The 57,671-nt window shown below is 29.3% G+C and carries 58 protein-coding genes, 10 tRNA genes and 1 pseudogene (1 of these 69 running past the window's edge); 51 read left to right on the top strand and 18 right to left on the bottom strand.

Going from position 1 to position 57,671, the window contains the following annotated elements; translation table 11 throughout:
- Positions 1-256 precede the first annotated feature (256 nt).
- From gyrA to dnaA, 7 genes are all read right to left on the bottom strand, one after another.
- Positions 257-2,842, bottom strand: a complete 2,586-nt coding sequence (gene gyrA / locus J1C67_RS06075) for a DNA gyrase subunit A (RefSeq protein ID WP_167867173.1) — start codon at positions 2,840-2,842, stop codon at positions 257-259.
- A 21-nt stretch (positions 2,843-2,863) separates the two neighbouring features.
- Positions 2,864-4,777, bottom strand: a complete 1,914-nt coding sequence (gene gyrB / locus J1C67_RS06080) for a DNA topoisomerase (ATP-hydrolyzing) subunit B (RefSeq protein ID WP_423738895.1) — start codon at positions 4,775-4,777, stop codon at positions 2,864-2,866.
- 58 nt (positions 4,778-4,835) lie between these two features.
- Positions 4,836-5,096 carry an extracellular matrix regulator RemB gene (gene remB / locus J1C67_RS06085; RefSeq protein ID WP_089972216.1) on the bottom strand — a complete coding sequence of 87 codons (261 nt, stop codon included), beginning with the start codon at positions 5,094-5,096 and terminating at the stop codon, positions 4,836-4,838.
- A gap of 13 nt (positions 5,097-5,109) precedes the next feature.
- A complete protein-coding gene (gene recF, locus J1C67_RS06090; RefSeq protein WP_089972214.1) occupies positions 5,110-6,195 on the bottom strand; it encodes a DNA replication/repair protein RecF in 1,086 nt (361 codons plus the stop codon).
- A gap of 56 nt (positions 6,196-6,251) precedes the next feature.
- On the bottom strand, positions 6,252-6,458 hold the full coding sequence (locus tag J1C67_RS06095) for an RNA-binding S4 domain-containing protein (protein ID WP_089972230.1): 207 nt from the start codon (positions 6,456-6,458) through the stop codon (positions 6,252-6,254).
- Between the two features lie 50 nt (positions 6,459-6,508).
- Positions 6,509-7,609, bottom strand: coding sequence for a DNA polymerase III subunit beta (gene dnaN, locus J1C67_RS06100; protein WP_167867174.1), 1,101 nt, complete (start codon positions 7,607-7,609; stop codon positions 6,509-6,511).
- Positions 7,610-7,867: 258 nt separating this feature from the next.
- Positions 7,868-9,235, bottom strand: a complete 1,368-nt coding sequence (gene dnaA, locus J1C67_RS06105) for a chromosomal replication initiator protein DnaA (RefSeq protein WP_089972209.1) — start codon at positions 9,233-9,235, stop codon at positions 7,868-7,870.
- 529 nt (positions 9,236-9,764) lie between these two features.
- On the opposite strand from dnaA, the gene rpmH reads away from it, so the two are divergent.
- The 12 genes from rpmH (at position 9,765) to J1C67_RS06165 (ending at position 19,547) form a co-directional block, all read left to right on the top strand.
- A complete protein-coding gene (rpmH, locus tag J1C67_RS06110) occupies positions 9,765-9,899 on the top strand; it encodes a 50S ribosomal protein L34 (RefSeq protein WP_089972207.1) in 135 nt (44 codons plus the stop codon).
- Between the two features lie 59 nt (positions 9,900-9,958).
- Entirely contained in the window at positions 9,959-10,309 is a 351-nt protein-coding gene (gene rnpA / locus J1C67_RS06115) for a ribonuclease P protein component (protein WP_089972194.1), read from the top strand.
- Complete coding sequence (gene yidD / locus J1C67_RS06120; protein WP_089972192.1) at positions 10,309-10,518, top strand: membrane protein insertion efficiency factor YidD; 210 nt, start codon at positions 10,309-10,311, stop codon at positions 10,516-10,518. Before rnpA ends, yidD begins: the two co-directional genes overlap by 1 nt.
- A gap of 13 nt (positions 10,519-10,531) precedes the next feature.
- Entirely contained in the window at positions 10,532-11,272 is a 741-nt protein-coding gene (gene yidC / locus J1C67_RS06125) for a membrane protein insertase YidC (RefSeq protein WP_167867175.1), read from the top strand.
- A gap of 42 nt (positions 11,273-11,314) precedes the next feature.
- A complete protein-coding gene (gene jag / locus J1C67_RS06130) occupies positions 11,315-11,941 on the top strand; it encodes an RNA-binding cell elongation regulator Jag/EloR (RefSeq protein ID WP_089972229.1) in 627 nt (208 codons plus the stop codon).
- A gap of 132 nt (positions 11,942-12,073) precedes the next feature.
- Entirely contained in the window at positions 12,074-13,453 is a 1,380-nt protein-coding gene (gene mnmE, locus J1C67_RS06135) for a tRNA uridine-5-carboxymethylaminomethyl(34) synthesis GTPase MnmE (protein ID WP_167867176.1), read from the top strand.
- An 11-nt stretch (positions 13,454-13,464) separates the two neighbouring features.
- Positions 13,465-15,351 (top strand): tRNA uridine-5-carboxymethylaminomethyl(34) synthesis enzyme MnmG, encoded by a 1,887-nt coding sequence (mnmG, locus tag J1C67_RS06140; protein ID WP_167867177.1) that lies wholly within the window; start codon positions 13,465-13,467, stop codon positions 15,349-15,351.
- Between the two features lie 10 nt (positions 15,352-15,361).
- Complete coding sequence (rsmG, locus tag J1C67_RS06145) at positions 15,362-16,081, top strand: 16S rRNA (guanine(527)-N(7))-methyltransferase RsmG (protein WP_089972184.1); 720 nt, start codon at positions 15,362-15,364, stop codon at positions 16,079-16,081.
- A 217-nt stretch (positions 16,082-16,298) separates the two neighbouring features.
- Positions 16,299-17,084 carry a ParB/RepB/Spo0J family partition protein gene (locus J1C67_RS06150; protein WP_167867178.1) on the top strand — a complete coding sequence of 262 codons (786 nt, stop codon included), beginning with the start codon at positions 16,299-16,301 and terminating at the stop codon, positions 17,082-17,084.
- 220 nt (positions 17,085-17,304) lie between these two features.
- Positions 17,305-18,075 (top strand): ParA family protein, encoded by a 771-nt coding sequence (locus tag J1C67_RS06155; RefSeq protein WP_089972181.1) that lies wholly within the window; start codon positions 17,305-17,307, stop codon positions 18,073-18,075.
- Between the two features lie 4 nt (positions 18,076-18,079).
- Positions 18,080-18,934 (top strand): ParB/RepB/Spo0J family partition protein, encoded by an 855-nt coding sequence (locus J1C67_RS06160; RefSeq protein ID WP_089972180.1) that lies wholly within the window; start codon positions 18,080-18,082, stop codon positions 18,932-18,934.
- Positions 18,935-19,061: 127 nt separating this feature from the next.
- Positions 19,062-19,547 carry a DUF4446 family protein gene (locus tag J1C67_RS06165; protein ID WP_423231039.1) on the top strand — a complete coding sequence of 162 codons (486 nt, stop codon included), beginning with the start codon at positions 19,062-19,064 and terminating at the stop codon, positions 19,545-19,547.
- 96 nt (positions 19,548-19,643) lie between these two features.
- Here the strand turns inward: J1C67_RS06165 and yyaC are convergent, their stop codons facing one another.
- Both yyaC and J1C67_RS06175 read right to left on the bottom strand, forming a co-directional pair.
- Positions 19,644-20,240, bottom strand: a complete 597-nt coding sequence (yyaC, locus tag J1C67_RS06170; protein WP_167867179.1) for a spore protease YyaC — start codon at positions 20,238-20,240, stop codon at positions 19,644-19,646.
- Between the two features lie 114 nt (positions 20,241-20,354).
- The gene (locus J1C67_RS06175) at positions 20,355-21,518 is read right to left on the bottom strand and encodes an aminotransferase class V-fold PLP-dependent enzyme (RefSeq protein ID WP_167867180.1); all 1,164 of its coding nucleotides are present in this window, start codon (positions 21,516-21,518) and stop codon (positions 20,355-20,357) included.
- A gap of 243 nt (positions 21,519-21,761) precedes the next feature.
- On the opposite strand from J1C67_RS06175, the gene J1C67_RS06180 reads away from it, so the two are divergent.
- The 11 genes from J1C67_RS06180 to J1C67_RS06230 all read left to right on the top strand — a co-directional run bounded on the left by J1C67_RS06180 (position 21,762) and on the right by J1C67_RS06230 (position 30,765).
- Complete coding sequence (locus J1C67_RS06180; protein ID WP_089972174.1) at positions 21,762-22,001, top strand: putative Se/S carrier protein; 240 nt, start codon at positions 21,762-21,764, stop codon at positions 21,999-22,001.
- A 63-nt stretch (positions 22,002-22,064) separates the two neighbouring features.
- A complete protein-coding gene (locus J1C67_RS06185) occupies positions 22,065-22,979 on the top strand; it encodes a mechanosensitive ion channel family protein (protein WP_242874005.1) in 915 nt (304 codons plus the stop codon).
- A gap of 53 nt (positions 22,980-23,032) precedes the next feature.
- Complete coding sequence (locus J1C67_RS06190) at positions 23,033-23,218, top strand: DUF951 domain-containing protein (protein WP_089972171.1); 186 nt, start codon at positions 23,033-23,035, stop codon at positions 23,216-23,218.
- Between the two features lie 110 nt (positions 23,219-23,328).
- Entirely contained in the window at positions 23,329-23,616 is a 288-nt protein-coding gene (rpsF, locus tag J1C67_RS06195) for a 30S ribosomal protein S6 (RefSeq protein WP_089972169.1), read from the top strand.
- Between the two features lie 13 nt (positions 23,617-23,629).
- On the top strand, positions 23,630-24,082 hold the full coding sequence (locus J1C67_RS06200; protein WP_089972167.1) for a single-stranded DNA-binding protein: 453 nt from the start codon (positions 23,630-23,632) through the stop codon (positions 24,080-24,082).
- A gap of 38 nt (positions 24,083-24,120) precedes the next feature.
- Positions 24,121-24,366: a 30S ribosomal protein S18 gene (gene rpsR, locus J1C67_RS06205; protein WP_089972165.1), complete on the top strand. Its 246-nt coding sequence runs from the start codon at positions 24,121-24,123 to the stop codon at positions 24,364-24,366.
- Positions 24,367-24,658: 292 nt separating this feature from the next.
- On the top strand, positions 24,659-24,976 hold the full coding sequence (locus J1C67_RS06210; RefSeq protein WP_089972162.1) for a MazG-like family protein: 318 nt from the start codon (positions 24,659-24,661) through the stop codon (positions 24,974-24,976).
- 23 nt (positions 24,977-24,999) lie between these two features.
- Complete coding sequence (locus tag J1C67_RS06215) at positions 25,000-26,952, top strand: DHH family phosphoesterase (RefSeq protein WP_167867181.1); 1,953 nt, start codon at positions 25,000-25,002, stop codon at positions 26,950-26,952.
- 1 nt (position 26,953) lies between these two features.
- A complete protein-coding gene (rplI, locus tag J1C67_RS06220) occupies positions 26,954-27,397 on the top strand; it encodes a 50S ribosomal protein L9 (protein ID WP_089972158.1) in 444 nt (147 codons plus the stop codon).
- 15 nt (positions 27,398-27,412) lie between these two features.
- Positions 27,413-29,311 (top strand): Lon family ATP-dependent protease, encoded by a 1,899-nt coding sequence (lonC, locus tag J1C67_RS06225; protein ID WP_167867182.1) that lies wholly within the window; start codon positions 27,413-27,415, stop codon positions 29,309-29,311.
- A gap of 119 nt (positions 29,312-29,430) precedes the next feature.
- Positions 29,431-30,765, top strand: a complete 1,335-nt coding sequence (locus J1C67_RS06230) for a replicative DNA helicase (protein WP_089972154.1) — start codon at positions 29,431-29,433, stop codon at positions 30,763-30,765.
- A 44-nt stretch (positions 30,766-30,809) separates the two neighbouring features.
- On the opposite strand, the gene J1C67_RS06235 is transcribed toward J1C67_RS06230, so the two are convergent.
- A complete protein-coding gene (locus J1C67_RS06235) occupies positions 30,810-31,157 on the bottom strand; it encodes an Hsp20/alpha crystallin family protein (protein WP_167867183.1) in 348 nt (115 codons plus the stop codon).
- A 132-nt stretch (positions 31,158-31,289) separates the two neighbouring features.
- On the opposite strand from J1C67_RS06235, the gene proC reads away from it, so the two are divergent.
- The 5 genes from proC (at position 31,290) to J1C67_RS06260 (ending at position 35,893) form a co-directional block, all read left to right on the top strand.
- The gene (gene proC / locus J1C67_RS06240) at positions 31,290-32,090 is read left to right on the top strand and encodes a pyrroline-5-carboxylate reductase (protein ID WP_167867184.1); all 801 of its coding nucleotides are present in this window, start codon (positions 31,290-31,292) and stop codon (positions 32,088-32,090) included.
- 181 nt (positions 32,091-32,271) lie between these two features.
- The gene (locus J1C67_RS06245) at positions 32,272-33,561 is read left to right on the top strand and encodes an adenylosuccinate synthase (protein WP_167867185.1); all 1,290 of its coding nucleotides are present in this window, start codon (positions 32,272-32,274) and stop codon (positions 33,559-33,561) included.
- Between the two features lie 161 nt (positions 33,562-33,722).
- A complete protein-coding gene (locus tag J1C67_RS06250) occupies positions 33,723-34,592 on the top strand; it encodes a hypothetical protein (protein ID WP_167867186.1) in 870 nt (289 codons plus the stop codon).
- A gap of 235 nt (positions 34,593-34,827) precedes the next feature.
- Positions 34,828-35,010, top strand: a complete 183-nt coding sequence (locus J1C67_RS06255) for a DUF1858 domain-containing protein (protein WP_089972143.1) — start codon at positions 34,828-34,830, stop codon at positions 35,008-35,010.
- A gap of 130 nt (positions 35,011-35,140) precedes the next feature.
- Entirely contained in the window at positions 35,141-35,893 is a 753-nt protein-coding gene (locus J1C67_RS06260) for an acyl-[acyl-carrier-protein] thioesterase (protein ID WP_167867187.1), read from the top strand.
- 181 nt (positions 35,894-36,074) lie between these two features.
- On the opposite strand, the gene J1C67_RS06265 is transcribed toward J1C67_RS06260, so the two are convergent.
- Positions 36,075-37,325: a BaiN/RdsA family NAD(P)/FAD-dependent oxidoreductase gene (locus tag J1C67_RS06265; RefSeq protein ID WP_167867188.1), complete on the bottom strand. Its 1,251-nt coding sequence runs from the start codon at positions 37,323-37,325 to the stop codon at positions 36,075-36,077.
- Positions 37,326-37,474: 149 nt separating this feature from the next.
- Between J1C67_RS06265 and J1C67_RS06270 the strand changes: the two genes are divergently transcribed.
- The 11 genes from J1C67_RS06270 to J1C67_RS06320 all read left to right on the top strand — a co-directional run bounded on the left by J1C67_RS06270 (position 37,475) and on the right by J1C67_RS06320 (position 39,084).
- Entirely contained in the window at positions 37,475-38,065 is a 591-nt protein-coding gene (locus tag J1C67_RS06270) for a hypothetical protein (protein ID WP_423738896.1), read from the top strand.
- Between the two features lie 132 nt (positions 38,066-38,197).
- Positions 38,198-38,272 (top strand) — tRNA-Glu (locus tag J1C67_RS06275).
- A gap of 13 nt (positions 38,273-38,285) precedes the next feature.
- Positions 38,286-38,361: transfer RNA gene (locus tag J1C67_RS06280), tRNA-Val, on the top strand.
- A 6-nt stretch (positions 38,362-38,367) separates the two neighbouring features.
- Positions 38,368-38,444: transfer RNA gene (locus J1C67_RS06285), tRNA-Asp, on the top strand.
- Positions 38,445-38,479: 35 nt separating this feature from the next.
- Positions 38,480-38,554, top strand: a tRNA-Glu gene (locus J1C67_RS06290).
- A 14-nt stretch (positions 38,555-38,568) separates the two neighbouring features.
- Positions 38,569-38,644, top strand: a tRNA-Val gene (locus tag J1C67_RS06295).
- 6 nt (positions 38,645-38,650) lie between these two features.
- Positions 38,651-38,727, top strand: a tRNA-Asp gene (locus tag J1C67_RS06300).
- Between the two features lie 30 nt (positions 38,728-38,757).
- Positions 38,758-38,833: transfer RNA gene (locus tag J1C67_RS06305), tRNA-Thr, on the top strand.
- 3 nt (positions 38,834-38,836) lie between these two features.
- Positions 38,837-38,911, top strand: a tRNA-Glu gene (locus tag J1C67_RS06310).
- Between the two features lie 14 nt (positions 38,912-38,925).
- Positions 38,926-39,001, top strand: a tRNA-Val gene (locus tag J1C67_RS06315).
- 6 nt (positions 39,002-39,007) lie between these two features.
- Positions 39,008-39,084, top strand: a tRNA-Asp gene (locus J1C67_RS06320).
- 269 nt (positions 39,085-39,353) lie between these two features.
- Here the strand turns inward: J1C67_RS06320 and J1C67_RS06325 are convergent.
- Entirely contained in the window at positions 39,354-40,337 is a 984-nt protein-coding gene (locus tag J1C67_RS06325; protein ID WP_167867190.1) for an ATP-binding protein, read from the bottom strand.
- Positions 40,330-41,343 (bottom strand): DnaD domain protein, encoded by a 1,014-nt coding sequence (locus J1C67_RS06330; protein WP_089972132.1) that lies wholly within the window; start codon positions 41,341-41,343, stop codon positions 40,330-40,332. Before J1C67_RS06330 ends, J1C67_RS06325 begins: the two co-directional genes overlap by 8 nt.
- 197 nt (positions 41,344-41,540) lie before the next feature.
- On the opposite strand from J1C67_RS06330, the gene J1C67_RS06335 reads away from it, so the two are divergent.
- Positions 41,541-42,764 carry a M23 family metallopeptidase gene (locus J1C67_RS06335; protein ID WP_167867191.1) on the top strand — a complete coding sequence of 408 codons (1,224 nt, stop codon included), beginning with the start codon at positions 41,541-41,543 and terminating at the stop codon, positions 42,762-42,764.
- Positions 42,765-42,862: 98 nt separating this feature from the next.
- On the opposite strand, the gene J1C67_RS06340 is transcribed toward J1C67_RS06335, so the two are convergent.
- The 4 genes from J1C67_RS06340 to J1C67_RS06355 form a co-directional block, all read right to left on the bottom strand.
- Entirely contained in the window at positions 42,863-44,062 is a 1,200-nt protein-coding gene (locus J1C67_RS06340; protein WP_167867192.1) for a S8 family serine peptidase, read from the bottom strand.
- Between the two features lie 86 nt (positions 44,063-44,148).
- Positions 44,149-44,580 (bottom strand): DMT family transporter, encoded by a 432-nt coding sequence (locus J1C67_RS06345; protein ID WP_167867193.1) that lies wholly within the window; start codon positions 44,578-44,580, stop codon positions 44,149-44,151.
- 122 nt (positions 44,581-44,702) lie between these two features.
- Complete coding sequence (locus J1C67_RS06350) at positions 44,703-45,158, bottom strand: dUTP diphosphatase (RefSeq protein WP_089972121.1); 456 nt, start codon at positions 45,156-45,158, stop codon at positions 44,703-44,705.
- Between the two features lie 187 nt (positions 45,159-45,345).
- Positions 45,346-45,882, bottom strand: a complete 537-nt coding sequence (locus J1C67_RS06355; RefSeq protein ID WP_089972119.1) for a hypothetical protein — start codon at positions 45,880-45,882, stop codon at positions 45,346-45,348.
- A 147-nt stretch (positions 45,883-46,029) separates the two neighbouring features.
- On the opposite strand from J1C67_RS06355, the gene J1C67_RS06360 reads away from it, so the two are divergent.
- From J1C67_RS06360 to J1C67_RS06405, 10 genes are all read left to right on the top strand, one after another.
- The gene (locus tag J1C67_RS06360) at positions 46,030-46,188 is read left to right on the top strand and encodes a DUF1540 domain-containing protein (RefSeq protein WP_167867194.1); all 159 of its coding nucleotides are present in this window, start codon (positions 46,030-46,032) and stop codon (positions 46,186-46,188) included.
- A 254-nt stretch (positions 46,189-46,442) separates the two neighbouring features.
- A complete protein-coding gene (locus J1C67_RS06365) occupies positions 46,443-47,702 on the top strand; it encodes a UDP-N-acetylglucosamine 1-carboxyvinyltransferase (protein ID WP_089972115.1) in 1,260 nt (419 codons plus the stop codon).
- Positions 47,703-47,875: 173 nt separating this feature from the next.
- Entirely contained in the window at positions 47,876-48,667 is a 792-nt protein-coding gene (locus J1C67_RS06370; RefSeq protein WP_089972113.1) for an MBL fold metallo-hydrolase, read from the top strand.
- A gap of 18 nt (positions 48,668-48,685) precedes the next feature.
- Positions 48,686-48,853, top strand: coding sequence for a CxxH/CxxC protein (locus J1C67_RS06375; RefSeq protein WP_207253563.1), 168 nt, complete (start codon positions 48,686-48,688; stop codon positions 48,851-48,853).
- A 34-nt stretch (positions 48,854-48,887) separates the two neighbouring features.
- Positions 48,888-49,385, top strand: a complete 498-nt coding sequence (locus J1C67_RS06380) for an SEC-C metal-binding domain-containing protein (protein WP_089972108.1) — start codon at positions 48,888-48,890, stop codon at positions 49,383-49,385.
- A 230-nt stretch (positions 49,386-49,615) separates the two neighbouring features.
- Positions 49,616-51,061 carry an Hsp20 family protein gene (locus J1C67_RS06385; RefSeq protein ID WP_167867195.1) on the top strand — a complete coding sequence of 482 codons (1,446 nt, stop codon included), beginning with the start codon at positions 49,616-49,618 and terminating at the stop codon, positions 51,059-51,061.
- 98 nt (positions 51,062-51,159) lie between these two features.
- Positions 51,160-51,639, top strand: a complete 480-nt coding sequence (gene rlmH / locus J1C67_RS06390) for a 23S rRNA (pseudouridine(1915)-N(3))-methyltransferase RlmH (protein ID WP_167867196.1) — start codon at positions 51,160-51,162, stop codon at positions 51,637-51,639.
- 241 nt (positions 51,640-51,880) lie between these two features.
- Positions 51,881-52,912 (top strand): helix-turn-helix domain-containing protein, encoded by a 1,032-nt coding sequence (locus J1C67_RS06395; RefSeq protein WP_167867197.1) that lies wholly within the window; start codon positions 51,881-51,883, stop codon positions 52,910-52,912.
- Between the two features lie 652 nt (positions 52,913-53,564).
- A complete protein-coding gene (locus J1C67_RS06400) occupies positions 53,565-54,008 on the top strand; it encodes a GNAT family N-acetyltransferase (protein WP_167867198.1) in 444 nt (147 codons plus the stop codon).
- Between the two features lie 1,260 nt (positions 54,009-55,268).
- Positions 55,269-56,951, top strand: coding sequence for a sensor histidine kinase (locus tag J1C67_RS06405; protein WP_207253564.1), 1,683 nt, complete (start codon positions 55,269-55,271; stop codon positions 56,949-56,951).
- Positions 56,952-57,081: 130 nt separating this feature from the next.
- Here the strand turns inward: J1C67_RS06405 and J1C67_RS19380 are convergent.
- Positions 57,082-57,300: pseudogene (locus J1C67_RS19380) on the bottom strand (HTH domain-containing protein); the annotation flags it as partial.
- A gap of 290 nt (positions 57,301-57,590) precedes the next feature.
- On the opposite strand from J1C67_RS19380, the gene J1C67_RS06410 reads away from it, so the two are divergent.
- On the top strand, positions 57,591-57,671 hold the 5' end (the start) of the coding sequence (locus J1C67_RS06410; RefSeq protein ID WP_167867199.1) for an NAD(P)H-dependent oxidoreductase. The gene runs 498 nt beyond the window's last position; the window shows 81 of its 579 coding nt (coding positions 1-81); its start codon is at positions 57,591-57,593; its stop codon lies off the right edge, out of view.

The raw sequence follows: 57,671 nt of genomic DNA on the forward strand, positions 1-57,671 counted from the left end.
TTACTTTATATTTATCTATATTACTCTTAAATACTATTATTGATACACCAGGCAACAATATCTAATTTCTACGCCTATTCTACTGAATATTACATCTAAAGCTAATTAAATACAGCCTTATTCAAATAATAATCCAAGATTTGTTGTATAGTATGCTGGCATATCTGACTAATTGTTTCTTTAGCCTATCTAATATAAAAATAAAAGCCTTACTACTATCCTATCGGATAATAGTAAGGCTTTTAAATAATTTATCTTAATCTTCTTTATCTACTTGTTCTATTAGTCTATCTAAACTAGTATCATTCTCTTCTAAAGTATCATCAACTATTGCATCTATGATTAACTCATCATCATCATCCATAATACTTTCATCAAGATCAGTTCCTTCTAACACTAATTGTTCTTCTTGACTTTCATTATCTATATTTCTAATTTTAGCTATAGCAACTACTTCCTCTTCTTCACCAGTTCTCATAAGTTTTACACCCATAGTTGCTCTACTAGTTACTGATATATCTGAAATATTAATTCTTATAGCTACACCATTTGTATTTATAATCATTAATTCATCATCTTCTTTACATACAGTAGCCCCTACTAACTTACCTGTTTTATCAGATATTTTGTAAGTTATAAGTCCTACTCCACCTCTTTTTTGTCTCTTATATTCAGTAACAGGAGTTCTCTTACCATAGCCATTTTTACTAATAGCTAATAATTCTTCACCTTCTACAGCTATGTCCATGCATACAGCGATATCACCTTGTCTTAATCTTATAGATCTAACACCAGCTGCTGTTCTACCCATTGGTCTTACATTTTTTTCATTAAATTTAATTGCATTACCATCTTGAGTAGCTATAATAATATCTGCATCTCCGCGTGTAACCTTAACTTTCAGAAGTTCATCTCCATCTTTTAAGTTTATAGCTATTAATCCATTTTTTCTTAAGTTCTTAAATTCTGATAAAGGTGTCTTTTTAACTATACCTTGTTTAGTACCCATAAATAAGTACCCACCTTCTACATTATCTTGGACACTTAATACAGTCTCTATTCTTTCATCTTGCTCTATAGATATTAAATTAACTATATTAGTTCCCTTAGCAGTTCTTCCTGCATCAGGAATCTCATATGCTCTTAATTTATATACCCTTCCTCTATTAGTGAAGAATAATACATCTGAGTGAGTTGAAGTCACAATAACATGTTCTACAAAATCATCTTCTTTTGTAGTCATTGCTTGTATTCCTCTTCCCCCTCTTTTTTGAGATGAATAAGTATCTGCTGATATTCTCTTTATATACCCCGAATTAGTTAAGGTAACAACTACCTCTTCTTCTTGTATTAAATCTTCAATATCAATTTCATTCATATTCTTTTCAATTACAGATCTTCTTTCATCATTATACTTAGCTCTTATTTCTAATAACTCTTCTTTTATAACAGATAATAATCTTTCTTCACTCATAAGTATAGAATTTAAATAATCTATTAATTTCATAAGTTCATTATATTCGTCTTCTATTTTATTTCTTTCTAAACCAGTAAGTCTTCTTAATCTCATCTCTAAAATAGCTACCGCTTGCTTATCGCTTAAATTAAATCTTTCTATCAATGTAATTCTAGCTATTTCACCAGTCTTAGATCCCCTAATAATACTAATTACTTCGTCTATATTATCAAGAGCTATTTTTAACCCCTCTAATATATGAGCTCTAGCCTTAGCCTTATTTAATTCAAAAGTTGTTCTTCTTGTTATAATTTCCTTTTGGAAAGTAATATAATGTTCAAGCACTTCCTTAAGTGTTAATACCTTTGGTTCATTATTAACTAATGCTAACATTATTACACCAAATGTATCTTGCATTTGAGTATGTTTATATAACATATTTAATACTACATTAGGATTAGCATCTCTCTTAAGTTCTACTACTATTCTCATACCATCTCTATCTGATTCATCTCTTAAGTCAGATATACCAATTAATTTTTTATCTTTAACTAATTCAGCTATATTTTCTATAAGCCTAGCTTTGTTAACTTGGTATGGTATTTCAGTTACTATTATTTTATGTCTTGAATTTTCTTCTTCAATATCAGCCTTAGCTCTAACTAAAATCTTTCCTCTTCCTGTTTCATAAGCAGATCTAATTCCAGCCTTCCCCATTATAATAGCTCCAGTTGGAAAATCAGGTCCTTTTATTACAGTCATCAATTCTAGTATTGAAGCTTCTGGATTGTCTATAAGCATTATAGTACCGTCTATAATTTCACCTAAATTGTGTGGTGGAATATTAGTCGCCATTCCTACCGCTATACCTGATGATCCATTAACTAAAAGGTTTGGATATCTTGATGGTAATACACAAGGTTCTTGTTCTTCCCCATCAAAGTTTGGTCTAAAATCTACAGTATCTTTTGTTATATCTCTTAACATTTCAGCTGCTATCTTATTCATTTTTGCTTCTGTATATCTCATAGCCGCTGGATTATCTCCATCTACAGATCCAAAGTTTCCATGACCATTTACAAGCATATATCTCAGCGAAAAATCTTGCGCCATTCTAACTAATGCACCATATACTGAGGAATCACCATGTGGGTGATACTTACCTAAAACTTCCCCAACTATTCTTGCACATTTTCTATATCCTTTTTCTGGTGCTAATCCAAGTTCATGCATAGAAAATAGTATTCTTCTATGAACAGGCTTTAACCCATCTCTAACATCAGGTAGCGCACGCCCAACTATAACACTCATAGCATAATCAATATAGCATTTCTTCATTTCCTTATTTATATCAACTTCAATGACTTTTCCCTCATTCAAATTCATGTACTTCACCTCACATTAGTGCTAAACATCTAAATTACTTACTTTTTTAGCATTCTTTCTAATAAATTCTCTTCTTGGCTCAACTTTATCACCCATTAATATAGTAAATATTTCATCAGCCGCTATTGCATCTTCTATTTTTGCTTTTAATAATATTCTTTTTTCTGGATCCATTGTTGTTTCCCATAATTGATTAGCATTCATTTCTCCAAGACCTTTGTATCTTTGAATATCAGTTGATTTATCTTTACCACCAATATCTTCAAGAAGCTTTTCTAATTCTAAATCAGAATAAACATAATGTTCTTTTCTGTTCTTGCTTACTTTATATAGTGGAGGTTGTGCTATATATACATGCCCATCATCTAATAGATCTCTCATATATCTATAGAAGAATGTTAATAATAATGTTCTAATATGAGCTCCATCTACATCGGCATCTGTCATTATTATTATTCTATTATATCTTAATTTTTCTGTATCAAATTCATTTCCTATTCCTGCACCAAATGCAGTAACCATATATTTTATAGAATCTGAATTTAATATCTTATCTAATCTTTGCTTCTCAACATTCATTATTTTACCCTTTAGAGGTAAAATTGCTTGGAATCTTCTATTACGACCTTGTTTAGCCGATCCACCGGCCGAATCCCCTTCGACTATGTATATTTCACATTCCATAGGGTCCTTAGATGAACAGTCTGCTAACTTTCCTGGTAATGATGAACTCTGTAAAACAGATTTTCTTGTTAACTCTCTAGCTTTTCTAGCTGCATCTCTAGCTCTTGCTGCCATTAAACCCTTGTCTATTATTATTTTACCAATAGCAGGATTTTCTTCTAAAAACATTGATACTCCAGTTCCTACTATTGAATCTACAATCCCTCTGACTTCTGAATTTCCAAGTTTAGTTTTAGTCTGACCTTCAAACTGTGGATCAGTTATTTTTACAGATATAACAGCCGTTATTCCTTCTCTTATATCATCACCTGAAAGATTTTTATCAGAGTCCTTTAGGTGTCCAAACTTTTTAGCATAATCATTAATTACTCTTGTCAATGCGTTCTTGAATCCAGATAAATGCGTACCACCTTCAATAGTATCTATATTGTTTGCGAATGAATACAAATTTTCACTATATCCATCGTTATATTGAAGCGCTATTTCGGCTATAATGCCATCTTTTTCACCTTCAACATATATTGGTTCTTGATGAAGTGGTTCTTTATTTCTGTTTAGGTAGGCTACAAATTCTTTTATACCGCCCTCATACATATAAATTTCCACTTTATCTTCTTCTCGTTTATCTGTTAAAATTATACTAATTCCCTTGTTTAGAAACGCTAACTCTCTTAATCTATTAGCTAAAACATCAAAATCATATTCTATTTCTTCAAAAATTTCACTATCTGGTTTAAAGTTTACTTGAGTTCCAAATTCATCAGATTCAGCAATTTTCTCTAATTCACTCATCACCTCTCCTCTAGCATACTTTTGTTTCCAAATATGACCTTCTCTTTTTACAATTACTTCACACCATTCTGAAAGTGCATTAACTACAGAAGCTCCAACTCCATGAAGACCTCCGGATACCTTATAGCCTCCGCCTCCGAATTTACCTCCAGCATGTAGGATAGTCATTATAACTTCTACAGATGATTTACCCATTTTAGCATTTAAACCTACAGGCATTCCTCTACCATCATCTATTACAGTAATAGAATTATCCGCATTAATAGTTACTGATATATTCTTACAGTATCCAGCTAAGGCTTCATCGATACTATTATCAACTATTTCATAAACTAAATGATGCAATCCTCTGGAACTTGTACTTCCTATATACATACTAGGCCTTTTTCTTACAGCCTCTAAGCCTTCAAGAATCTGTATCTGACTCTCATCATAACTTTCTTTATTTTGTTCCAACATAAATTCCTCCTAAAATAACATATGGTATTATAATCGCAATGAAGGTTAGATATTGAAATTACGAATTATAATCTATATTTGTTCTTTTTGTTAAAGTTGATGATGATATAGGTGATAAATAAACCTTACTCATCTTATTAACTTCTGCAATAACAAAAGATTTTGGTTTTTCTTTAGAAATTTTCTCAACAAACCCATCTTCCTCAGCCATTCTTAAAAATGATATAGTATCTGAGCTATACATAGTTGTTTGTAAATCAAAAATTCCAATTATATCTTTAATAGGAACTACTACATTCTCTCCTAAATGTAAAAACACAAGAATCCCTCCTCTAATTTAGGATTTCTCCATTCTTAACTTTAAAAATCTTAGAATTTTCATCTAAATATTCGGTCAAATCATCAATTCCTGTACATGTTATTATCGTTTGAAGTCCTCCTATAGTACTTAGTATATATTTTTTTCTACTAAAATCTAATTCAGATAATACATCATCTAATAACAGTACTGGATTTTCACCGGTTAATTCTTTAATTATTTTTAAAGAAGAAAACTTTATTGTTAAAACCGCAGTTCTTTGTTGTCCTTGAGATCCATAAATCTTGGTATCAACATTATTTATAAGGACTAAAAAATCATCCCTATGCGGGCCTACACTAGTTACTCCTCTATCTATATCTTTTATTCTGTTTTGTTTTAAAATTTTATAAAAATCTTCTTTTATATTTTTTAAATCTTTTATAGTACTAACATACTTAAATTCTATTTGCTCTTTTCCTGAAGTTATATCTTCATGTATATTCTTTCCATAATAATTTAATTTATCCATATAATTTATTCTATCTGTAATTATATTATATCCGTAGTCAATTAATTGAATATCATATACATCTAAAATATCTTTATCTATCTTCATGTTTTTCAAAACTATATTTCTTTCATTTAAAATTTTATTATATTGAACTAGATTATAATAATATCTAGAGTTTAATTGACATAACTCCATATCTATAAATCTTCTTCTAACTCCTGGAGAATCTTTTATTATTTTTAAATCTTCTGGAGAAAACATAACAACATTAAAACTTCCAAATAGTTCACCAATCTTATTTACTTTTATTTTATTTATTTTTATAGCCTTTTTTCCATCTTTTAAAATGTTAATATCTATTCGCTTGTCAATACGCTTCTTAGATACACTTAAACTAATAAATGTATTTTCACCATTCCAATTTATTAATTCTTTATCTTTTGATGTTCTATGAGATTTTGCAAAAGCACAATAATATATACTTTCTAATATATTAGTTTTACCTTGAGCATTATCACCTATAAATACATTTACATTTTTACTAAAACTTATATCTAAGGCTATGTAATTTCTATAATTTAACATTTGAAGTCTTTTAATATACATTTTCAACACCCATCTATTAATTATAACATACTAATAAGAGTAAAAATTTAGAAACCCTAAAGAATTTTATAAACTTCTTTATTGAATTCAACTATATCTCCAGATTTTAACTTCTTTCCTCTTTGTGTACATATCTCTCCATTAACTTTTACTAATTCATCTAATATATATATTTTAGCCTCTGATCCCAAACATGCAGCACCGCTCCATTTTAAAAAAGCATCTAATTTAATAATTTCAGTATTTATTTTAATTTCATTCATTTCCAATTTAGTTGTATATTTTATGTATAATTATACAACCTTCCTCCTTTCTATCTTATTAGTCTTACTGGTAATACTAAATATTTAGCATTACTCATATTTTTTCCTTTAATAACACAAGGACTTACTCCCGAAGTCATTTCCATAACAACTTCATCTTCTTCCATATTTTTAAGAACATCTAATAAGTATCTTGAGTTAAATGCAATTTGAACTCCCTCTCCTTGCATATTTATAGAAACTTCTTCTCTAGCTTTTCCCAACTGAGAATTAGATGTTATAATTACATTTTCTTCTTGGAAATCTAACTTGATTAAATTACTATTACCATCTTTAGCCATTAATGAAGCTCTTTCAAGTCCATTTTGGAATTCTTGTTTATTAATATTAACAAGCAGCTTATGTTCTTGTGGTAATAAAGATAGATAATTTACAAATTTCCCATCTAGTAATCTTGATATTATTTTGGTATCACTCAAATTAAATAAGATATGATTAGGAGTGAATGTTATTTTAACAATATCATCTTTATCTTCTAATATCTTAGAGACTTCATTAAGAGTTTTTCCTGGGATTACAACTTCTATATTATTATTATTATCTAAAAATTCACTTTTAACAGCCAATCTATAGCCATCTAATGCAACTAAGTTTAAATTCTTATTTTTAACTTCAAATAAAATTCCTTGAAGTATTGGTCTTGTTTCATCTTGAGCTATTGCAAAAGATGTCCCTTTTATCATATTTTTTATTATGTTTTGAGGTACTTCTACAGTTACATCCTCATTAATACTTGGTAATGCAGGAAAATCTGTTGCGTTCATACAAACTATATTGAATACTGATTTTTCGCATGTAATTTGGATTATATCATTTTCTAAAGTTTCTATTTTTACGTCTGCGTTAGATAACTTTCTAATTATTTCCCCAAATATTTTTGCATCTATAACTACTTTTCCTTCTTCTTGTACTTCTGCACAAACTTTTGTTTCAATGCTTACATCCATATCGGATCCGATTAAAGTTAAACCTTCTTTAGAAGCAGATATATAAATACCTTCTAGAATAGGCATAGTAGTTTTTCCTGTTATAGCTTTTGTAGCTATTGAAATACCTTCTTGTAGTTTTTGTTTTTCACATATAAAAATCATTTAAATACCTCCTAATTTGTTAACAATAAATATGGCTTAATATAAGATAATATATATAAAATATATAGTAATAGTAGTAGTAGGGGCTGTGGATATGTTGAAAAGTACTCTCAGCCCTGTAAACTAAACACTTTTATACAAAAAAAATGTGTGGATAAGTCCGTAACAATATAGGCTGTTTATCCACAGTATCAACAGCTGGTAGTATTCTATAAAGTTATCCACAGGCATTTGTATAAAATTATGTACACCTGTTGATTAATTTTGATTTATCTTCTTAGTTATATCATTTATAGTATTTTGTAAGCTTTCATCATTCTTTAATCCTTCAGAAATTTTTTCGTAAGCATGAATGACAGTAGTATGATCTCGGCCTCCAAATTCTTCACCTATTTTAGGTAAAGACATATCAGTAATCTTTCGACTTAAGTACATAGCTATTTGTCTTGGATATGATATATTCCGGGTTCTTCTTTGAGATTTTAAATCTTCAACTCGCAAATTAAAATAATTTGCAACAACATCTTGAATAACATCCATTGTAATATTTTTATTTTGTTTATTGGATATAATATCTTTTAAAGCTTCTGTAGCTAAGTCAACTGTAATATTTCTATTAGTTAAAGAAGAGTAAGCAACTATTCTAATTAAGCCACCTTCTAATTCTCTTATGTTAGATTTAATTTTTGTTGCAATATAGACAAGGACCTCATTTGGAACGTTTAAAGTTTCGACATCGGCTTTCTTTTTTAAAATAGCCATTCTTGTTTCAAAATCGGGAGCTTGAGTATCGGCTATTAAACCCCATTCAAATCTTGAACGTAATCTAGCTTCTAACGTAGGTATTTCTTTAGGTGGTCTATCAGATGAAAGAATTATTTGTTTATTTGCTTCGTGAAGAGCATTAAATGTATGGAAGAATTCTTCTTGAGTTCTCTCTTTACCACCTATAAATTGAATATCATCTATAAGGAGAACATCTATATTTCTATATTTATTTCTAAATTCTTCATTTTTATCATCTTTAATTGCATTTATAAGCTCGTTAGTAAATTTTTCAGAAGATACATAAACTACTTTTGCTTTAGGATTATTTTGTAGAATATAATGACCTATAGCATGCATTAAATGAGTTTTACCTAAACCAACCCCACCATAAATAAATAAAGGATTATATGCTTTAGCTGGAGATTCAGCAACAGCTAAAGATGCAGCATGGGCAAATCTATTACTATTACCTATAACAAATGAAGAAAAAGTATACTTAGGATTCAATATACTAGACATTTCATCATTTACGGCAACAGATGCATTATTTCGTTTAGATAATTTAATTTCTTCTATTTCTCTATTTTTATCTTCGATTTCTTGTAGATCAGATGCTATGAAAAATTCTACTTTATATAATTTAGAACAAGCAACTTCTATAGAATTGACAACTAAGTCTTTATATCTTTTTTCCAAAATGTCTTGAGTGAAGGAATTTGGAACACTGATTTGAATAGTGTTAGAAGATATAGCAATTGGATTACAACTTTTAATCCAAGTGTTGAAGCTAACTTCACTCATTTCACCTTTAATAATATTTAAAGTTCTTTCCCAGAGTATGTTAAGATCAGTTTCCATTGAATATCCTCCATTAAAATAAATTTTAAAATAATATAATAACAATATAATCACAACTTATCAACATAATTATTAACAGGTAAAATCAAATGTTAATAACTATAATTAAAATTAGTCACATGTTAATAATTATGTTGATAATATAAAAAAATGAGTTTATCCACATAAAAGTTATAAACAATAAGAATATTGCTTAAATTCATGTGTTTTCCTAATAATTACTACTAGAAATAGAATTTTAACATATAAAACTAAAAAGTTATACACAATTTTGTCCACAGCTGTGGATAAAGTAAGTTATACACAATTTTATTCACATTTAATACTAATAATATCATAAGTGAATCATTGTATTCAATAAGTTATCCACAAAAAAAACATATTGAATTATAATTACTAACAGGTAATTGTCAATTATAGCGTATTGACAGAAAAAGAGGATATATATATAATAATAAGGTAAAATTAAAATACTTGAATAATATAGTTATTTCTATATTGTTAATAAAACTTAAAGGGGGTGTATTGAATGTTCATGACATACCAACCAAAAAAGAGACAAAGAAAAAGAGAACATGGTTTCTTTAAAAGAATGAGTACTGCATCAGGTAGAAACATTCTTAGAAAAAGAAGACAAAAAGGAAGAAGTAAACTAACAGCATAAGGGCCGCAAATGTGGCTCTTTTTCTGCAAATGCAGAAAAAAAAGGAGAAATAATAATCCATGATATATAGATTAAGAAAAAATATTGAATTTAGGACTGTGTATAGAAGAGGCAAGTCCTTAGCTAATGGACTTTTGGTTCTATATATTTATAATAACAATAGAAATAAAGATGAACATGGACATCCTTATAATAAATTAGGGATTTCTGTTAGTAAAAAAGTCGGCAATAGTGTAGTTAGAAGCAGAAGCAAAAGATTAATAACGGAAAGCTATAGATTAAATTGTGATTCTTTAAAAGAAGGTTATGATTTTGTTTTTATAGCAAGAACGTCAATTAAAGAAAAAAGCTACTCACAAGTAGAAGATGCTATGAAAAAACTATTTCAAAAGGCAGGCTTATATAAATAATGAAAAAACTAATACTTAGTATTATAAACTTATATAGGAAATATATTTCACCAATGAGATCACCATGTTGCATATACTCTCCAACGTGTTCACAATACGCGATAGATGCTATAAGTAAATATGGTGCTCTTAAAGGTGGTTTTTTAACAATTAAAAGAATTTTAAGGTGTAATCCTTTTAGTAAGGGAGGATATGACCCCGTTAAATAAAGGAGGTTATGATATGTTGGACTTTATAGTAAAACCGATGACAGCAATATTTCAATCGCTTCATTTGTTTATTGAACAGATGGGAGTAACCGGAGGAGTATCTTATGTATTAGCAATATTCATATTTACATTAGCAATAAGACTTCTTATACTTCCATTAACTATTAAAGGTAGTAAATCTAATGCGAAAATGCAGGAAATTCAACCAGAATTAAAAAAAATACAAGAAAAATATAAGGGTAACCCTGAGAAGTTACAAGTAGAATCTTCAAAATTAATGAAGGATAATAAAGTTAGTATGTTAGGTGGATGCATACCTTCGTTATTACCACTACCTATATTATTTGCTTTATACTATGTATTTAGAGAAATTCCAAACACAGGAAATGTATCGTTTTTATGGATAAGTGATATATTTAAAGCAGATAAGTATCATATACTACCAGTTTTAGCGGCTTTAGGTACGTATTTACCAACAATTTTAATGACTAAGTCAATGCCTAAAAATGATAGTAGTCCTATGAACATGGGTACTATGAACATAATGATGTCGGGTATGATGGGGGTCATGGCATGGAATTTCCAATCAATTCTAGTTATGTACTGGATAATTGGTGGAGTGATTCAGTTAGTTCAAACATATTTTGTAAATTATTTACCATATCAGAAAAAATTAGCATTAAAAACCAAAGAAGAAGCTTTAGTAGTTTCTGAAAAGGTTAAAAAAGCAACACCAAAAACTAGAAAAAGATAATAATAATACTTTAAAGAGTATTTATAGGTGGGTGAATATGGTATGAAAATAGTTGAAATGACAGGTAAAACTGTAAATGAGGCATTAAAAAATGCTTTAAAGCAATTAAATTTAACAGAAGATAAAGTTGAGTTTGAAGTTATCCAAGAAGCTAGCAGAGGTTTTTTTAATCTTATTGGTAATAAACCTGCTAAAATATTGGTTAAGGTTAAACGGAACTATATAGAAGATGGAAAAATATTTTTAAGAAATGTACTTGATTCTATGGGTATTGAATCAGAAATAAGTTTTAAAGAAGAAAATGATATGCTTCACATTAATATAACTGGTCCTAAAATGGGGTTAATTATAGGTTATAGGGGAGAAACATTAGATTCATTACAATATTTGGTATCTTTAGTTGTTAATAAAAGTCATGATATACCTTATAAGAAAATAATTTTAGACACTGAAAATTATAGGTCTAAAAGAGAAGAAACTCTTAAAAGAGTTGCTCAAAAAACTGCATATAAGGTTAGAAAGACTGGAAGATCATTTAAACTTGAGCCCATGAACCCATATGAGAGAAGAGTTATTCACTCTGAACTGCAAGATAATGAATTTATATATACTTATAGTGATGGTGATGAACCTTACAGAAGAATAGTAGTTGATATCAGAAAAGAATAAAAAAGCCATAATTGGCTTTTTTTTTATTTAATGATTTTTTGACTATTTTTAAATAGTTTTGTAAAATGAATAATAGTATATTGGAGTTATGATATCTAAAGAAAGGATCAAATTAGAAAGGAGAATTTTATTATGAAAGAATTTGATACTATTTGTGCTATTGCTACTGCCTTAGGTGAGGGTGGAATTGCTATAATAAGGATTTCTGGAGATAAGGCTTTAGAAATAATATCAAAAATATTCAGAGCAAAAAGTGGAATTGACATAAAGGAAATAAAGACTTATACAATGCGATATGGAAATATTATAGATCACGAAACAGAAGATTTAATAGATGAAGTAATAGTAAGTTATATGAAAGGTCCTAAGAGCTTTACTGCAGAGGATACAATTGAAATCAATTGTCACGGTGGAGTTATGTCTACTAATAAAGTGTTAGAAGCAGCTATAAAAGCTGGAGCAAGACTTGCAGAACCAGGAGAATTTACTAAAAGAGCCTTTTTAAATGGAAGGATAGATTTATCTCAAGCAGAAGCTGTAATTGATATTATAAGAGCTAAAACAGATTTAGCTATGAAATCAGCTTTATTACAAAGTAAAGGGTCACTTTCCCAGGAAATAAATAAATTGAATGAATATCTATTAAATGTATTAGCGTTAATAGAATATGCGGTTGATTTTACTGAAGATGATGAGGAATTAGACCCAACTATACCTATAAGAGTCGCTGAGGGATTAGAAAATGCTATAAATAATATAAATGAATTACTTAAAACTGCAGAAGAAGGTAAGATTATAAGAGAAGGGTTAAGTTTGGCTATAGTTGGTAAACCTAATGTTGGTAAATCATCTCTTTTAAATGCTTTATTAAAGGAAAAAAGAGCTATTGTTACTGATATTGCAGGAACAACAAGAGATGTTATTGAAGAATACATAAATCTTGATGGGATTCCTATTAAGATAATTGATACAGCTGGTATAAGAGAAACTAGTGATATTATTGAAAAAATAGGAGTTGAAAGATCTAGAGAAAAGATCGAGGAAGCGGACTTGGTATTATTAGTTTTAGATTCATCTCGAAGTTTAGATGATGAAGATAAAGAAATAATAGATATAGTCAAAAGAAAGAAGTCTATAGTTATATTAAATAAAATGGATTTAGAAAATAAAATAGATAAAAATGAAATAGCGTCATTTAAAAATATAATAGATATTTCAGCTAGAGAGGAACTTGGAATAGCTCAGCTTAAAAATAATATTAAGGATATGTTTTTTAGTGGTAAAATAGATGGTGAGAGTTTAGTAATTTCAAATACAAGACATAAGCAAGCCTTAATTAGAGCAGAAGAGAATGTAAAAAGCGCTTTAGAGAGAGTTAGAAATGAAGAATATTTAGATTTAATTTCTATATTTGTTACATCGGGATTAAAGGCTTTAGGTGAGATAACCGGATCAGAATTAGAAGAAGATTTAATCAACAAAATATTTAGAGAATTTTGTTGTGGAAAGTAGGGAGAATAATTATGAAATATAATGCAGGAGAATATGATGTAATAGTAGTTGGGGCAGGTCATGCTGGGTGTGAAGCTGCACTTGCAGCTTCTAGAATGGGATTAAAAACAATGATATGCACAATTAATCTTGATTCTATTGCAATGATGCCTTGTAATCCTAATATTGGAGGTACTGCCAAAGGTCATTTAGTTAGAGAAGTAGATGCATTAGGTGGAGAAATGGCAATTAATATTGATAATACATTTATCCAATCTAGAATGCTAAATTTATCTAAGGGACCAGCGGTACATTCATTGAGAGCACAAGCTGATAAGAAAAAGTATCAAGATAGAATGAAGAATGTTTTAGAAGGTCAAGAGAACCTTCAAGTAAGACAATTAGAGGTTACAGAATTACAGGTTGAAGAAGGTAATGTAGTTGGGATAGTTACTAAAAATGGAGGCATTTTTAATTGTAAGTCAGTTATATTAACTACAGGAACTTACTTAAGATCAAGAATAATAATAGGTGACGTAACGTATAACAGTGGACCTAATGGATTATCAGCTGCTAATGAATTATCACAGTCGTTAATAGATTTAGGGATTTCTTTAAGAAGGTTTAAGACTGGAACCCCAGCAAGAATAAATATGAGATCGGTTGATTTTTCAAAGATGATTGAGCAACCGGGAGATGAGAAGATAGTGCCTTTTTCATTTATGAGTAAAAATATAAATAGAGAGCAAGTTTCTTGTTGGTTAACTTATACAAATTCAGAAACTCATAGAATAATTGAAGAAAATATCTCAAGATCACCTATGTATAATGGGTTAATTGAAGGGGTAGGACCTAGATATTGTCCGTCAATAGAAGATAAGGTTATGAGATTTAAGGATAAACCAAGACATCAAATATTTGTAGAACCAGAGGGTGAAGACACTTTAGAAATGTATATTGGTGGAATGTCTTCATCTTTACCAGAAGACGTTCAAGTTAAGATGTTAAGAACATTAGAGGGATTAGAAAATGTGGAAATAATGAGAACTGCTTATGCAATTGAATATGATTCCATTGATCCAACTCAATTAAAACCTACACTAGAATTTAAGAGTATTAAAGGTCTTTATGGCGCAGGTCAATTAAATGGAAGTTCAGGATATGAAGAAGCAGCATCACAAGGTATAGTAGCAGGAATTAATGCAGCTTTAAACGTTCAAGGGAAAGAAGAACTTATACTAACACGTTCTGATGGGTATATAGGCGTTTTAATAGATGATTTAGTGACAAAAGGCACTAATGAACCTTATAGAATGATGACGTCTAGAGCAGAGTATAGACTGTTATTAAGACAAGATAATGCTGACTTTAGATTAACAGATATCGGTTATAAAGTAGGTCTTGTTACAGAAGATAGATATGATAAATATCTAGAAAGAAAAAATAATGTTGAAACTGAATTAGATAGAGTAAAGAGTTTACAAGTCACTGGTAAAAAAGAGGTTAATGAGTATTTAATTTCAATTGGTTCTAGTGAATTAAAGAAACCTATAAAGTTCTATGAATTAATTAAGAGGCCGGAAGTAGATTATTTTAGTTTATCAGCCTTAGATCCAAATAGACCTGTGCAATCAGATGATATAGGGGAACAAATTAATATAATAGCTAAATATGAAGGTTATATAACGAATCAGTTAGAACAAGTAAATAAGTTTAGAAAATTTGAAAAGAAATTATTAGATGAAAGTATTGATTATAGTGAGATTAGGGGATTAAGAATAGAAGCAATACAAAAGCTTTCTAGTATAAAGCCAATAAGTATAGGGCAGGCATCAAGAATATCAGGGGTATCTCCAGCTGATATATCAGTGTTATTAATATATTTAGAGAATAAGCGTAAAATGAATAGTAATAATTAAGGAGTGTAATATGGAATTTTATGAATTAATGAAAAGTGCATCTACAGAAGCTGATTTAGAGTTATCAGAATATCAATATAACCAGTTTATTAAATATATGAGACTGCTTCAAGAGTGGAATGAAAAAGTTAATTTAACTACAATTATAGAAGATGAAGACGTAATAAAAAAACATTTTATAGATTGTATTAAAGCATTTAAATCTAAACCAATTAGAGAGGCTAAGACAGTAATAGATGTTGGAACTGGGGCGGGGTTCCCAGGTATTCCTATTGCAATAATGAATCCTAAGATCAAGGTAACATTATTAGACTCTTTAAATAAAAGGGTTAATTTCTTAAATACAGTTGTTAATGAGCTTGGGTTAACTAATGTAACAACAATACATGCAAGAGCAGAAGATGGAGCTAGAAAAGTTGAATTAAGAGAAAAATTTGATGTAGCGACATCAAGAGCTGTAGCTAATATGGCTGTGCTTACTGAATTTTGCATGCCATATGTAAAAGTTAAAGGATATTTTGTAGCGCTTAAAGGACCTTCTATAGTAGAAGAACTTAAGAATGGAAAGGCTGCTATAAAAATATTAGGAGGGGAACTTCAAAGAGTTATAGAAGTTAATATCGAAGACACTGATTTAAGGCATAATATAGTAGAAATTAAGAAGATAAAGCTATGTTCAAAGCTATATCCGAGAAAAGCTGGTAGCATAAATAAAGATCCTCTTAAATAAAAGATATATTTTACGCTTATTTATTCTACGAAATGAGCAAAAATAAACAAAATATTGGGAAAAATATATTAATATGTAATGATTAATTACTTTAATGAATAATTTGTCTTACGATAAAAATGTAAAAAAAGAGGAATTAAAAGAATAAAATAGAATTGTTAAAATATAGATAAAATGATGTTTAAATTAAGAAAAGATGAGGGATGGTTGGGTGCATATGAATAAAGAAATTATAAGTATAAATGTTGGTAGTATTTTTCCTAATACTTATCAACCAAGAAAATTCTTTAATGAAGAAGCTTTAATAGAATTATCTGAGTCGATAAAACAATATGGAATTATTCAGCCAATAACAGTTAGAAAAAGGGGAGAAAAATTTGAATTAGTTGCTGGAGAGAGACGATGGAGAGCTGCTAGAATTGCTGAATTAGAATATATTCCGTGTAATGTAATAGACATTACAGATACTCAATCAGCTGAAATTGCCTTATTGGAGAACCTTCAAAGAGAAGATTTAAATTTCATGGAAGAATCTGAAGCATATTATAATCTTATTCACGACCATAAATTTACTCAAGATGAATTAGCAAAAAGAATGGGTAAAAAACAATCAACTATAGCAAATAAGTTAAGACTTCTTAAATTAAGCATAAATATAAGAAATATTTGTGTTGAAAATAAATTAACAGAAAGACACGCGAGAGCATTACTTTTACTACCGAATGAAGAATTGCAAAATAAAGTTGTTCAAATAGTAGTAAAAGATGGTCTAAATGTTAAAAATACAGAGGAATTAATTAATAAGGAATTACTTAAGCTAGCAGGAGAACAACTTAATGAGAGAAATAAGAAAAAAGTAAAAACTATTTTCCCAGCCAAACTGTATATAAATACAATTAAGCAAGTATTTGACAAATGCAATATACCGGCAGAATATAAGTTCAAAGATTCCGAGGATTGTATAGAAATTACAGTTTTAATACCTAAAAATAGTAGAAAGTAATTAAATTTATTATTTAATATTTAAGTATATTAAATTTATATAAAATAGCGATAATTTATAATTATCGCTATTTTTTTATTTCTAAATATTATTTTTTAAAAATAACTTAAAAAAATATTAAATTATATACATTTCTGCTTTGTTTACCTTTTAATATGTAATAAAAATATATATAATGTTAATAGAGAAGGGGGTGAAGCTCTATTATTAGAGCTATATTATGAAGAGAATTTGCGTTTTCAATCAAAAGGGCGGAGTAGGTAAAACAACAACTAATATTAATCTTTGTGCGTATTTAGCAATGGAAGGATATAGAGTATTAACAATAGATATAGATCCTCAAGGAAATACAACGAGTGGGTTAGGGCTAGATAAAAGAAATCTAGAATTATCAATGTATGATGTAATGACTTCTGATGTATCGATTAAAGATGTTATGTTAAAGAGTGAATTAGTACAAAATTTATTTATTGCACCATCAACTATGGAATTAGCGGGAGCAGAAGTTGAGATAATAGCTAAAGAGAATAGAGAAACTATATTATTAAACAAACTAAAGGAAGTTGAAGATGACTTTGATTTTGTATTTATTGATTGTCCTCCATCATTAGGAGTACTTACTATAAATGCATTAACATCAGTAGAATCTGTATTGATACCAATACAATGTGAATTCTATGCATTAGAAGGTGTAGGGCAACTTATGAATACACTTCAGTTAGTTAAAAAATCTTTAAATAAAGATTTAGAAATTGAAGGCGTAATTATGACTATGTATGATTATAGAACCAATTTAAGTAATGAAGTATATGAAGAAGTTAAAAAGTTTTTTAAAGATAAAGTTTATACAACCACAGTGTCAAGAAATATTAGGCTGGCAGAAGCTCCGAGTTTTGGTTTGCCAATAATGTTATATGATGAGAAGTGTAAAGGCGCAGCTGCATACAATGCATTAACAAAAGAATTTTTAAATAGGCAGAAGGTGAGATAGAATTATGAGTAAAAAATTTGTGCTTGGAAAAGGATTAGGTGCTTTAATTCCAGATGAATTAGAACCAAAGGAAAAGAAAAATAATAGTGAAATGTTTATTTCAATTAATTTAATCAAAAGTAATGAGAATCAACCGAGAAAAGCTTTTGATGATGAAAAAATAGCTGAATTAGCAGAATCTATTAAACATCATGGAATAGTGCAACCTATAATACTAAGAAAAGATAAAGAAAATTATATAATAGTTGCAGGAGAAAGAAGATGGAGAGCGGCTAAGTTGCTTGCGCTTAAAGAAGTTCCCGCAGTAGTTATGGACTTAACTGATAAACAAGTATTGGAAATATCTTTAATTGAAAATATTCAGAGAGAAAATTTAAATCCTATTGAAGAAGCTATCGCTTATAAAAGATTATTAAGTGAATTTAGTTTAACTCAAGAAGAATTAAGTAAACGAATAGGTAAATCGAGGGTTTCAATTACTAACACTATGAGATTGATGAATTTGAATGAGAGTGTTCAACAATATATTATAGATAGTGTTATTAGCGAAGGTCATGGAAGAGTCTTATTAGCAATAAGTGATAATAACTTACAATATGAAATTGCTCAAAAAGTAATAGATGAAAAATTATCAGTTAGGGAACTAGAAACAATTGTTAAATATTTAAACAAAGAAAAGGTAGATATTGTACAACCAAGAGAACTTAACAATCCATATTATAAAGACATAACCAATAGATTAGAAAATTATTTTGGGACTAAAGTTAACATTAATAGCAAAAACAATAAGGGTAAGATTCAAATTGAATATTATTCAGAAGAGGATTTACAAAGAATACTAGAAATTATAAATTTATAATGTTTCACGTGAAACAATTTGTGAAATGAAAATTATAATTTTTTAGACAAAAAAATAAAGACATAAATTTAAAATGTTTCACGTGAAACATTTTTTTGAAAGGATGAAATTTGAATTGGAGAATATAATGAAAATGATAAATGAATATTCAACGTTTATAGTTATAGGATTAACAATAATTACTATTTTACTATTTGTAATTGTTATTATACTGATAAATTCAGTAAATAAGCTAGAAAAAAAATATAGAAAAATGATGAGAGGGGTAAATAATAAAAATTTAGAAGCATATATAACATCTAAAGTGGATGAAATAGAAGGAGCAGTAACAAATTCTGAGAAATCATTAGAAGAATGCAAAAATCTAAAAGAAGAACTTAGAAGTTGTGTTAATAAAGTCGCTATAATGAGATATAAGGCTTTTGAGGATATCGGAAGTGATTTAAGTTTTTCAATTGCAATATTAGATGATTATAATGATGGCGTATTAATAACTGGAATATATGCAAGAAATGATAGCACTACTTATGCTAAACCTGTAGACAAAGGCATATCAAGATATGACTTATCAGAAGAAGAAATTCATGTTTTAAATGAAGCAATAAATAAATAATAAAATAAAAAGTGTCACATTAAATTATGTGGCACTTTTTTTATTGCAAATTTGAGAAAATAATACATTTAAATGAGATAGCACAGCATTCGAATTTTATAAATAATGTATATTTTCTAAGGAATTATTAAAATGTTTATTATTAGATCCTAATGATTTTAGTATAAAATGATAAATACCGTTTGAGATACAATCAGCTAAGGCCATCACTGTATAAAGTCTAGTATTTTGGAGGACCATAAATTCAAAATTTCCAGAAATATTCACAATCCCAGTTATACTAAGATCACCAACTGGTGGTAAATCTTTATTTAGTGCTAATCCTGGATATAATGGACCTTCTTCAATGAAAACTTTACCAATATTATGTAGACTTCCTAAAGATGCATCTATGGCTATAATATAAGGATTATTAAATTGCAAATTAACTTTATTTAATACATCTATAAGATTTTTAGAATGAACTGGGCTCTCTAAACAACCATAAACATGGATGTTATTTAGCGATAGAAATTTCAACTTATATCCTACTAGGGGCCCAAGTGAATCACCTGTAGATCTATCTGTTCCAATGCAAATAAACACTATAGGCCTATTTTCCTTTAGAATATAGTTTAACTTTATATAAAGAAAATCCCTAACTTCTGAATAAGAGTTGGGTGATGTTGAATCTACTGAAAAACATGTATTCATACAAAAACCTCCTTTATTGAAATTATTGACAATAAAGAAAGCTACTATTCATGTATATAAGGGATATTCAAAAAATAAATTAAAGCGATATAAAAGTAATTGTATAAATATAGTTTAAATTTTAAACCTGTTTTTAGCGATATCATATATAGCCTTTAAAGTATAATCTAGTTCTGATTTTTTATTGAAATAGCTAACACTAAGCCTGATACTGCCGCTGGGATAGCTACCTACTGTTTCATGCGCAAGAGGAGCACAGTGTAATCCAGATCTGTTTTTTATTCCATAAGTATTATCAAGCTCAAAAGATAATTCGGATGTATCCATATTGTTAATATTAAATGAAATACAGGTAGTAGAATTTAATGCTGTTTTATCTCCATAAAAAGTTATATCATCTATATTTAAAAGTTCTTTAATAAAGTATGAATGAAGATACTTATTATGTTCATAAATAGAATCTAAACCTTCGGTATTAATAAAATTAATACCTTCATATAAGCCGACTATACCAGGGATATTAAGGGTTCCTGATTCAAATTTATCAGGCAAAAAATCTGGTTGAGATATAGAATGAGATAAACTTCCAGTGCCCCCAACTATAAGAGGTTTACATACTTGATTCAAATTATCATCTATAATAAAACCACCAATTCCTTGAGGTCCAAATAGACTTTTGTGGCCTGCAAAAGCTAATGCACTTAAATTCATTTCTTTAAAATCGGTTTTTAATACGCCTGCACCTTGAGCACTATCAAGTATAAAAAATATTCCTTTAAGCTTACAAATATTGCCTATTTCTTTTATAGGTTGAATACTACCTGTAACATTTGAAGCTTGACTTAATACAACCAATTTTGTATTAGGTTTAATGGATTTTAAAATATCATTAGAATTAATAAAGCCTTCAATATTTGCAGCTACAATATCAATCTCAATATTTAACTGTTCTTTAAGTTGATATAAAGGTCTAATAACGGAGTTATGTTCCATAGAAGATGTGATAACATGATCACCTGGTTTAAGAATTCCGTTAAGTAATGTATTTAGCGATGTTGTAATATTATTTGTAAAAATAACATTAGCTGGACAGTCAAAATTAAAAAAATTAGCTAATGATTCACGGGTGTCATATAATATACGATTAGCTTTTAACGAATTAGAATGATTGGACCTACCAGAGTTACCACCTATATTAGTTAGAAAATTGTACATGGAGTCGGCAACTAATTTAGGTTTAGGGAAAGTTGTACTTGCGTTATCTAAATATATATCCATAAAATCTCCTTTAAGACGTTAAATTTTATAATAAATAAGTATTAATATATTTATTATAAGTGGTTAGAATAATACCTTTAAAAACATAATAGATTAATTATAAAATAATGCAATAATAAATGCATCATTTTAATGAAAATAGTTATTTTTACTATGTATAGGTATTTTAATATAGAAAAAGTTATAATATAATTAGCATAGATAAATTTATATGTTATATATAAATTATATAAGGAGGAAAGAATGAGTTATTTTATAATTGTTTTTAAAAATACTTACGATGCCATGAGTGCAGAAAAAAAGCTGGAAGAAAAAAATATAGTATTAAGAATAATGCCAACACCAACTATAATTACACAAAGTTGTGGCATATGTGTAAGAATTGAAGATAGAAATAAAATAGATAATATAATTAATGATAAAATTATTGAATTTAAAAGTATATATGAGAGAAAAGAAGATAGATACAATAAGATTATCTAAATGAGGTTATAAAGTTATCTAAATAAAGCTATCATCTAAATAAAGTTATTAAGAGGAGAAAGTATGTATAGTAATTTAATGATGGTTAATAAAATAGGCATTTTCACATTTGAAAAAGCAGAAGCTGGAGGGTCAAGTATAGCATTAGACTGGGACAAGATAGAAATTATTATAGGTAAAAGTATTAAAGTGATTTTTATTCTTTTGGCAATGTGGATAGGAATTAAAATTGGAGATGCAATAATAAATAAATTTGTAGAGAAACAAGTTAAAAGTAAACTAAGTTTTTCTATGAATGAACAAAAGGCAATAACTATTGCATCTGTTTTAAAAAGCGCTCTAAAATATGGAATTTATTTTTCTGGATTTTCAACCATCATTTTTAGTAATTTCAAGGTTTCCGGAGAAATATTAGCAGTTGGGGGATTTGCAATTGGTATTGGGGCTCAGAGTTTAGTTAAAGATTTAATTAATGGTTTCTTTATATTATTTGAGGACCAATATGGTGTTGGAGATCATGTAACTTTAGGGCGATATGAAGGTATAGTAGAAGGAATAGGCATTAGGACCACTATATTAAGAGGGTTTACAGGCGATGTATACACTGTAACTAATGGATCGATATTAGAGGTTACAAATCATTCTAGAGGGGATATAAGGTTTAGTGTAGATGTAGAAATAGCATATGAAGAAAATGTAGATAATGCATTAGACTTGATAAAGAAGGTTTGTCTTAAATTTGAGGAAAAATATAAAGAGGATTTAAGAGGAAAAATTGATGTGTTAGGAGTAACAGCATTAAATGCAGCGGGAGTAACTATTAGAATTATTGGTAGGGCAAAGCCTTTAAGTCAATGGGAGATGGAAAGAAAACTAAGAAAAGATATTAAATTTGCATTAGATGAGTGTGGAATAGAAATTCCTTATCCTAAGACACAAATAATAAATATTAAAAAGGAAATAGATTTAGACAAATAGAGAAATAATAAAAAAAAATTTAGTTAAAATATTAATGGAATGGAGGGGTAATAATGGTAGATAGCTTTGATCTAGGCGATATTGTTGAAATGAAAAAGCAACATCCTTGTGGTAGCAAAGAGTTTGAGGTAATTAGACTTGGGGCGGATATAAAGATTAAGTGTACTGGATGTGCAAGAATAATAATGCTTCCAAGAAGTAAATTCCAAAAAGATGCAAAAAAAATAATAAAAATGTAAAAATAAAAATAAAAAAACTTGAAACATCTTAAAAAAAATGATAAAATATTGAATTGTAATCCCTGCTGTGTAAAGCATGGCCGATAGTCCAAGGGGAGGAGGTGAAAATGATGAGAAAGTACGAAGTTATATTTATATTACACCCATCATTAGATGAAGATGCTGTTAAAGCAAACATCGAAAAGTTTAAAGGTGTTATAGAAAATGGTGGAGGAACAATCGAAAACGTAGATTTCTGGGGTAAGAGAAAACTTGCTTATGAAATATCAAAGGTTAACGATGGTTACTACACATTAGTGCACTTCAATGCAAATCCTGAATTACCTAAAGAATTAGACAGAGTATTCAGAATTACTGATGGTGTTATAAGACATATCATAATTAAAAAAGAAGCGTAAGAGGTGATATTGTATGAATAAGGTAATGCTTATTGGAAGACTCACTAGAGATCCAGAATTAAACTTTGCAGCTAACAGCGGAACTGCCGTTGGAAAATTTTCTTTAGCTGTAACAAGACAGTTTAAAAAGGAAGAAACTGATTTTATTAATTGCATAGCATTTGGTAAAACAGGAGAGATAATAGCACAATATCTTACAAAAGGAAGCCCTATAGCAGTTACTGGCAGTATCAGAACTGGTAGTTATGAAGCTAAAGATGGAACAAAGAGATATACAACTGATGTAGTTGTAGAATCATTTGATTTTATCGGAGGCAATGCTAATAGTGGAAGAGATCAAAATTCATCAAATGGTGGATTTGGAGCTTCAAAACCTGAGTATTCAGCACCGTCAAACAATTCATTTGGTGGAGCTAACTTTGAAGAAGATATGACTCCTGTCGATGACGGGGATATGCCTTTCTAAGAAGATAAGTCTAAATTTTTAATTAAGGAGGGAATATCATGAGAGACGTAAAGAGATCTGGTGGAAAAATGAGAAGATCTAAGAGAAAAGTATGCTCATTCTGCGTAGACAAAGCTGTAGATATCGATTATAAAGATATAAATAAGCTAAGAAAGTTTGTTACAGAAAGAGGAAAGATACTTCCAAGAAGAATTTCTGGAACTTGCGCTAAACATCAAAGACAAGTTACAGCAGCTATAAAGAGATCAAGAAATATAGCATTATTACCATTCACAACTGAGTAGTAATTAGAACCCCTGATTAGTCAGGGGTTTTTTATTATATAAATATATATATTTGAGGTCATTAATTTGTTGCAATAATAATAATTTATAATTTATAATAGATATATAAGGGTATTAAGATATCTAAAAAAATAACAGTTCAACGTGATATGTATATTTTTTGATTATGCGAGGAGATGAAATACACTGATAGTATTTCTATAAGTGTATTATATCGACAAAGTATGGACAAAAATAGACTAACATATGGATTAATTATTTTTTGAAGGTGTCTGAAATAGAGGTGAAATGGGTGAAGAGAGAAGATTTAAATATAATGGCTAACATAAAAATTATAGAAAAATTAAAAGCCAATCTTTTATGTATTATAGGTGAGTTTTTTACCTTGTTAACAAAAGGTAGTAATGTAGCACAGGATTCTATATTAAATTGCATATCTGGAGCTATGTTAATATTATATGTATTAGGACAAAAGTTAGGATATTCATGTAAAGATATTGATGAAGATATGAAGAGTAAATTAAAAGTTGGAATATCTGAAGGACATGAATATGAAAAAGAAGGTAGAAGTTTAAGTAAACTTCAAAGCCATTTAAAGCAAAATCATTAATTCAATGATTGTAGGAGGCTTTTATGAAAAAAGAACTAGAAAATATTAAGCCTGTGATAACACCAATAATGTTTATTGGTGCTTGTATAAGTTTTTATTATATAGATAATGTATTTTTAGGTTCTATACTAATAGTTATATATATATTATTTATTTTAAGTGGAGTTAATAATAAACGTAAGCATAAGAGCTCTATAGAAGAGTTGAAATTTAATATAGATGAAGCTATAAGTGAGAATATGTTAAATCTTATATTTCCTTTGGTTTTAATAAATAGAGCTGGAGATATTGTATGGAAAAATACTAAGTTTGAAGATATTCTAAAAAAAGATGCAAGCGAAGCAAATATAATTAGTGTTGCTACAGGTTTAGAATTATCTAGATTAATAGATTGTGATAAAGACTTCTATCAAAAGATTAAAATTGAAAATTACTTATATAAAGTATATTCACAAGAGGTTAGTATAAATAATAAACAGTATCAAGATAATATATATGCCGTATATTTTAACAATATGAGCGAGTTTAATAGCGTTGATTCTACAAAAGAAAGTATTATATTAATTGAGGTCGATAACTTAGTAGAAGTACTAGAGACTACATTGGATGCAGATAAACCTATGCTCGTGGCAGAAGTTGAAAGAGATATAAATGCATATGCACACAAACTTAAGGCTATGATAACTAAGTATGATACTAATAAATATGTTTTTTCGGTTCAAGATAAATATATAAATCAAGAAATTAAGTGTAAATTTAGTATTTTAGAGAGTATATCTAAGATTGATAGAGGGAATAAATTAGAAGTAACTCTTAGTATTGGAATTGGAAGAGGTGGAATATCTCCTCAAGAAAATTATAACTTTGCTAGTGCGGCAAAAGAATTAGCACTAGGTAGAGGTGGAGATCAAGCCGCAGTAAAGAATAATGATAAAATAATATTTTTCGGTGGAAACACAAGAGAAATTGAAAAAAGAACAAGAGTAAGGGCTAGAGTTATAGCTCATGCGTTAAAAGGATTAATTTATGAAAGTAGCAATGTTTTTATTGTGGGTCATAAGAGTCCAGATATGGACTGCTTTGGTTCAGCTATAGGAATAGCGTCTGTAGTAAGACAACTAGGGAAGCCTTGTAATATAGTCTTAAATAATGATATAAATGCAATAGAATATTATTTGAATAAGATTAAAGAAGATAGTAGATATAATAACTTACTAATAACATCAGAAGAAGCAAATAAACAACTAACAGAGAAGTCACTAGTTATAGTAGTTGATGTTCACAATAAAAGTTATGCTCAGGAAATAGCCTTTGTAGAAAAGGCCCACAGGAAAGTTATTATAGATCATCACAGAAGGAGTCCTGACATTATAGAAGGCGCTATATTAACATATATAGAGGTATATGCATCATCTACCGCAGAAATGGTAACAGAACTTATTCAATATATGGTAGAAAAACCAAAGCTATCTAAAAATGAAGCTGAAGGGCTACTCGCAGGTATATTTATGGATACAAAAGGTTTCTCCTTTAAAGCCGGAGTAAGGACCTTTGATGCAGCATCATTTTTAAGAGGTTTAGGAGCAGATACTATAGAGGTTAAAAAGATGTTTACTGATGATTTGGAAGATTATTTAATGATTGCTGATACTATTAGATCCGCAGAGGTAGAAGATGGAATAGCAATTGCAGTAGCACCAGAAAGATTAAAAGAATCTTTTATGGTAGCAAGATCAGCGGATGAGCTATTAAGTATATCAGGAATAAAAGTTTCATTTGTTTTAGCAAAAATAAATGATGAAATTATAGTAAGTGGAAGATCTATTGGAGATATAAATGTGCAAATAATATTAGAAGCTATGGGTGGTGGCGGTCATATGAATATGGCAGGAACCAAACTGACAAACACAACAATAGAGAGTGCTATAGAGCAGTTAAAAGACGCGATAACAAAAAAATTAAGGATGGGTGAGTAACATGAAGGTAATACTATTACAAGATGTTAAGAATATGGGAAAAAAGGGAGATGTAATAGAGGCATCAGATGGATATGCAAGAAATTTCCTATTTCCAAAGAAGTTAGCTATGCAAGCTAATGATAATAATTTACATGTATTAAATGCGAAAAAAGAAAATGAAAGAAAGAAAAAATTAGCTGAATTAGAAGCAGCTCAAAAACTAGCTAGTGAGTTAAAAGGAAAAGAAATAACAATAAAAGCTAAGGTTGGAGATAAGGGCAAATTATTTGGAGCTATTACTAATAAAGATGTAGTTACATTAATAAATGCAAAATTTAAATTAGAAATTGATAAAAAGAAAGTTATAATGGATACAATAAAAATTGCAGGTACTTATGAGATAGAAATTAAATTATACCCAGAAGTAACTACAAAGATGAAAGTAATTATTGCTACGCAATAATAAGGGGGATTAGTTTTGAAGTCATATGATGAAATAAAGAATTTAGAAGATATACTAAACAGTGATTTATCATTAGATGCACAAGTGAATGTTATACATCAAATACTTAAAAATATTTTAGATGAAGGTGCAATAAGAGCAAGAACTGTAAGATTTAAACTTCAAAAGTACGTAAATTCTGCTAATATATGTGAAAGAGTTTATGCGTTGAATATAATAGCTTCTGATGGAAAGGGTGTAAAAACAATTCCTTCAGAAGAAGATGTTAAAGATTTGTTAGAGGATACTATATATTTTATAGCAGAGAATTTAGCAAGAAAATATGTTCAAACTAAAATAGAGACAGAAGTAGAGAAAGCTTTAGCAGAAAGACAAGATAAATTTATGGATGACTTAAAGGTCTCTATAATTAAAAAGCAAAAAGGTCCTGAAAGTGAAAAAACTAATGTAAAATTGGAAAGGCTTCAAGCTTTAGATGCAAAGAATATAAATAAGAATGTTATGAATTTACTTAGACCGGAAAACTTCGATGAAGTAATAGGTCAAAGTAGAGCTATAAAATCACTTATATCTAAAATGGCATCTCCGTATCCTCAACATATTCTTTTATATGGGCCACCGGGGGTTGGGAAAACTTCAGCAGCAAGGCTTGCATTAAAGGCTGCAAAGAAGCTAGCAATTACTCCTTTTGATGAGGATTCTAAATTTATAGAAGTTGATGGAACTACATTAAGATGGGATCCAAGAGAAATAACAAATCCACTACTAGGATCAGTACATGATCCTATATACCAAGGTAGTAAAAAAGACCTTGCAGAAATAGGAGTTCCTGAACCTAAAACAGGACTTGTAACAGAGGCTCATGGTGGAGTTTTATTTATAGATGAAATTGGTGAACTTGATGATATTCTTCAAAATAAACTGTTAAAAGTTTTAGAAGATAAGAGAGTTGCATTTTCATCATCATACTATGATCCAGATGATGAAAATACACCAGGGTATATAAAATATTTATTTGATAATGGAGCACCAGCAGACTTTGTTCTAATTGGAGCAACTACTAAGGCTCCAAGTCAAATAAATTCTGCATTAAGATCAAGATGTACAGAAGTGTACTTTGAGCCATTATCAGCAAAGGATATAGAGGGGATAATAGAAACCGCATCTACTAAGCTTAACGTAAAGCTAGAAGATGGTGTTGCGGAATTTATAAGCAGATATACCATAGAAGGTAGAAAGGCTGTAAATATCCTTTCTGATGCTTATGGATACTCTTTATATACTACTGATAACTCAATAGAAGATAATACAATTAAGCTTAAGGATGTAGAAGAGGTTATTTCTATTGGTAGATATTCACCTTATGAAATTATAGAAGATATAGATAATAGTAAAATAGGTCAAGTTCATGGCTTAGGAGTAAGTGGTTTCATAGGATCGACATTAGAAATAGAAGCCGTAGTTTTCCCAGCTAAAAAGAAAGGCTTTGGAACTATTAAGTTTAACGATACTGCAGGTTCAATGGCTAAAGATTCAGTCTTTAACGCTGCATCTGTTATAAGAAGAATAACAGAAAAGGAAATTAGAGATTATGATATACATGTAAATGTAGTTGGTGGAGGAAAGATTGATGGTCCTTCAGCGGGAGCTGCTATAACAGTATGTATAATAAGTGCACTTCTTGAGAAACCTATAAGACAAGATATAGCTATTACCGGGGAAATATCTTTAAGAGGTAATATCAAACCAGTAGGAGGTATATTTGAAAAAATATATGGAGCAAGAAGAAAAGGCATAAAACTTGTGGCAATTCCAAAAGCTAATGAAAAAGAAATTCCACTTGGATTAGATGATATAGATGTAATTGCATTAGATCATATAGACGAATTGTTAAAGATAGTATTTGAGAAGTAAAATGAATTAAGCTTCCTTGAAAAAGGAAGCTTAATTTTATGAGAAAAATTATAAAAAGGCCTATATATGTGATATTATTTACATATAATAAATTTAAATAAATTAAGAGGGGGTGCATTATGGAAGCTGCAGCTATGAGAAGTTTGCCGCAAAGTACAGAGGCGGAACAGTCTGTTATCGGATCTATGATAATAGATAAGAGTGCTATTTCTAAGGTGTTAGAGAAGTTAAAAGAAGAAGATTTTTATAGAGATAGGCATAAAGCTTTATATAAAGCTTTAAGAGAAATGTTCCAAAAAGATATGGCGGTTGATTTATTAACTATATTAGAGTATTTAAAATCAACAGATATGCTAGAAAAATCTGGTGGTGTAACATATATATCAGAACTAAGTGCATCAGTACCCACTACTGCAAACTTAAGTGCCTATATAAAAATAGTAGAGGAAAAATCATTACTTAGAAGATTAATTAAGTCCTCAACTAAAATAATAGAAGAAAGTTATAATGGGCAAGATGATGTAGATAAAGTATTAGATAGCGCTCAAAAGAAAATTTTTGACATAGCAGAAAAGAAAAACTCAGGAGATTATGAGGTTCTTTCAAGTGTGTTAGAAAGAGGCTTTTTAGAAATAGAAAGACTTTTTAATAATAAAGGTGAAATTACAGGGGTAGGCTCAGGAATAAAAGATTTAGATGAAAAAACTTCTGGTTTTCAAAAGGGTGAAATGATTCTAATTGCAGCAAGACCATCTATGGGTAAAACAACTTTTGCATTAAATATAGCTGAAACAGCAGCTTTAAGACATGGTAAAAGTGTAGTTATATTTTCTCTGGAAATGCCAAGAGAACAATTAGCTTATAAGCTACTTTGTTCTGAAGCAAGGGTGGATATGTTGAAACTTAGAACTGGTAATTTAGAAGATGATGATTGGGAAAGAATAGCAAAGGCTACTGGACCATTATCAAAAGCTAAAATATATATAGATGATACTGCAGGGTTATCTGTAATGGAAATGAGATCGAAATGTAGAAAGATTAAAATGGAACATGGAATAGATATGATACTTATAGATTATTTGCAACTAATGTCTGGAAGTAATACTGAAAGTAGACAACAAGAAGTATCAGAAATATCTAGATCCATAAAAGCATTGGCAAAAGAAATGGAATGCCCTGTTATTGCATTATCACAATTATCACGTGCTCCAGAACAAAGAGCAGATCATAGACCTATGCTTTCAGATTTAAGAGAATCTGGATCTATAGAGCAGGATGCTGATGTTGTTATGTTCTTATATAGGGATGAATATTATAATAAAGAATCAGAAGATAGAGGGACAGCTGAGTGTATAATAGCTAAGCAAAGAAATGGTCCGGTTGGAACAATTAAAATGGCTTGGATAGGCGCACATAGTAAGTTTGCCGATTTAGACGTAGTTCATGGTGAATAAAAAAAAGTTATGCTTAAATGCATAGCTTTTCTTTTAAATATAATTTATTGAAATTTTTTAGGTAAGGTTATGTATATTAAATGTGGAAAGCATATATTTTGAGTTTGGGTTATATCTATATCCTTTAAATAAAAAGTTCTTTTATATTTTAAAGAAGAATATTTATTACCCTTAAAGGTAAAATCAATTACAAGAAAATTGTTTAGATAGCTTAAAACAATACTATCTTTATGCAATCCTTGAAGGTAAATAGAAATAGTATATTTATATGGATTATCTAATATATTAACTAAAACATTATCTTTAATATCTAAGGTGTTTTGATTTAGTTTATTATCATTAGATGATTTTTTTAATAAAGAAAATTTATTTTTTGAATTTCTAATTACCATAAAAAAACCTCCTTACATAACAATAGTTTGTGTAAGATGAAACAAGCTATCCTATGATGGTTATGGTGGTTAATGTATATTATTAATAATAAAGATAAAAATAGAAGTCTATAATAAAATAGGGGGAAAAAAATGAGTAAAAAAATTGGATTTATTGGTTGCGGTAATATGGGAAAAGCTATGGTTTTAGGTCTTTTAACTAATGAAAAAATAACTAAAAATGATATATTTATTTCTACTAGAACAAAGAAATCAGGAGTTAAGATAACAGATGAAACTGGAATAAAATATACCTTGAATAATTGTGAAGTAGCTGAGTTTGCAGATGTTTTATTTTTAGCAGTAAAACCTAATATGTACAAATCAGTGATAAAAGAAATTACAAATTATGTAAAAGAAGATGTGATTATAGTTACGATTGCTGCAGGGGTTAAACTTTCGGATGTAGAAATGTGGTTTGGGAAAGAAGTTAAAATAATAAAAACAATGCCGAATACACCGGCAATGGTTGGGGAAGGTATGTCGGCAATTTGCTTTAATAAATTAATAAAGCAAGAAGAATTAGATTATGTTTGTGGTTTATATAATAATTTTGGTAAGTATGAAATTTTGGCGGAAAAAGATTTTCATGCATTTACAGCATTATGTGGATCCTCACCAGCTTATGTGTTTATGTTTATAGAAGCTATGGCAGACGCTGCAGTTAAACTTGGAATACCAAGAGCGAAAGCATACACTATGGCATCGCAAAGCGTATTAGGCTCAGCAAAGCTTGTTTTAGAGACTGGTAAGCATCCAGGAGAATTAAAAGATATGGTTTGTTCACCTGGAGGAACTACTATAGAAGCTGTAATTGAATTAGAAAATCAAGGTTTTAGAAATTCTGTTATAAGTGCTATGGAAAAGTGCGCAGATAAATCTGAAAATATGTAATTGAAAATTAAAAATTTAATGATTATACGAATTATAGTAAAAAAAAGCAAAAAAATATTCGCAAAAAAAGTTGAAAGTTTTACCTTACTTTGATACTATAGTATGTGGGATTTAAATTATTTTATATCTCAAATTTATTAGTTTAAGACTAAAATAGTCTTTTAATAAGGAGGAAACATAAATGTCAGCATTTATTGTTCTAGGAGCACAGTGGGGAGACGAAGGTAAAGGAAAGTTAACAGATTATTTAGCAGAAGAAGCTAACGTAGTAGTTAGATTTCAAGGGGGAAACAATGCAGGTCATACTGTTGAAGTTGGAGAAAAACAATATAAACTTCATCTAATTCCTTCAGGGATATTACACGATGATAAATTAAATGTTATAGGTAATGGAGTTGCGGTAGATCCAAATGCTTTATTTAGCGAAATAGATTATTTGCAGAGAGAGGGTGTTAATGTTACACCAGAAAAACTTATTGTAAGTGATAGAGCTCAGCTTATAATGCCTTATCATAAGACATTAGATATACTAAAAGAAAAAGCTAGAGGAAAAAATGATATAGGAACAACTGGTAAGGGAATAGGCCCTTGCTACACAGATAAATATGAAAGATGTGGAATTAGAGTTTGTGATTTATTGCATACTGAAGTTTTTGAAGAAAAACTAAGATTCAACATAGAATCAAAAAATGCTTATATAACTAATGTATTAGGTGGAGAAGCATTAAATTTTGATGAAATATTTAATGCTTATGTTAAGCTTGGGGAAAGATTAAGACCTTTCGTTCAAGATACTTCAGTTAGAGTATATGATGAAATAAAGAAAAATCAAACAGTACTATTTGAAGGTGCTCAAGGAATGCTTCTTGATATAGATCATGGAACATATCCATATGTAACGTCATCAAACACTACAGCAGGTGGAGTTTCAACTGGTATAGGTGTTGGACCAACTATGATAACAAACGTTGTAGGTATTGCGAAAGCTTATACTACAAGGGTTGGTAAAGGACCATTCCCAACTGAATTAGAAGATGCAACTGGTGAGTGGATAAGAGAAAAAGGCCATGAATATGGAACTACTACAGGTAGATCAAGAAGATGTGGTTGGTTAGATGTAGTTATATTAAAGACTACTGTTAGAGTATGTGGATTAACTTCATTAGTTGTAACTAAAATAGATACATTAGCAAACTTAGAAAAGATTAAGGTTTGTGTAGGATATAACTTTGAAGGTAGAGTTATAGATTACTTCCCAGCAAGTTTAGAAGATTTAGCTAAATGTGAACCAATTTATGAAGAGTTTGATGGTTGGGATGATAGTATTGCAGATGCAAGAAGCTATGATGAGATACCTGAAAATGCTAAGAAGTATTTAAAGAGAATAGAAGAACTTACAGAAACAAAGATTTCAATAGTTTCAGTAGGTCCAAAAAGAGATCAAACAATTAGAGTAAGAAAAGAACTTTAATAAGGGGACTGAAAGAAAATAGACTAGAAGATGATTTTCTATTTTTTCAAAATGCCTAATAAAAGCCCAAGATTTTTTAGTCTTGGGTATTTTATTGTTATAAAGATATAAAAAATGTAATATATTTAAATATATTGATAAAAATAGAGGAGGATTAATAAATGGAATTTAACAAATCGCAATCAAAGTTGAAATTAGGAGAAATAATATCAAAATCTTTTAAATTAGTAGTGGACAATGCTTTAGAAATTTTAAAAATAACTGGTATTTTTTTAGTACCTGTATTTTTAGTGATAATTGGATTATTAGTTGCATTAATATTTGCATTAATTGGAATAATTGGAACGGGAATATATAGGTCAAGCCCAAATGAGTTAATATTAGTATTTTTCAAAATGATTATACCATTATTAATATTTACAATATTAGTAATGGTAGTATCGCTTGTATCATATTTTGGATATGGTATCATAATTAAAGTATTAGGTGATAGATACAAGGGTCAAGATACTGGTTGGAAAGATTCAATGAAGTATGTTTGGGAGAAAAAATGGAGCCTAATAGGAATGAACCTACTTATTTTATTAATATCTTTTGTAGCATATATAGTGATAATGATAGTAAGCAGCATATTAACAGCTGTAACATTTGGAATTGGGTTGATAATTATATTTCCTACATTAATTGCATTAGCCGTAATAGTATCTGCAGTGTTTATGTTATTTAATTCTATGTTAATAACTAAAGATTTAAGAGCTATGGATGCCATTAAACAAACTTTTAGATTATTTAAAAAAGGAAGCTTCTGGACAATGATAGGAAAGTGTGCTGCATTAAGTGGTATTACTAATTTAGCGATCTTAGCAATAGTGTTATTAGCGATGGTTCCTCTTTTAGGAGTTATAGTAGCTATACTAGCAATTGTAGGTCAAGTATATGTTCAAAGCTTCCTAATAGCAGCTTGCAATATAATAGTAATAGAAGATATGGAGCCGCAAGATGGTTTTAGTGAAGTGAATTTTATAGAATAAACGAGAATTTTTAAATAACCCTTTTAATATTTTGTATTAAAGGGGTTATTTTTTATTTGAAAAGGAATAATACTAATAAGGATAGAAAAAACAGTATATTATAAGGCATATATTAAGATATGAAAGTGGTGAATAGTATTAGTATAAAGTAAGTTGACTTTTCAAATTTATAGGAATATAATTATGTGCATATAATAAGTACATTAAAAAAATAATTAAAGGTAGGGTGAAAAATATGATTACTAAAGAAATGACTATAGGTGAAATAATAAGTAAAAATCCAAATGCAACTGAGATACTAATGAGCTTTGGTATGGGCTGCATAGGGTGTCCATCAGCACAATCAGAAAGCGTAGAAGATGCAGCACAAGTACATGGATTAAGCTTAGAAGCTTTATTAGAAGCATTAAATAAATAGGTAAACCAAAACACTCTATAGTTTATAAAAGACTATAGAGTGTTTTTTAGGTTTGAAAAGCAAATTTCTAATATATAAAATATAAAAGAGTATGGTATTATTATATAAAAGAAAAAAATAGGAGGAAAAAATGGGGAAGAAGTTTTCAAAAGATTATGAAATACATTATTATGAGGTTGATTATAGATTACAATCAACTATTACAACCATAGTTAACTTTATGGGGGACATAGGAACAGAACAATCAGAAAAGTTAGGTGTAGGAATGGAGTATTTAATTTCAAAAAATATGACATGGGTATTCTATAAATACGATATAAAGGTTCATAGATATCCTAAATATGGTGAAAAATTAAAAATGGTAACCGAACCTAGCGGTTTTAAAAAATTCTATGCAACTAGAGAGTATACTATTTATGATGAGAATGAGAACAAAATAGTTGAAGCACAAGCTATATTTCTCTTAATAAATACGGATAAGAGAAAAGCTATGAGAGTTCCAGCAGACCAATATGTTATTTATGGAATAGAAGGGGACCTTGGAAAAGATTTTAAAATTGATAGGTTAGAAAAATTAGAAGAGGCTATGTATTCAAAAGAATTTAAAATAAGATATAGTGATATAGATTCAAATAGACATGTAAATAATACTAAATATATAGAATGGGCTATTGAGACGTTACCATTAGAATTAGTTAAAGATTATGAGTTAAAGAGGATTAAGGTAACATTTGAAAAAGAGTGTTTATATGGAGAAGAAGTATGTGTATCAACATCAACAAGAGAAGAAGTTGATGGGACTATAACTAGCATCCATGAAATGGAGAACTCTTCAGGTAAGAAAATTACAGCATTAGTAGGAGAATGGAGAAAAATCAAGTGATCCTTAGCTTAAGGTATTTTTTTTGAACATGACTAAATTAGGGTTTGTATAAAAGGAATACCCTGCGCCATCAGAAGATTAGAAGAATTTATTCATGTATATAAATATTTAATGAAGTTAAAAGACAGAGTATTTAGGTTTTAATTAACCAATCATACTCTGTCTTTTTTTTTATAATTTTCTATTTATTATTATTTGAGATAGCTTTAGCCGCGCAGTAGCCAGAACTCCAAGCCCATTGTAAGTTAAAACCACCACAGTCACCATCTACATCAATAATTTCTCCAGAAAAATATAGATTAGGGATTAATTTGGACTCAAGAGTTTCAGGATTAATATCATTAGTATCAATTCCTCCAATAGTAACTTGAGCTTGAGCAAATCCATTAGTACCTGTGCAAGTAAACTTCCAATGTTTTAAAAGTTTAATTAGTTTAAGTTTTTCTTCCCAGTCTAAATCATAGCAAGGTGTATGTATATTTGAAATACCTGACTCTTTAAGAAGGGTAGGAATTAATTTTTTATTAATAATACCAATTAATGCATCAGAAATAGATCTGTGACAGAAAATAGCTAAATGCCCTTCTATAAAATTAGCAACTTCGTCAGAAGAAAGTGTCGGCATCATATCAACTATAATTTCAACCTTCTTTTTATTTGATAATGCTTTAGAGGCGTAACCTGAAATTTGAAGTATTGGTGGCCCTGATATACCATAGTCAGTAAAAAGAATTTCGCCAAATTCTTTTCTAGATTCAATGCCATTAACTAAAAGTCTTGCAAACCCATCAAACTTTATTCCTGTTAATGATTTTAAGTAAGGGCTTTCTAATTTTAATTGAACAATACTTGGCAAAGGTTCAACCATCTTATGTCCTAGTGTTTTTGATAAATAATAACCTGAACCATCAGAACCTGTTTTTACTGCAGAATTTCCGCCGCAAGCTAATAATAATTTATTACATGTGAATAACTTATACTCTTGATTATCTGTGGATAAATTAAAGTTTTCATTTCTGTGGATAGATTTCAATTTACAACTTGTGTATAACGGAATATTTCTATCATCTAAAGATAATTTTAAAATATCAACAACCGAAGAAGCTTGCAATGATTTTGGATACATTTTTCCATTCTGTAATTCTACTAAAGGTAATCCTAAAGATAAAAAGAATTCCTCTGTATTTTTAACACCAAATGATGATAAGGTTTTTGCATAGAAACCTGTATTTTCACTATGGTAAGAAAGGAAAGGAAAAGATATTGTTTTGTTTGAAATATTACATCTACCATTACCTGTAGCTAGTATTTTTTTCCCTATTCTATCAGTAGCTTCTAAAATAGCTACATCTAAACCAAAGTCTTTAGCGGCTATTGCAGCAATTAAACCTGAGGCTCCGCCGCCAACTATTATTAAATCATGATGTATCATAATTAATTTTCTCCTTAAATTATATAAGATTTGTATTTAGTATCTTAAAAAAATATAGGATTTATCCCAGATTGATATTTTTTTAGATACCCTAAATAAATTCTAACATAGTAATATAAGTTATAAAACTAAGGAATACTATTTTTGAGGTGATAATTTTGAAAGTTAAAGTAACTAATGAAAATAATAGTGATTATAATAAAGAATTTAAAGTTAAAAGGATGAATTATGATCAAACTGTAGTAATTTATCATAATAGAGAAGGTATGGAGCTATTTTTAAATGAAGATGTTGAATTTATTACAGAATCTGAATTAGATGAATTTCTAGTTAAAAATAGAGACTTTTTAAAAATAAGATTAAATAGGGGGATATCAATATCGCTTTATAAAATGTTATTAGAGACTATAGAAGGACAATTAAAAGGTGAGTTTAAATCATTAAATTTATTAAGAGATAAATACTCCGTAAATAAAAGAGGCATTTGGGATAAAGAAATTATATGTGTGATAAATAATAATATCCCAATTAAGATTACCGCAAATGGGCAAAATTTTAAAAAAATTGGATATAACATAAATTTAGAAGAAATAAAAATAGAAGAATTTTCAGATTTATGTAAATTTGAAATAAAAAAAATACAAAAAAATATAAAAGATAAAGAGGGTGCATTATCTAGGTATGGCGAGGCGTTAGAGTGCATAAAACCAGGGGTTAGGGGTGATAAGTTATTAATATGAAATATAAAAAAAAGAGAATAAATACACGAATAATTAATAAATAATTAAAAAAGTGTTGACACTATTTATTATTTTAGGTATTATAGTTTATGTGCTCAGTGCTAACAAGCAAAGAGAAAAAAAACAAAACATGGCTCCTTGGTCAAGCGGTTAAGACACCACCCTTTCACGGTGGTATCAGGGGTTCGATTCCCCTAGGAGTCACCATTTTAAATATTGCGGGAGCATAGCTCAGCTGGGAGAGCATCTGCCTTACAAGCAGAGGGTCACAGGTTCGAGCCCTGTTGTTCCCACCACAATGCGGCTTAGTAGCTCAGTTGGTTAGAGTACCGGCCTGTCACGCCGGGGGTCGAGGGTTCGAGTCCCTTCTGAGTCGCCAATTTAAATTTTAATGTCGTTTAATAAACCTAATATGGCTCCTTGGTCAAGCGGTTAAGACACCACCCTTTCACGGTGGTATCAGGGGTTCGATTCCCCTAGGAGTCACCATTTTTCAATATTGCGGGAGCATAGCTCAGCTGGGAGAGCATCTGCCTTACAAGCAGAGGGTCACAGGTTCGAGCCCTGTTGTTCCCACCACAATGCGGCTTAGTAGCTCAGTTGGTTAGAGTACCGGCCTGTCACGCCGGGGGTCGAGGGTTCGAGTCCCTTCTGAGTCGCCATTTTAAATTTAAAACAATAAGTACTATTATGCTTTGATAGCTCATCTGGTAGAGCAGCTGACTTGTAATCAGCAGGTGGCAGGTTCGATTCCTGTTCAAAGCTCCATATGGCTCCTTGGTCAAGCGGTTAAGACACCACCCTTTCACGGTGGTATCAGGGGTTCGATTCCCCTAGGAGTCACCATTTTTCAATATTGCGGGAGCATAGCTCAGCTGGGAGAGCATCTGCCTTACAAGCAGAGGGTCACAGGTTCGAGCCCTGTTGTTCCCACCATAATGTGGCTTAGTAGCTCAGTTGGTTAGAGTACCGGCCTGTCACGCCGGGGGTCGAGGGTTCGAGTCCCTTCTGAGTCGCCAATTTCATATATGGTACATAGGATAGATTAATGATATAGTAGCTAATTTATAATTAGTAAATTGTAGATTTAAGTCTTATTACTAGCTCCATATATATAAAACACCTTAGATTTATCTAAGGTGTTTTTCGTTATATAGTTATAAGAAAGTAAGGAATTGATTAAGGCATCTTCCAAAAACAGGCTAGCATAGTAGCTTGTTGTTTTTGAAAGATGCCTTAATTCAAATCAATTCTTTATTTATTTGAATGTCCTTTAGAAGATAATATATTATTTTTTTTTAAGATTAATTTGTATTCTTATATCATCAGCATAAAATTTACATAACTTAAAGTTTCCAACTAACCTAGAATAGATTCTTTCACTATAAAGTTTACTTATCATAGGAAGACTTAAATTGGTTGATATAAGCATTTTTTTCTTTTTAAGAATCTTCTTATTTATTAGTGTAAATAGTTCTGTTGCAGAGAATTCAGTTATTTGTTCTGCACCTAAATCATCAATAATTAGTAAATCACAGTTAATAATTAATTCCTCAAGGGCAGAATTATTATTAAAACGTATGTCTCTTAATCCTTTTATAAGCTCATCAGAAGTTTTATAAACAACTAAAAAACCTGCATCTAGTAAATCTTTAGAAATACACCAAGATAAAAATGTTTTTCCAGTACCAGAGTTTCCATAGAATAATAAATTATTATCGTGATTATTAAAATTTGGAATATAATTACCCTTTACTGTTTCTAAAATATTTTCCATATTTCTTCTAGGTGAATATTTATCATCTGCTATTTTATGACTTGAATAAAGATTTATATCAAAGTTATTAAAATTATTATCCTTAACAGCGTCTTCTAAATCAGAATCTTTGTAATATAGTTTTATTAATTTATTTTTATAACAAGAACACTTAGAATTACCTGTACCTATAAAGCCATTATCTTTACATTTATGGCAGTGATAATATAGATTTAGATATTCTTGAGAATAACCCTTAGATACTAGCAATTCATATTTTCTAGCTCTAAGATTAGTGATAGTATCTCTAAGGTTATTAAGATCAGTTTCTGTTAAAGTGCCTTTTAAAATACTTAGGGAAAGATTTAAACAAAATTTTTGTATCTTAGTATCTAATTCAATTATTTCAGGGTGTTTCTTTGAGATTTCATCTCTTCTTTTCTTTAAGTTTTGTTGCTCTGTAGTTCTAAGCTTTTCATATATATTTGATAATTCTTTCTGGTATCCTTTAATCATCGCTATCCCATCCTAACAGTTTTTTCTCAATAGAATCATAATCATAGTCTCTTGCCTCAAAGTTATTGAATCTTAGAGGTGGTTTAGTATTTCCTGTGTTTGCAGCGTTATTAGAATTGCTAAAGTTTTTCTTAGCTGATGCATTTTTAAAGGCAACCTCTTTATTTTCAATAGATTCAATAGTATTTAATTTATCTTTATTCCAACTTGATAAAATACCATCAATATATTTAAAATCAGCTCTATTTAACCTTTGGAAACAAATATTACAAGCTTTCTCAATAATTTCTATTGAGAAATTATAAGTTACAAGCCATTTTTCTAACATTTCCTCTTGAGGTTTCATAAGCTCCATATTTTTAATTCCCAAATAATTAAGTATTTGTTTGATTTTTACCCATTTATCTTCAGTTTGCCTAATATAGTTTTGGGCTTGCTCTATATTTGTTATTTTCATAGTGTGCCATGCCATAGCAACTTTTTCTATATATCTATAATCACTTTTTCCTTTAGATACACAATACTCTATTAAAATGAGTATAAGTTCTGAAGAAAAGTTGAAATCTTTTTGCCAACTAAGATAAGTTGTCATTTCTTTAGGGGATAGAGGTTTAGCTAAAATACCTTCTATATCTCTTAACATTCCTTTAGTACTATCCTCGTTTAAGGCATCTAATAGGTTTATCTCTTTAGAGCTGTTAACAGGATCGTTACTTAAATCACAGAATTCAATATTAAAGTTACCCATTTTATCGATGGGAACAAGTTTTAAAACTCCTTCATCATTCCAGTGATTAAGGGCATTTATAATATCAGATTCTAATAAATTTAAAGAAGATGCCATTATAGAAGCACTGACACCTATTTCTCCAGAGATATTATATTTAAGCATTAATAAATAGACTTTAATAAATTCACCACGAGCCTTTGGCATATATCTCTCAATAAATATATTACTTACTGGAGTAAAATTTAAAGGCTTTGTCTTAAGCATAAATGTGCTCATAATTTTTCGCTACCTTTCTTAAGTAATATTAAAATAGGGACTAATGTATTTATTATAACATTACTAACAATTATTTAAGTTAAGTTAATTATAGCAAAGCAAAGTATAACCCTCAACATAACAATTGAATTATAAAAAGAATATTATAGGAAGAATAGGGAAAAGTAGTAGATGTGCTGTAAAATAATTGTTTAAAAATGAAAGGAGAAAACATGGTTTCTAAAAAGGATATAGTTAGTGCCTCGATACAGTTGGCATTATCAATATTATTACCCCTATTAATAATTATAGTGGTAGATGGTAAGTTTAATAATTTAGAGGCATATATAGACGGAAAAATAATAGGCTATGTAGAAAGCCGAGGAGAAACGGTGAAGGTTTATAATGAATTAATTACAACAATAGGCACAGAATATAAAAATGTTGACATAGAAAAAAATAAGGTTGAATTCAAAAAAATAAAGGATAATACTATATTACTAAGTAATAAGCAAGAAATAGAAAAAGGTATATTAGGATCTATTAACGGTAAAGCGCGTGCGTTTGAATTAAAGATATCAGGAAAGAATTTTGGATATATAAATTCAGATAAAAATGTCAATGACGTATTAAAGCTAGTAACGGATAAATATATAGAATCATTAGATATAGTAAAAGAGGATTTAATATCAGTAGATATTGAATGTAAAATAGATGTAGAAGAAACAACAATAAATATTGCAGATGTAAAAACACAAGATGAAATTTCAAATGAAATATATAAGACTTCTATAAATGAAGATGGGTTATTAAATATAGATATTAAAGTAAAAGAAATTGTAGAAGAAGAAATTCTAGCAGATACTATAACAGTTAATGATGATACTATGTACTTAGGGCAAATAGAAGAAAAAACTGGAAAAAGTGGTAAAAAGATAGTTTCTAAAGAAGTAGTATATAGTAATGGTGAAGTTAGTTATAGCAATGTGTTAAAAGAGGAAGTTTTAGCTTCTGCACAAAATACAGTTGTGCATAGGGGAAGTAAAAATCCTTATGATGATGGTATAGCATTTTTAAGTAGACCAACAAGGGGTGGATTCACTACATCGGATTATGGTGCTAGATGGGAGTCATTCCATAAGGGAATAGATATAGCAGGTAATGTAGGTGATGATGTTATGGCAGCTATTGATGGAGAGGTTACATATGCACAGTATAACGATGGTGGATATGGTAATTTAATAATGATAAAACACGCTGATGAAATGGTTACATATTATGCTCATTTAAGTAATATTCATGTTTCGGTTGGAGATAAAGTAGAAAAAGGTAATGTAATAGGGCTGGTAGGAAATACTGGATTTAGCACGGGGCCTCATTTGCATTTTGAACTTAGAGTTGGTGGAAAAGCAGTTAACCCATCAGAATATTTAATGGGATAAAGAAGCTGAAAAAAATTATAATAGTAACCTATCAATTTTTAGAAGATAATTAAATTATATAAAAAAGGTGACATTATATAAAATAATGCACCTTTTTTTTATTTTTTTGAAAGTATCTTATTTATATCTACCTTTCCATCCCCTTGAAAACTTCGGGGAATATCTAATTCTTCACAAGAAACCTTGAGAAGAGAAACAATATCTTTAAAAGTTAAAGTGGGGTTATTTTCAAATAATAGAGCGCATAAGCCAGATATATAAGCAGCAGCTATAGAAGTCCCACTAAAAGTTTTATAGGATGTTTCTAACTTGTGAGGATATAGTTTTATTCCATTTTTTTCAGAAATATAACTTATATTACTGTTAAGAGAAACAATATCTACACAAGCTGCACATAAATCAGGCTTAGATCCCTTTTTAGATAGTCCAGAAGATGAATAGGTATATGGTTTTAGTGATGAACTAGTATCTAAACCAGATACAGTTATGCAGTTTGTACACAATGCAATACCTGTTAGGGAACCTTCCACATTTTTATTGCTACCGCTAGGAAGAACAGGAACTATTCCTTTAATAGTAAATTGTTCCAATATACTATTGAAACAAGATATTATAAAAGGGTTATAGTGAAGTAATTCAAATGGCAAACAAAGAACTTTTATATTATATTTTTCACTATCTAATAGAATTAATTCTAAAGCATATAATATATCAGATACAAAACCTTTTCCAAGCTTATCAAAGGCTTTGTAACAATGAAGTGTACTTTGTGGGGCAACGCCGCAGTACATTTTATTAGAACGTTCACCACTACCGGCTATTATGCCACAAGTACAAGTTCCGTGACCATTATCATCATAAGGATAATTAAGCCCATCTATTAAATCTATAAAGGATCCAATTTTATTATAAGGAGTCAAGAGATCAGTATGAGGATAAACTCCACTATCGATAACACCTATACCAATTCCTTTGCCTGTTATGTTAGATTTATCAGATAATCTCACCTTGTTTGCAGTTGGAATGCTCATTCCACACAAGAAGAAATATTCATCAAAACAAATATATTCTACTTCTGGGTATTCTAAAAGACGTTCTATTCCTTTAGAATTTAAACGGGCAGAGATTAAATTGTAGCCTTTTATACAATGTAAAACTTCACCTTTATAAGTAGGTATCTTTTTAACTATATTTTCTTGAAAGTTTTTACACTTAATAATCACTCGATAGTTTTTAGTGGATTTAGATGCCATACAGTTTTTAAGATTAAGTTCTAGCTTACTTTTAAATGAGAACATATAAAACTCCTAAAATTAGTCACATTATATAGTATATTAAAATGTTCAATTTTGTTAATGATAAAATAAAAACAATTTTTTGATAATTAACATTTCCATTTAAAGATGAGAATTCCTATTATCATAATTGCAACACCAATAAATTCCTTAGCGTTAAAAGGAATTCTTTTGCTTCCAAAAAGACCCAACGCATCAATAGTAGCAGCGGCAAGTAATTGAGCTACTAAGATAATAGATATACCACAAGTTGCACCAAGAGAACCAATGCTCTTCATTACAGTAAATATAATTATTACTCCGAGTACACCGCCTAAAAGATAAAGTTTGTTAGCTTCTTTAATATTTTTAAAGTTACCCCGTCCAAAGAACATTAAAATAATTAAAGTAAGTGCTAATCCACTAGCTTGAACAAACACATTAGTCTCCCAAGTACCTATTTTTTCCCCAAGCCGGGTATTAAAAACACCTTGTAAACTCATAGAAATACCAGAAATTATTGCAGATATAATTGCCATCATTTTAATTCACCTCAAAGTTAGTATTCCACTTTAAGTATTGAATATGCCTAAGAATCTTTGACTAGTCATTCATTTTACTATTCCTAAAAAAAAAACCTTCTAAATAAATAGAAGGTTTAAAATTATCTTAAGATAAATGATTCTGTAATTTTATTTTCAGAATAACCTAAGGTAATTCCAAGACTGATAAAATCTTCTAAAATTGTTAAGTAATGATCTTTAGAAGATGAAGTTATCAAATCATTTATGTCTATATATAGATTTAAAAATTGGTCGCTTAAACAATAATCATTAGGTAAAGCTTTAATTTCAGTAATATCTGTATAATTACAATCTAAACCTAAGATTAATATTTGACCTAAAAAGTCTAAGTAGTTGTTTAAAATAATCTCTTTGTCAATTTCAGAGTTGCAGTGTAACCAATATGTATGACATTTAGTTTGATCTGCAAGAGAACTAAGTTTAATATATAGTTCAAGATGCTTTCTAGCTGAAAGTTTATATTGGTTTAAATTCTTATCAATAGTAATTTTTTTGTTGTTTTCTCTTTGTGCTTCAAAAAGAGATATAATATTCATAAGTATCCCCCTATTCTTAAGGATTAATCTATTATAGTTTACAAAAATTTTTGAAGAAAGAAAAGAGCAGTAAACGAATACAAAAAAATAAATTTTTAATATTTAAAAAAATGCAAAATAAAAGTGCCTATACAATTAGTATTTAGCACTTTTTAAAAAAATATTACATATTTTTTATAGTTATAAATTAAAACTTTTCTTTTAATTTATAACTTTTAATTAAAGTTTCTTTTTTATTATTAGAAATCTTCCAAAGTTCTATTCTATTTACATATAAAGTATTAAATGTAGATGAGAAATTATCATCATCTGACTTTTTAAAATCTTTAGCAACATAGTTAAGGTTTGCTAAAGCTATGTGCATATTTAAGTCGTTATTATTATAATTTCTTATATTAAAGCCATGTAACTTTAAAGTATCATTCATTAACCTATTAAGTCTTTTTATATATCCTATATCTTCTATTTTTATATTCAGAGTTTTATTAACTTCTGAAATACAAGCTATATTAGATACTTCAACTGTAAAGATTTTATAAGGTTTAAGAATTTTCTCTACAACTAAATCTAATTTATCAAGATTAGGGTTTTCTAATGCTTCTATAGGTATATAAGGTATAGGTGAATTTCTATTAGCTCTATATTTTTTAGAAAGATTTCTTTGAATAGGATTTAAATTTTTGTAAGATTCATCATCAAACAATGCCACTAAGTAATATCTCATAGATTTAACCTCTCAAGTTAAATTTGTTTATAGTTTAATCTATAAACTATATATAAATTATAACATAGTGATATAAAAAGCGTTAGAATAATTTTAAGCAAATAGAACATAATAAATATATCTTAGTAAAGAAAGGTGTGATTACAAATGGAAAAAAATAATTCTATTAAATGTGATATAAACCAATGCAAATATCACTATAAAGCTGAAGCCTATTGTTCATTAGAACAAATACAAGTAGGAACACATGAAAAAAATCCTACAGTGGTAGAATGTACAGATTGTAAATCTTTCGTGTTAGACTAATATAATCAAAAAAATTACAAAAAAAAACAATAAAAGCTATGATGATTTTTCATCATAGCTTTTATTATTAACTAAATGAGAATTTTGGAAGAAAAAGTGTATATAAATAAGTTTGATTTATGTTATAATAGATAAAGTAGATTTATTAATTATGTAAGTTAATAAAATAAAGATACTTTTTATAAGAAAAAATGGATAACAGTTAGAAGAATAGGAAAGATTAATATATATAAAGTATGATAAGGGTGAAGCGGATGGAAAGATTAGTTATAAATGGAGGAAAAGTTCTAAAAGGATCGGTAAATATAACTGGTGCTAAAAATGCAGCAGTGGCTATTTTACCAGCGGCTATAATAGCAAGCGAGGGCAAATGTATAATAGACAATATACCAGACATAGAAGATGTACATTGTTTAGAAAGAATACTTTTAAGTTTAGGGTGTATTGTTAAAAAAATAGACAATAATACTCTAGAAATTGATGCTACAAATGTAAATAATTTAGACGCATGTACCGAAGATGTAAGAAGGATGAGAGCGTCTTACTATTTTATTGGAGCATTATTAACTAGATTTAAAAAAGCAAGAGTTGAACTTCCAGGGGGATGCCCTATAGGAGTGAGACCAATAGATCAACATATAAAAGGATTTGAAGCATTAGGTGCAGAAGTTGTAATAGAACATGGAGCAGTTATAATTAATGCGAAAGAACTTAAAGCGGCTAATATATTCTTTGATGTTGTTTCAGTAGGAGCTACAATAAACGTAATGATAGCAGCTACTTTAGCAGAAGGAACTACTGTACTTGAAAATGTAGCGAAAGAACCTCATGTTGTAGATGTGGCTAACTTCTTAAATACTATGGGCGCTGATGTAAAAGGTGCTGGAACAGATATAATAAGAGTTAGAGGCGTAGAAAAATTAACAGGATGTAACTATAGTGTTATACCAGATCAAATTGAAGCTGGAACATTTATGATAGCAGCAGTGGCAACAAGAGGCGATGTAACTATTTCAAATGTAATACCAAAGCATTTAGAATCAATAAGTGCGAAACTTATTGAAATGGGAGCTACGGTAGAAGAAGGCGATGATAGTGTAAGAGTAACAGTTGAAGGGGAACTTAAGGGTGTTAACGTTAAAACAGCACCATATCCAGGTTTTCCAACAGATGTACAACAACCTATGGCAGCACTTTTAAGTATTGTCCCAGGAAAGAGCTTAATTTCAGAAAGTATATGGGAAAACAGACATAAGCACGCAGATGAACTTAATAAAATGGGTGCAAATATTAAAGTTGAAGGTAGAACGGCCATAATAGAAGGCTGTGAATCATTAGTTGGAGCTTTAGTTACAGCTACTGATTTAAGAGCTGGAGCAGCTATGGTTATAGCTGGGTTAATGGCTAAAGGAAAGACTGAAATAGTTGAAATAGAGCATATTGACAGAGGATACCCACATATAGAAGATAAGTTTAGAGAATTAGGTGCAGATATAAGAAGAGAAGTTAGATAAGGGAGCTAGAAGAAAATAACAAGTCAAAGATTTATAGGATATTTTGTGCTAGGTTAAGAACAATAAACAACAGATAGTAAGTCTATGTGTTCTTATTGTAATGCGGCATAGTGCAAGATAGACCAAAATCTGACTAGTTATTTTTTAAAGAGCCCTATACGGGGGTAAAATAAATGAAATTTTGCTCGTTATATAGTGGAAGTAGTGGAAATAGTATTTTTATTGCTTCTGAAAAGGCTAAAATATTAATAGATGCAGGGTTACCAGGAAAAAAAATAGATGAAGCGCTAAGAAGTATAGAGCAAAATTCAGATAGTATAGATGGAATCTTTATAACTCATGAGCATTCAGATCATATAAAAGGCGTAGGCGTATTATCAAGGAAGTATGATATTCCTATATATGCAAACGCTAATACCTGGGCAGCTATGGAATCTAATATAGGTAAAATAAAAGAACATAACATAAAAATAATGGATAGAAGATCTACTCTTCAAATAAAAGATTTAGAAATAAAATCTTTTAATATACCTCATGATGCAGTTGCAGCAGTTGGATATACAGTTCATTCAAATGGTAAACAAGCTAGCGTGACTACAGATTTTGGAGTATATACTGAAGAAATAAGAGATAATATAAAAGACTCACAAGTATTGTTACTTGAGAGCAATCATGATGTTAACATGTTAAAGTATGGACCATATCCTTATAACTTAAAAAGAAGAATTTTAAGCGAAGTAGGACATTTATCTAATGAAGATTGTGGAAAAGTAATTGTTGATATACTTAAATATGGTATTGGAAAAAGAGTGTTATTAGGCCATTTAAGTGGAACTAATAATAATCCTGATTTAGCATATCAAACAGTACTAAGTGTTCTACAAGAAAATAGTATAGAACAAAATAAAGATATCTACTTAGCTATGGCAAGTAGACATAATCCAAGTAACATAATAGAATTTTAGTTAATGAAGGTGGTTTATATGAGTAATAATAAAATTATTTATTCTTGTTTAGAGCATGTAGAAGAGGCTATGGATGATATCGTTAATCTGCAAGAGACATTTCCGATAATAGAAACGTGTATTAATGAAAAATGTAACTATTGTAATAACACTTCGGATTATGAACTAAAAGTAAATAGTAAATAATTTAAATAAAAAAGCAAGAAGAGGAGAAAATAGTATGAGTTTATATAAGCAATGGACAGAAATGGTAACTGAATATGTTAAAGTTAAAGGGGAAGAAGCTTTTTGGGAAGAATACATGCAAGTAGAAACGGCTATATATAAAGATATATTAGCTAATCATAGTGGTTCAATGAAATTAGTAATTTCAGAAGCTGCAAAAAAATACAATACAACTGAAGAGTTTGTTATGGGATTCACAGATGGAATCAATGATAGCTTAAACAAATCATATGATTTAGAAACTATAAAGAACACAGAGGAATTAGTTTTAGACATTAATCTAGAAAAATTATATTATAATATGTTAGATGCTAAGGCTGAGTATTTATATACACTTCCACAATGGGAAGCTATATTCTCAGACGAAAAGAGAAAAGAAATTAAAAAACAATATAATGGATCTGTAATTGTAAGAAATGAAAATAAAATAGGTAGAAATGACCCTTGTACTTGCGGAAGCGGTAAGAAGTATAAGAAGTGTTGTGGTAAATAATAATAAACTATCGAATAGTTTATAGAGCTCTGCATATGCAGAGCTCTATTTTTATATAATTAATTATAATAAAGAGAAGGAATCTTAAAAAAATAACAAGCTAATATGCATCGCGCAATGACTTGTTATTTTTGAAAATGACTTATGTTTAGTAAAGAAGACCTTTTGTGTCAAAAACCATTTAATAGAATAGGTATATAGTGTATAGAAATTTAAATTAGGAGAAAGATATGGCTGGGATGTTTCCCTTTATAATTAATAATATGTTAGGCGGTATGCTTAACGGTCAAGGAAATAATAATATAGTAAGTATGTTAGGAGGAATGTTAGGTAATCAGGGTAATAATAATATGGGTGGAAATAGCCAAGGAAATGGTAATAATATAATGAATATGATAAGTGGGATGATGGGGAATCAAGGTAATAATAATATGGGTGGAATGGGTAATAGCCAAGGAAATAATAATAATATAATGAATATATTAAGTGGAATGATGGGGAATCAAGGGAATAATAATATGGGTGGAATGGCTAATAGCCAAGGAAGTAGTAATAATATAATGAATATGATAAGCGGAATGATGGGTAGTCAAGGGAATAATAATATGGGTGGAATGGCTAATAACCAAGGAAGTAGTAATAATATAATGAATATGATAAGTGGAATGATGGGGAGTCAAGGAAATAATAATATGAGTGGAATGGCTAACAACCGGGGCAATAACAATAATATAATGAGTATGATAAGCGGAATGATGGGTAGTCAAGGAAATAATAATATGGGTGGAGTGGCTAATAGACAAGGGAATAATAATAATATAATGAATATGATAAGCGGAATGATGGGCAGTCAAGGAAATAATAATATGAGTGGAATGGCTGACAACCAGGGAAATAATAATAACATGATGAATATGTTAAGCGGCATGATGGGCAGTCAAGGAAATAATAATATGGGTGGTGTGGCTAACAAACAGAGAAATAATAATATTGGAACTATGACTAATAATCAGGGAACTAATAATAATATAATGAATATGATAAACGGGATAATGGGTAATCAAGAAAATAATATAAGTGGTAATAATAAAAAAAATAGAGCTGTAAGTAAAGGTAATATGAAGAGTAGGCATGAAAAAAATAATAAAACTAGTCATGGATCTAATGATAGTAATAACGGCTTTGCTAATGAGTTTAATGAATTATTCAATCAAACATTTTCGGCTGTAATCAATAATCAGGATATTATAGAAAATATAGTAGATACTGTTTTAAATAGTGATTTAGTAGGTGGTATGATTGAAGAAATTGAGAAAATAGATGGTATGAATATAGAGTTAAAGGCTTATGAGGATAGATATTTAATTGAAGGAAAGCTACCTGGAGTAAATAAAAAGGATATAGATTTGGATTATGAGGAAGAAACATTAACTGTAAGAGTAAAGAATAATCAATTTTTTACAAATGGCAAAAATAAAATGGTAGCAATAATACAACCCAATTCCGATATTGAAAAGAAGTTTATAATTAATGATGTTGACATAAATAGAATTTCAGCAGTATTTAAATCGGATATATTAAGTATATATTTACCTAAGAATAAAAAAGAAGTTGATATAACGCCTGTAATAGATGTTGATAATTATATATCGGGCGAAGAAAATATGATAATATAATATTAGGGATATTCAAAAAAATAACAATCCAATAGATATGTAGCTTGGATTGTTATTCTTTTGAATGTCCATTAGTAACAACAACGGAGGAAAAGGATATGAATATAACGGTAATTACAGTTGGAAAGCTTAAGGAGCGGTACTTAAAAGAAGCAATAGATGAATACTCAAAAAGATTAAGCAGATATTGTAAATTAGATATAATAGAATTATCAGATGAAAAAACACCAGATAATGCTTCTGAAAAGGAAGAAATTCAGATAAAAGAAAAAGAAGGCCAGCTTATACTATCAAAAGTGAGAGAAAACGCCTATGTGGTAGCTATGGATTTAAACGGGAAACATATAAATTCAGAAGAATTTTCGGGGTTCATACAAAATTGCGGGGTAATGGGTAACTCGAATATAACCTTTATAATAGGGGGAAGCCTAGGGCTATCACAAGATGTAATAAAAAGAGCAAACTATAAACTATGCTTTTCAAAAATGACATTTCCGCATCAGTTATTTAGAGTAATGTTATTAGAACAAGTATATAGAGCATTTAGAATAATGAAAAATGAGCCGTATCATAAGTAACGGAGTTTTTTAGCCTTAACCATTGATATAACGTGGTTAAGGCTATATTTGCAAGTGGAAATACTGTATCACAAGTAAGATGCTAAATATTTTTATTAGGAAAATTAAATTAACTAATAGTTAATTTTTATGAATAAAAGATGAAAATGCTTCAATTGTTTAAATTATATAGCTTTGATATCATTTAATTAACGAAGGCCTAAGTTAATTAAATGTATAAATAAATGGAGGAGTTGATTTTATGAAAATAAGTGAGGTTATTAGAAATTATAGAAAAAAAGAAAATCTTACTCAAGAGCAAGTTGCTAACTATTTAAATATAAGTGCACCAGCAGTAAATAAGTGGGAAAAAGGAATATCATATCCAGATATAACACTGCTAGCACCTATTGCACGTATTCTAAAAATTGATGTTAATACTTTATTAGCATTTAATGAGGAATTAACAGATGCGGAAGTAAAAAATCTTACAAAAGAGGTAGGTGAAATGGCATCAAAAGAGGGATTCCAAAAGGCTTTTGAAAAGGCCAGTGATTTAATTAAACAATATCCAAGTTGTGATGAGTTGATATATTGGATATCAACAGTATTAAGAATACATTTATTGGGGCCTCAAATTGAGGAAAAAGGTAAATATAAAAGAAAAATCATTGCTTGGCTTGAACTTGTAGCGGCAAGCAGTAAAGAAAAGACAGCTTCTATGGCAAAATTAGATTTATCTGCAATGTATAGGGAGAAAAAAGAGTATAAAAAAGCTCAAGAAGTATTGGATAAAATTCCAGAAGTAGAGGTGGATAAAAAAATTCAACAGGCATTATTATTTGAAAGTAGTGGGAAAATTGATGAGGCTTATGGCATTTATGAAGAAAAATTAAGGAATAACGCTCATGAAACATTTGCTGCTTTATCTTTTATAATAAATCTGTTATATAAAGAAAAGAAATTTATTGAAGCAGAAGAATACATAGAGCGTGCTAAAAATGTTTCTGAAGTATTTGATCTTGGAGCATACCATAAATATCAATTAGATTTATCTTTAGCAAGAGAAAAACAGGATAAAGAAAAAGCTATAGAAATGATTATAAATATGGTGAATGAAGCAAGTAGCATGAATGATTCCCAGAAGTCAAAACTATATAAGCATATGAAATTTAATGTGACCAACAGTTGGGACAAAGATAAATATGAACGATTAGTAAAAGGGGCAATTAAAAAAGACAAAACCCTTGATTTTATCAAAAATGATTCTAGGATAAAATTTCTGTTGGAATAACACTAAAGTTGGTAAAAAGAGTTGAGTGTATCCTTTTTCAATGAAAAAAACTATATCACTTGAACATGATTAATGACGGATATTTTATGTATAAGTAACACTATAAATGTTAATAGTGCTAATAAAAAAATCCACCAGTAAATAGTAATATTAAAACGTCATTACTCATTAAGTATAACATCCATTCATAAAAGAGGTAAGTGATACCATTAGCCTATGATTAACTATTAAATTGTGCTTTAGAATTATACCATAATTATGTAGAATGTATACATAAGAATAAAATGGAAAAACCTCACTTATAGTAGTTACGGTGAACCTTATCATAAATAAATGAGGTTTATAGACTTAGGTATTGATATGACTTGCCTAGGGTTATTTTTATAAGTAATAATATTAAGTAAAAGACAAATAGGAATTTATCAACTAGTTTAAATCCACTATTGCTTAAAAGTTAATTCTATGATACTATGTGTAATAATTAAATAATATGATGCTTATTCTTATCCCCGGGTAAGAATGTTAAAAAGCACTGAGTCTTATTCCATTAGGGCCTTTTTAAGGAGGAATAAGACTCAGTGTTTTTGTGTTTATTAGGGGAATTTAAGTATTATATTAAAATCTAATATTTGATGTAGATGGAGGTAATTTAATGAATTGGAACATTAAAAAATTTAATCAATTTAAGGTTGAAGAAATATACAAAATTTTAGCATTAAGAAATAAAGTATTTATTGTAGAACAGGAGTGTGCATACCTTGACTGTGATGATAAAGATTTAAAATCATATCATCTATTTTCTGAAGAAAATGGAGAAGTGGTTGCATACCTAAGAATTTTGGAGAAGGGAGTTTCTTACGATGAAATATCAATAGGAAGAGTAGCCGTAAAAAAAAATTATCGTGGTAAAGGAATTTCAAGAGAGATGATGTTAAAAGCTATTGAGTTTATAGAAAACAATTTAAAAGAAGAAACTATTAAAATTCAAGCACAAGTATATTTGCTAAATTTTTATAGTAGTCTTGGCTTTAAAGCAGTTTCAGAAGAATATCTAGAGGATAATATTCCACATATAGATATGATATATAAAAAATAAATGATGTAATCAAATATAGCTACTATCAATTTATCACAATATAGTAATCTTTTTGTATTAAGGAGGGCAATATTATAACTAAAGAGTATAATTATTTACCAGAAGAATCAAAAAAATAAGAAATGAGGTGTTTGTTAAAAGACAACTTAACTATTGAAATTTCAAGCATCAATATATCAAATATTTTATTTGGATTAGTTGTAGTTGGTATTGAAGGGGGATATATTATTATGTATCGTTTTGAATGGAAAATAAGCAAAAGGTGCTCTTATAGCCAATATATGCATAGCAACCCTTCTTTTAATTGCGAGTGCACTATTTTTATAAGAAGGCTTTACTATACAAAAGGTTATTGGTGTTGGCATATGTATTATAGGCATTTTTCTAATGAATAAATTCCAAGTTGACGGGCTGATTAGAAATGTTATTTAAAATATTAATGTTTATTTTTTATAAAAATTTGATATAATATAAATAAGAAAAGCTTAGTGCGTCAACACTAAGCAATCCTTAGAACATTTATTTTGTTTTAGGGTTATTAGATGAAATTAATTGAATATTAATTAAGAAAAAGTGCTACTATTTGCAGGATGGGGCACTTTTTTCTTTGCTTTTAACTTCTATATCAAGACCAAGGAATTTAATCTTAATTTTTAAATGATGTATAAAAAGATTATGTTTTAGAATTATGCCATAATTATGAAGAATATATACACAAGAATAGAATGGAAAAACCTCACTTGGAGTAGTTACGGAGAACTGTGTCAATTACAAGTGCGGTTTTTACTTAAATTAGATATGTATTATTTTATAAAGGAAAGTATTATTATATTTATAAAAATTATTTAAATAATATTAGTAGTTTTATAAGAAAAACCGATGTAAATAGTTATTTTATTTACATCGGGTACATAAGGAAGTCAGGATTATATGTACTTAGAAGGAGTTATGAAATTTGAATGTAGTAGATTAGCTGGTATTAAAAAAATCTGGAGAGTACCAATAAAACTCACGATGTTAGAGAGAAAGCTTATATAATCACTTTTTATGATGGATATTAGGGTAATTTAATTAAATAATATTTATAATGATATAATATAGATAGGAGTTGATAATATGGATAAAAAAATGATATCTTTATTAAATCAATTATTAGAAGTACGAAAAACACACAGATTTTAAAAGTGATAAGATTGAAAGGAAAGTAGATTCAGTTGTGGAGAATTGGTAACGATAAAAGTGTACTGAAGGGGATGTAATATGAATGATAATTTTTATAGACCGGTAACAGATCAACTGGAAATAAGATTTAAAGAAAGTGAAGAGAAAGCAAAATGGGCTGCAGAGTTAGTTATTGCGAATAAAGAACTTGCCTTTCAAAGTAGGGAGAAGGCGGACAGGGCAGCAGAGTTAATAATAGCTAATAAGGAGCTTGCTTTCCAAAGAGGAGAGAAAGCAGAGAGGGCAGCAGAGTTGATAATTGCGAATAAAGAACTTGTCTTTCAAAGTAGAGAAAAAGCAGATAGGGCAGCAGAGTTAATCATAGCTAACAAGGAGCTTGCTTTCCAAAGTGGAGAGAAAGCAGACCGGGCTGCAGAGTTAATCATAGCTAATAAAGAGCTTGCCTTTCAAAGCGGGGAAAAAGCAGAGAGGGCGGCGGAGTTAATCATAGCTAATAAAGAGCTTGCCTTTCAAAGTGGAGAGAAAGCAGATAGGGCAGCAGAGTTGATCATAGCTAATAAAGAGCTTGCATTTCAAAGCGGAGAGAAAGCAGAGAGGGCAGCAGAGTTAATTATTGCTATTAAAGAGCTTGCATTTCAAAGCGGAGAGAAAGCAAACAGGGTAGCAGAGTTAATAATTGCTAATAAAGAACTTGCCTTTCAAAGCGGAGAAAAAGCAGATAGGGCAGCAGAGTTGATCATAGCTAATAAAGAGCTTGCCTTTCAAAGTGGAGAAAAAGCAGATAGGGCAGCAGAACTAATAATAGCGATTAAAGAACTCGCCTTTGAAAGCAGAGAAAAAGCAGATAGAGCAGCAGAGTTAATCATAGCTAATAAAGAGCTTGCCTTTCAACGCAATGAGAAAGCGGATAGGGCAGCCGAACTAATTATTGCTAATAAAGAGTTAATTATTGCTAATAAGGAGTTAATCATTGCTAATAAAGCACAAGGAGAATTCCTTGTTAATATCTCTCATGAACTTAAAACGCCACTAAATGTTATATTTGCAACTGCCCAGTTATTTAGTATGTATTGCAATAGTGGTTCACTGGACGAGAATAAGGATTCAATTATTAAGTATATAAACTCAATTAAACAAAACTCATATAGATTATCTAAACTTATTAATAATATAGTTGATACATCAAAAATTGAAGCAGGATTCTTTGAAATGAATTTATCAAACAAAAATATAGTCGAAGTTATAGAAAAAATAGTGATGTCTGTAGTTGATTTTACTCAAAGTAAAGGGTTAAATATTATTTTTGATACGGATAAAGAAGAAAAAATAATTGCTTGTGACCCTGAAAATATAGAGAGAATAATATTAAATCTTATATCAAATGCCATAAAATTTTCAAATGAAGGCAATGAAATATTTGTAGATGTTAAGGATAAGAATGAATTTGTTGAAATATCAGTAAAAGATAATGGTATTGGAATTGAAGAAAAGAACTTGGATATGATATTTGATAGATTTAAGCAGGTAGACAAATCATTATCAAGAAAGACAGAAGGTGCAGGCGTTGGATTAAGTTTAGTTAAATCGATTGTAGAATTACATGGTGGAACTATATATGCTGAAAGTGAATTTGGCAAAGGAAGTAAATTTACAGTCAAAATTCCTTCAGGAAAGGTACTTAATCAGAATATAAGCTATAGTGGCAACGTGAGAAGTGAAAATGAAAATGTAAAAGTGGAACTTTCAGATATTTACTCGTAAATTTTTTATAAAAAAGTAATAGTAATTCTACTGTTTTTCTATAATCTCACTGTATAATGGTCTCTGTAGCAATGGAAGAAAAACAACAATCGTAATGCAATAGGGGGGAGGTCACAATAAAAGGTACCCTTCTCTTAGATGCAGATTTTATTCTTTCTATACCTATAATATTTATATCAGATCCACACTCGTCAAATATCAGCTTAGAAAATTTTCATTTATCAGATTCTATAATAAATATATTTCTAAAGTCTTCAGTATATGCAATAGCCTTTTCGCTCACTTTCTTTACATATTTATTACTAGAAAGTATTTCAATTTCTTTATTGTTAAAAAGTTTTCCGCTCATAGTCAGCACCCCTAATGTTGTTTACCTTATTGTACATAAAAATACCCTATAGGTAGACTTTTTTTTACTGACTATGCTATAGGGTACATTTTAGTATTTTAATATATGGGTTTTTAATTATAAACTAGATTTAATATACTAAATTAAAAAATTCTATTGACCCTAGAGTATACTCTAGGGTTTATACTTTAATTAAGGTAACAATAATTAGAGGTAATCGCAGAGTGTAATTTTCGAATAAGTTTGAGTTATCCATAAATAAAAACAACTAATAAGGAGAGTGACAGAGAGTGAAAACAACTATTATCCTTGCTCATCCCTGGCATGGGAGCTTTAATAAAGCTATAATGGACACAACGGTGGAGCAGTTT

This window comes from Clostridium gasigenes (genome assembly GCF_017348895.1).
Classification (GTDB): domain Bacteria; phylum Bacillota; class Clostridia; order Clostridiales; family Clostridiaceae; genus Clostridium; species Clostridium gasigenes.

Coding starts and splice junctions, on each gene's coding strand:
- J1C67_RS06180 (WP_089972174.1), top strand. CDS start 21,762: ATGAGTTATTTTATAATTGTTTTTAAAAATACTTACGATGCCATGAGT.
- J1C67_RS06350 (WP_089972121.1), bottom strand. CDS start 45,158: ATGAATATTATATCTCTTTTTGAAGCACAAAGAGAAAACAACAAAAAA.
- J1C67_RS06155 (WP_089972181.1), top strand. CDS start 17,305: ATGAAGAGAATTTGCGTTTTCAATCAAAAGGGCGGAGTAGGTAAAACA.
- J1C67_RS06330 (WP_089972132.1), bottom strand. CDS start 41,343: ATGAGCACATTTATGCTTAAGACAAAGCCTTTAAATTTTACTCCAGTA.
- J1C67_RS06395 (WP_167867197.1), top strand. CDS start 51,881: ATGAAAATAAGTGAGGTTATTAGAAATTATAGAAAAAAAGAAAATCTT.
- gyrA (WP_167867173.1), bottom strand. CDS start 2,842: ATGAATTTGAATGAGGGAAAAGTCATTGAAGTTGATATAAATAAGGAA.
- J1C67_RS06250 (WP_167867186.1), top strand. CDS start 33,723: ATGGAATTTAACAAATCGCAATCAAAGTTGAAATTAGGAGAAATAATA.
- J1C67_RS06215 (WP_167867181.1), top strand. CDS start 25,000: ATGAAAAAAGAACTAGAAAATATTAAGCCTGTGATAACACCAATAATG.
- J1C67_RS06360 (WP_167867194.1), top strand. CDS start 46,030: ATGGAAAAAAATAATTCTATTAAATGTGATATAAACCAATGCAAATAT.
- rplI (WP_089972158.1), top strand. CDS start 26,954: ATGAAGGTAATACTATTACAAGATGTTAAGAATATGGGAAAAAAGGGA.
- proC (WP_167867184.1), top strand. CDS start 31,290: ATGAGTAAAAAAATTGGATTTATTGGTTGCGGTAATATGGGAAAAGCT.
- J1C67_RS06175 (WP_167867180.1), bottom strand. CDS start 21,518: ATGGATATATATTTAGATAACGCAAGTACAACTTTCCCTAAACCTAAA.
- mnmG (WP_167867177.1), top strand. CDS start 13,465: ATGAAATATAATGCAGGAGAATATGATGTAATAGTAGTTGGGGCAGGT.
- J1C67_RS06400 (WP_167867198.1), top strand. CDS start 53,565: ATGAATTGGAACATTAAAAAATTTAATCAATTTAAGGTTGAAGAAATA.
- rsmG (WP_089972184.1), top strand. CDS start 15,362: ATGGAATTTTATGAATTAATGAAAAGTGCATCTACAGAAGCTGATTTA.
- J1C67_RS06230 (WP_089972154.1), top strand. CDS start 29,431: ATGGAAGCTGCAGCTATGAGAAGTTTGCCGCAAAGTACAGAGGCGGAA.
- J1C67_RS06355 (WP_089972119.1), bottom strand. CDS start 45,882: ATGAGATATTACTTAGTGGCATTGTTTGATGATGAATCTTACAAAAAT.
- rpmH (WP_089972207.1), top strand. CDS start 9,765: ATGTTCATGACATACCAACCAAAAAAGAGACAAAGAAAAAGAGAACAT.
- J1C67_RS06260 (WP_167867187.1), top strand. CDS start 35,141: ATGGGGAAGAAGTTTTCAAAAGATTATGAAATACATTATTATGAGGTT.
- J1C67_RS06160 (WP_089972180.1), top strand. CDS start 18,080: ATGAGTAAAAAATTTGTGCTTGGAAAAGGATTAGGTGCTTTAATTCCA.
- J1C67_RS06375 (WP_207253563.1), top strand. CDS start 48,686: ATGAGTAATAATAAAATTATTTATTCTTGTTTAGAGCATGTAGAAGAG.
- J1C67_RS06255 (WP_089972143.1), top strand. CDS start 34,828: ATGATTACTAAAGAAATGACTATAGGTGAAATAATAAGTAAAAATCCA.
- dnaN (WP_167867174.1), bottom strand. CDS start 7,609: ATGATTTTTATATGTGAAAAACAAAAACTACAAGAAGGTATTTCAATA.
- rnpA (WP_089972194.1), top strand. CDS start 9,959: ATGATATATAGATTAAGAAAAAATATTGAATTTAGGACTGTGTATAGA.
- gyrB (WP_423738895.1), bottom strand. CDS start 4,777: ATGTTGGAACAAAATAAAGAAAGTTATGATGAGAGTCAGATACAGATT.
- rpsF (WP_089972169.1), top strand. CDS start 23,329: ATGAGAAAGTACGAAGTTATATTTATATTACACCCATCATTAGATGAA.
- J1C67_RS06095 (WP_089972230.1), bottom strand. CDS start 6,458: ATGAATGAAATTAAAATAAATACTGAAATTATTAAATTAGATGCTTTT.
- J1C67_RS06325 (WP_167867190.1), bottom strand. CDS start 40,337: ATGATTAAAGGATACCAGAAAGAATTATCAAATATATATGAAAAGCTT.
- J1C67_RS06245 (WP_167867185.1), top strand. CDS start 32,272: ATGTCAGCATTTATTGTTCTAGGAGCACAGTGGGGAGACGAAGGTAAA.
- jag (WP_089972229.1), top strand. CDS start 11,315: ATGAAAATAGTTGAAATGACAGGTAAAACTGTAAATGAGGCATTAAAA.
- J1C67_RS06370 (WP_089972113.1), top strand. CDS start 47,876: ATGAAATTTTGCTCGTTATATAGTGGAAGTAGTGGAAATAGTATTTTT.
- J1C67_RS06405 (WP_207253564.1), top strand. CDS start 55,269: ATGAATGATAATTTTTATAGACCGGTAACAGATCAACTGGAAATAAGA.
- J1C67_RS06365 (WP_089972115.1), top strand. CDS start 46,443: ATGGAAAGATTAGTTATAAATGGAGGAAAAGTTCTAAAAGGATCGGTA.
- rlmH (WP_167867196.1), top strand. CDS start 51,160: ATGAATATAACGGTAATTACAGTTGGAAAGCTTAAGGAGCGGTACTTA.
- recF (WP_089972214.1), bottom strand. CDS start 6,195: ATGTATATTAAAAGACTTCAAATGTTAAATTATAGAAATTACATAGCC.
- J1C67_RS06340 (WP_167867192.1), bottom strand. CDS start 44,062: ATGTTCTCATTTAAAAGTAAGCTAGAACTTAATCTTAAAAACTGTATG.
- J1C67_RS06165 (WP_423231039.1), top strand. CDS start 19,062: ATGAAAATGATAAATGAATATTCAACGTTTATAGTTATAGGATTAACA.
- J1C67_RS06190 (WP_089972171.1), top strand. CDS start 23,033: ATGGTAGATAGCTTTGATCTAGGCGATATTGTTGAAATGAAAAAGCAA.
- yidD (WP_089972192.1), top strand. CDS start 10,309: ATGAAAAAACTAATACTTAGTATTATAAACTTATATAGGAAATATATT.
- J1C67_RS06265 (WP_167867188.1), bottom strand. CDS start 37,325: ATGATACATCATGATTTAATAATAGTTGGCGGCGGAGCCTCAGGTTTA.
- mnmE (WP_167867176.1), top strand. CDS start 12,074: ATGAAAGAATTTGATACTATTTGTGCTATTGCTACTGCCTTAGGTGAG.
- dnaA (WP_089972209.1), bottom strand. CDS start 9,235: ATGGAAACTGATCTTAACATACTCTGGGAAAGAACTTTAAATATTATT.
- J1C67_RS06335 (WP_167867191.1), top strand. CDS start 41,541: ATGAAAGGAGAAAACATGGTTTCTAAAAAGGATATAGTTAGTGCCTCG.
- J1C67_RS06150 (WP_167867178.1), top strand. CDS start 16,299: ATGAATAAAGAAATTATAAGTATAAATGTTGGTAGTATTTTTCCTAAT.
- J1C67_RS06185 (WP_242874005.1), top strand. CDS start 22,065: ATGTATAGTAATTTAATGATGGTTAATAAAATAGGCATTTTCACATTT.
- rpsR (WP_089972165.1), top strand. CDS start 24,121: ATGAGAGACGTAAAGAGATCTGGTGGAAAAATGAGAAGATCTAAGAGA.
- J1C67_RS06200 (WP_089972167.1), top strand. CDS start 23,630: ATGAATAAGGTAATGCTTATTGGAAGACTCACTAGAGATCCAGAATTA.
- J1C67_RS06385 (WP_167867195.1), top strand. CDS start 49,616: ATGGCTGGGATGTTTCCCTTTATAATTAATAATATGTTAGGCGGTATG.
- J1C67_RS06235 (WP_167867183.1), bottom strand. CDS start 31,157: ATGGTAATTAGAAATTCAAAAAATAAATTTTCTTTATTAAAAAAATCA.
- J1C67_RS06345 (WP_167867193.1), bottom strand. CDS start 44,580: ATGATGGCAATTATATCTGCAATAATTTCTGGTATTTCTATGAGTTTA.
- yidC (WP_167867175.1), top strand. CDS start 10,532: ATGTTGGACTTTATAGTAAAACCGATGACAGCAATATTTCAATCGCTT.
- J1C67_RS06380 (WP_089972108.1), top strand. CDS start 48,888: ATGAGTTTATATAAGCAATGGACAGAAATGGTAACTGAATATGTTAAA.
- yyaC (WP_167867179.1), bottom strand. CDS start 20,240: ATGAATACATGTTTTTCAGTAGATTCAACATCACCCAACTCTTATTCA.